This window comes from Bacteroides sp. D20 (assembly GCF_003436255.1).
In the GTDB taxonomy this organism is placed as follows: Bacteria; Bacteroidota; Bacteroidia; order Bacteroidales; family Bacteroidaceae; genus Bacteroides; species Bacteroides uniformis.
Genome location: NZ_QSOO01000010.1, coordinates 1 through 57671, shown reverse-complemented (window position 1 = coordinate 57671; position 57671 = coordinate 1). Strand labels below are relative to the sequence as shown.

Sequence of the window (57671 nt, the reverse complement as noted above, 5' to 3'; positions counted from 1 at the left end):
ACAAGCTATATAATCAGAAAAGCACCTTCACCCTCAATTTTGAAGGTACTGAACTGGATGGAGAACTGATGGGCACCACCGTCAACGGACAAGGCATCAACTCAAGCGTCAACGGCACTTGGAAAGCCGACGGAGCTTCAGGCTCGCTCAGCATCAGTGTGAAGGTTACGGGGGCTGCAGAAAGCGATGCACTGGCCAAGGCATTCATCTCCGGATTGCAAAACGTGTACAAGTATGAAGGGGATGCCAATTCACTGACCCTCTATTTTAAAGACGGACCGACAACCAGAGTCATGGGATTCACCCCGCAACGATAAAGCATAAATATGATGGACGATTCTACAAAAGACAAACAAGAAGCATTGGATAGGCGTTATATACGTATGGCAAGCATTTGGGCCGAAAATTCGTATTGCCAACGCCGCCAGGTCGGTGCACTGATTGTAAAAGACAAGATGATTATCTCTGACGGCTACAACGGTACCCCTTCCGGTTTTGAGAATGTATGCGAAGATGAGAATAACGTCACCAAACCATACGTGCTCCATGCCGAAGCAAACGCCATTACCAAAATAGCCCGTTCAAACAACAGCAGTAACGGTGCCACCATGTACGTCACTGCCTCCCCCTGCATAGAATGCTCCAAACTGATTATCCAGGCAGGCATCAAACGGGTAGTCTACTCCGAGAAATACCGCCTGGAAGATGGTATCGAACTTTTGAAACGGGCAGGCATCGAGGTAGTGTTTATTTCAATGGATAATGAAAAGTTGAAAATGGAAAGTTGAAAGTTGCATGCGCAGCCAAATAGTAAATTGTAAATAGTCTAATAGTAAATAAACATCATGAGTACAAAAAATACTTCCCGCTTTATGCCGCTCATCATCGCAATCAGCGTAGTCGCGGGAATCCTTATCGGAACGTTTTATGCCAGGCATTTTGCCGGTAATAAACTGGGAATCATCAATAGCTCGTCCAACAAGCTGAATGCCTTGCTGCGTGTTATTGATGACCAGTATGTGGATACCGTCAACATGACCGATTTGGTAGAGAAGGCCATGCCACAGATATTGGCGGAACTCGACCCCCACTCCACCTACATCCCCGCACAGAAGCTGGAAGAGGTAAACTCCGAACTTGAAGGCAGCTTCAGCGGTATAGGTATCCAGTTCACCATTCAAGAAGACACGATACACGTAAACAGCGTGATTCCCGGCGGACCGTCCGAGAAAGTGGGCCTGATGGCAGGCGACCGCATTGTAATGGTCAACGACAGTCTGTTTGCAGGCAAAGGCCTGACAAACGAAAAGGCCATGCGCAACCTGAAAGGTCCGAAAGGAAGCCAAGTGAAGTTAGGCGTCAAGCGTGCCACGGAAAAGGAGTTGCTCGACTTCACCATCACACGCGGTGACATCCCGCAAAACACCATTGACGCAGCCTATATGCTCGACGATGACTACGGATATATACAAATCAGCAAATTCGGACGTACCACACACGTGGAGCTGCTGAATGCGATTGCCCAACTGAGCCACGAGAAGTGCAAAGGCCTGATTATCGACCTGCGCGACAATACCGGAGGATACATGGAAGCCGCCACACGCATGGTGAACGAATTCCTGCCGGAAGGGAAGTTGATTGTATATACCCACGGCCGCAAATATCCCCGCATGGAGGAATATGCCAACGGTACCGGCAGTTGCCAGAAGCTGCCGCTAGTGGTATTGGTAAACGAGAGTTCCGCTTCGGCCAGCGAAATCTTTGCGGGCGCCATTCAGGACAATGACCGCGGAACCATTGTAGGACGCCGTTCCTTCGGCAAGGGACTCGTACAGCAACCCATCGACTTCAGTGACGGTTCCGCCATCCGCCTGACCATTGCCCGTTATTACACCCCATCGGGCCGTTGCATCCAGCGCCCCTACGAGAACGGCAAGGACAGCAAATACGAAATGGACTGGATTACCCGTTACGAACACGGCGAGTTCTTCTCCAAAGACAGCATCAAACTGGACGAAAACCTGCGTTACTCTACCGGTTTGGGCAGACCCGTATACGGCGGCGGTGGCATTATGCCGGACGTATTCGTTCCGCAAGACACCACCGGAGTATCTTCTTACCTGATAGAAGTAAGCAACAAGGGACTGATTCTGCAATTCAGCTTCCAGTATACCGACCGCAACCGTGCGAAATTGAGTGAATACGACAATGAAGAAGATTTGTTGAAGTACCTTCGCCACCAGAGTATTGTGGAGCAGTTTGTACGTTTTGCAGACTCCAAGGGAGTAAAGCGGCGCAACCTGCTTATCCACAAGTCCTACAAGCTACTGGAAAGAAGTCTTTACGGCAACATTATCTATAACATACTGGGAAGGGAGCAATACATCCGCTACATCAACCAGAGCGATGCTACCGTCAAGAAAGCATTGGATATTCTGGAACGTGGCGAGGCATTCCCCAAAGCTCCGGAAGCAACACCAATCATAGAGGATAAAAAAGATGATGGAAAGGAAAAAAGAACTGCGCAGGCAGGTAGCTTTGTTGAAGACCCGACACAGCTCTTCCGCTACGCGTCAGTCTGCTGAAATACTTGCCGCCCTCGAGGCACACCCCGCTTTCAGGGCGGCAACAACCGTACTGCTCTACCACTCTCTCAAAGACGAAGTGGACACACACGAATTTATCCGGAAGTGGAGCCGCGAAAAGCGGATACTGCTTCCGGTAGTTGTAGGTGACGACCTGGAACTGCGGCTGTACACCGGACCCGAAGACTTGAAACCTGGCGCATACGGCATCGAAGAACCAACCGGCGAGCTATTTACCGACTATGCAGACATAGACTTCATAGTGGTTCCCGGCGTGGCATTCGACCGTAACGGCAACCGCCTGGGGCGCGGTAAAGGTTACTATGACCGGCTTCTGCCCCGCATCCCATCAGCCTACAAAGCCGGCATCTGCTTCCCGTTTCAACTCGTAGAAGAAGTTCCTGCAGAACCGTTTGATATACGCATGGATGAAATCATAACGCAATGAAAACTAATTATCATACACACACCACACGCTGCATGCATGCCACCGGAGATGATGAAGACTATGTGCTCAGTGCCATCAAAGGCGGTTACCGGATACTCGGGTTTTCGGACCACACTCCCTGGAAATACCGTACCGACTACGTAGCCGACATGCGGATGCTCCCCGAAGAGCTTCCCGGCTACGTGGAGAGTCTCAAGACGCTCCGTAAGAAATACCACGACCGGATAGACATCAGAATAGGACTTGAATGTGAATACTTCCCCCAATATATCCATTGGCTGAAAGAACAAATCAAGAAGTACCAACTGGACTATATCATCTTCGGAAACCATCATTACCACACCGATGAAAAGTTTCCCTACTTCGGCCATCATACGAACAGCCGCGACATGCTCGACCTTTACGAAGAGAGCGCCATCGAAGGTATGGAAAGCGGATTATTCTCTTGCCTTGCCCATCCGGACTTGTTCATGCGCTCCTATCCGAAGTTCGACCACCATTGCACTACCATCAGCCGGCACATCTGCCGTACTGCTGCACGCCTGAATGTCCCGTTGGAATACAATATAGGCTATGTAGCCTACAATGAAGCGCACGGTTTATCCACCTACCCATGCCCGGAGTTCTGGCGAATCGCTGCCAATGAAGGCTGTACAGCTATCATCGGACTGGATGCGCATGACAACAAGGATTTGGAAACTCCGATGTATTATGACCGGGCAGTCCGGGAATTGAAGGAACTGAAGATTGAAAGAATAGATGAGCTGAGGATGCTCATCTGAATATGATATTCGTTATGACCTGGGCCCCCACATGACGGTTCAAGTTGCGCACCAGCAACTCGCGCCCCATCATCAGTTCCTGGCGCAAAGCAGCAGAAGTGAGGTGCACATAAAGCACCTGGTTCTTTATATAAAGTTCACGGGTGTAGGAGGCAATGGTAGGCCCCAGCACTTCGGGCCACGCACTGATAAGCCGCCGTTCATTCAGCGGAGACTCCAGACTTTCCTGCCTGAGGTAATGACGGATAAGTTCACCTATCTGTTCGGCATTATTGCGCTTCATGCCTCTTCCTCCTTCATTTCGGCAACCGTTCCCTGCTCCACACGGAACATCTTATAATCACTGCCCACTTTATGCAGAATACGGTCCAGGTGTTCGCGGTTGGTATCGGTTATAAAAATCTGCCCAAAACTGTCGCCTGCCACCAACTTGATGATTTGCTCCACACGCGAGGCATCCAGCTTGTCAAAGATATCGTCCAACAACAACAAGGGAACAGTGGTCCCGGTACGTTTCAGGAAATCAAACTGTGCCAGCTTCAACGCTACCAGATAAGTCTTGTTCTGCCCCTGCGACCCTTCACGCTTGATGGGGAAATCTCCCAAAAGCATATTCAGCTCGTCCTTGTGCACACCGCGCAACGAATAGCCCATAATCTGGTCGCGAGCACGGCTTTCCTTCAGTACTTCCAGCAAAGAGGCATCGCGGGCATGGGAGTCATAGCTTAATCCCACCTTCTCCCTATCTTGCGAAATGAATGAATAGAAAGACTGGAAAATAGGAATAAACTCACGGATAAAGGCCTCACGTTTACGGAACACCACTTCACCGGCTTGTGCCATCATCTCCTCCCAAACCAGAAAGAGCTCTTCCTCCACCGGCTGTTCACTCTTCAGTAAGGTATTCCGCTGCACCAAAGCTTTATTGTATCGTATCAAAGCATCCAGATACTCTTTGTCGTACTGCGAGATAACCACATCCATAAAACGTCGGCGTTCATCACTGCCTCCTGCTATCAACTCCGAATCGGCAGGCGAGACCATGACCAAAGGCAGGAAGCCGATATGGTCCGACAAACGCGTATACTCCTTCTTGTTTCGCTTGAACTGTTTCTTCTGGCGCCTCTTCATACCACAGTAGATTTCCTCAGGAGTCCCATCGGCAGCCTCATAAAACCCTTGAATAACAAAGAAGTCGGCATCATGGCAGATATTCTGGGAATCAATGGGATTACCGGCACTTTTACAGAAAGACAAAAAATACACCGCATCCAGCAGGTTCGTTTTCCCCATGCCGTTCTGTCCGAAAAAGCAGTTTAACTTGGGCGAGAATGAAAGCTCCACCTGCTCCAAGTTCTTATAATTGAGTATAGATATACGTTTCAGTATCATTATAGTAACGATGAGTTCGGTTACAAAGATAATGCAAAACCGAAAGCAGTACAAAATAAGCCTGCTTATTTTTAATACAGAGGTGAAGCCCGGCTTATTGAAAAGTAGAAATAATTTCGGTGTTTTCTGATACAAAACAAAAAAAGATGCCGCTAAATTTCGTTGATAGCTATAAAAAACTTACTTTTGCGGGTCGAAATAGATAAATAAGAATAATAACAAAAAGATTATATAAAAATGGCAGAACAAAAAAAGACGAATGAAGCCTTAAACGTGGAGGATGCACTGACACAATCGGAGGCCTTTTTCATTAAGAACAAAAAAGCAATCATCGGCACTGTAGTAGCAGTAATCATCATCATTGCCGGTGTAGTGATGTACAAGAACCTTTATGCAGACCCCCGTGAAGAAAAAGCACAAGCTGCCTTATTCAAAGGGCAAGAATACTTCGAAGCAGACGCTTATGCACAAGCACTGAACGGTGATAGTATCGGTTTTGCCGGATTTGTAAAAGTGGCAGACGAATACAGCGGCACAAAAGCAGCCAATCTTGCAAAAGCCTATATGGGTCTCTGCTATGCACACCTCGGTAAATATGACGAAGCAGTGAAAGCATTGGACAGCTTTGACGGAGACGACCAAATGGTAGCTCCTGCCATGAAAGGTGCTATGGGTAACTGCTATGCGCAGCTCGGCCAACTGGACAAAGCCGCTTCCATGCTGCTGAAAGCCGCCAACGAAGCCGACAACAACTCCCTCAGCCCCATCTACCTGCTGCAAGCTGGAGAAATCCTGGTAAAGCAAGGTAAGTATGACGATGCAATCCAGGCGTATACCACTATCAAGGATAAATACTTCCGTTCATACCAGGCAATGGATATCGATAAGTATATCGAACAAGCCAAACTATTGAAGAAGTAATATACCTTATTATAAAAATATCTCAGGCACGGATTACACGGAAAACACGGAAAGACACAATAGCCGTGAATCCGTGTAGTCCGTGCCTCTTTTATCTCTCCTCTCCCTTTAATTTTCAATTATTAATTCTTAATTCCTTATTTATGGCAACAGCTTATCACAATCTTTCAGACTACGATTTCAGTTCTGTACCCAGCGCGGAAAAAATGAAATTCGGCATCGTTGTATCTGAGTGGAATTATAATATTACCGGCGCTCTCCTAAAAGGTGCCATAGACACCTTAAAAAAACATGGAGCCAAAGATGAAAATATTCTGGTAAAAACAGTACCCGGCAGTTTTGAACTGACTTTCGGCGCCAACCAACTTATCGAATACAGCGAAGTCGATGCAGTTATTGCAATTGGTTGTGTAGTCAGAGGAGATACTCCACATTTTGACTATGTTTGCATGGGTGCTACCCAAGGAATTACCCAATTAAACGCAAGTGGCGATGTACCAGTAATTTACGGATTAATTACTACCAATACTATGGAGCAAGCAGAAGACCGCGCCGGTGGCAAGCTGGGTAATAAAGGAGACGAATGTGCAATTACTGCAATAAAAATGATAGATTTTGCTTGGAGTTTACAAAAATAGTCGTATCTTTGCACCGCAATTGAGAAACAAACCTACTCAATGAGAGAATTGAGATAGAATCTTAAGTGCAAAAGGGCAAATACCAGAGTGGCCAAATGGGGCAGACTGTAAATCTGCTGGCTTACGCCTTCGGTGGTTCGAATCCATCTTTGCCCACAAAAAATTGCGGAAGTAGCTCAGTTGATAGAGCATTAGCCTTCCAAGCTGAGGGTCGCGGGTTTGAGCCCCGTCTTCCGCTCTTAGAGAGGATTGATAATCAAAAGGTTATCAATCCTTTTCTTTTATATGAATTCTTTGGAACCCCCTTTCATTATACTATAAATTATGTAATTGTTGGTCTATTGTTGTTCCCCCAAAAACAATAGATATGATAACAATCAAAGCCGAAGTATTAAAAGGCAAACAAAAGAGTGATGGTACGTATAATGTCAAAATCAGAATGACTTATAAGAGAGAAGTCAAAAGACTGCCTACTTCTATCTATGTAAGGAAGGAAGACCTCACCAAGGCATTCAAAATAAAGAATCCCAAGTTTATTAAGGAAGCAAATAATATTGTTAGGCAATATCAAGAATTATGTGCTTCCCTCCCATTGGAAACAGCTAATTACAGCTTAAATGATATAATAGAGTGCATCAAGGTTAAAAATGAAAGAAAGACTACCATAGATTTCATTCAGTTCTCAAAAGAGTGGTTGAAGACTACTCAATTAAAAGGAAAAGCCAACTACCAGACATCTATTAATGCTTTCATAACTTATCTTGGAAAAGAACACTTGAATACAGACCAAATAACTAAAAAGCTATTAAAAGATTTCATGAACTACCTACAATTAAAAAGAGCCCAAAGAATTGAGGAATTAAAGAAACATGGAAAACGAATACCTTCCAACAGAATGCTCTCTTTATATATTGGATGCCTCAGACATCTATACAATGAAGTCAAAAAAAGATATAATGACTATGATAGAAATATCATCTTAGTGCCCAATTCACCTTTTGATAACTTAGAAATACCTAAGCAAGAGGCTACAAGAAAGAGAGCCATACCAGCAGAAGCCATCAAAAAGATATGGGAATTACCTTATCAATACAACAACACAGGAAAAGAGAAGAAATGCCCATATAATTTAGCCAAAGATTGCTTCATTATATCTTTCTGCCTGATGGGAATGAACTCAATAGACTTATACAGTTGCTCTACACTGGAAGGAAAAGCAATCACCTACTACAGAAGTAAAACCAAAGACAGAAGGTTAGATAAAGCCAAAATGAAAGTTATAGTCTCCCCTATTCTTCAACCACTAATGGAAAAATACCAAGACCAAACAAAAAATAGAATATTTAATTTCTATCATACTTATTCAACTGCTGGCAACTTCAATAAGGCTATAAATATAGGACTCAAAGAGATTGGAAAACTTTTGAAAATAGATGATTTGGAGTACTATGCAGCAAGACACTCATGGGCTACTTTAGCAGTCAACAAGGTAGGTATTGATAAATATGCTGTTCATGCAGCACTTAATCACATTGATGAAGCCATGAAAGTCACAGATATATACATTGAAAGAGACTTCAAGATTGAGAATGAAGCAAACTTGAAGGTTCTTCAATATGTATTTGGAAGTGAAGGTTTGAAATAGGCTTAAAAGAATCTCTGTAGTTTATTGGACTATGGAGATTCTTTTGTATTTTTGACTTCTCATAAATATTGAAATGGAGCATAACAAACTAATTGATTGGATGAATGAGAGTGAAAAGAAACTTTTTGCTATCATAGGGAAATACCTTGATGAAGTTAAAGGAAATAATAAAAAGACCACTGAAATATGTCATATTGGTAAGTTTATAATGTTACTTAATGAATCTGTGTCCATATTTAGACTTTCAGAATCACCAGACTGTTTATTAAATACTAATCAAGGAATTATTGGATTAGAACATCAGATAATAGTAAATAAATCTTTAAGAGAACAAGAAGGCTGTTTTGAAACAATCATTAGAAGTGTAGAACAGAATTTATTAGCAGATTCCAGCATACCTAATTTCTTTGCAAATTGTGATATTCTCCCTACAGCAAATTATTCATTATCAGAAAAAAGTGAAGTAATAAAAACAGTAACAAATGTATTTAAAGAATATATAATATATGATAGAAATATCCCTAATCCTTATGTGGAAAATATAAGACTACAGAAATATAGTTCAAAAGGAATAAGTATTCGTTCTAATAGTTTTGGCCCTCCCCTTTCTCCTTCTATTATTAAACAAGCAATTCTAAAAAAAGAAGAGAAACTCGAACAATATATAAGGAACTGTAATAGCCCAATCTGGTTACTATTAGTAACGGGAAACCTTAAAAACAGCTCCTACTATATTGAAGATACTCAGCTGCTCAGTTTTTTTATTCATAGCAAATTTGATAAGATTTATTTATTGGAAGACTTTAAAGGGAAACTATATAGGCTTAAATGAGTAATTTGTATATTTGCTCACTTTGTTATTATATTATAAACTTAAACTAAGTGAGATATGGCAGATACTACCAAATTATATAATACTTATGGTGACTTATATGACACTCCTCAGATTATATATTCAGATTATGGACAACCAGAAGAAATATCACCAGATACAAGAATTGATAGTCTTGAAGGATTATTATATGGGAATTTCTCAAGGTGTAAAGAGGTTCAATGTAACTTTAATCTATCTTTTTACATTGATAAGATGCCACATGGCATAGTAAACAAACAGATTCCGGGAGTAGGTGCTACTACCCTTGAAATAAATGCAAATAGAAATTCAATTATAGTCCTTCCTACAAAAGCACTGGCTTTCTCCAAATGTAAAAAGCACCCCAATACTTTATATATAGGAAGTGAAATAAAGGATGAAAAGGAAAGGACAACAGACCAAGAGATAATAGAGTATCTCCAGAAGGAAGGATATAAGAAGCTGTTGGTAGTAGCAGATAGTTTAGGTAGGTTACTGAAATTAATAAAAGAGGAGAATTATAAAGACTACTTTCTAATGATTGATGAAATAGATGTCCTTCAATCTGATAGTAACTACAGACCTCAACTGGAAGATGTGATTGATTATTATCTATTGTTCCCTCCCAAGAATAGGTGCATGGTTACAGCTACTATGAAAGAGTTTACCAATCCCCTTTTAAAGAAGGAATGTCTATTTCCTATTTCATGGCAATGGGAAAAGAAAAGAAACATTAAACTACTTCATACCAATAACATTATCCAAGTAGTGATAAATGAGATTAAATCTCACCCAAATGAGAAAATATTCATTGCATATAACTCCATCCTACAGATTCAAAATATCATATCTTCTCTTGAAGAAGAAGTGAAAAAGGAATGTGCAATACTATGCAGTGAGGCATCTATTAAAGAAGCTGGAGAATATTATGCAGCCAAACTAGATAGTAATGATGTATTGCCAAATAGAATTAATTTTGCCACTTGTTGCTACTTTACTGGAATAGACATATCAGACAATTATCATCTAATAACAGTATCAGACTCCAGAAGAGACTATTCTATGTTGACCTTAGATAGAATGACACAAATATATGGAAGATGTAGAGGTGAGTATAAGATACTAAGTGACACTATTGTTTATAATACTAAAGATTATGCATTGGTAGAAGATATGAGAACTTATCCAGATTCTCTTGTAAGAAAAGCTAATAAAGTTTTAAGGCTTATTACTGCTGCTGATGACATTAGCCAAGGAGACTATACACTTGCAAACCTATTCTCTATTGTAAAAGAGGCTATAAAGGATAAAGCTCAAGAGAGGATAAGCAATGATGAACCTATAAATTTAATTAGGAGAAACATATATGGTGAGTATGTGCCTGCCTATCTGAATATAGATTATTTAGTTGAGAGAATGGAGTTATATAGAGGGCTATATTTCCTACCTGAGAAGATGAAAGAAGCTTTAGATAAATGTGCCAACATAGCCCAATACAACTCTATAAATTATGATATAAGCCAGCAACAAATGGCTCTTGAAGATGAAAACAAAGCCATACAAGGAGAACTTGCAGATAGTTACATACAAGAGGCTATTACTGAAATTAATACATTGGATGCAATAGGTAGTTTAAATGATAATACTTTAAAGACATGTATTAGGCAGAGTAAAAGAAATAAGAGAATATTTCTTGAGAGATTTGGTAGGCTATATAAGTATGTTGATTTGGATAGCCTATTAAACCAGCTTTGGGAGATTAGAACTGACAATGATGTAGCCTTTAAAAATCTCAATAATGCTGTAATGTATTGGGCTTTAGCAGAAGAACACCCTTTCAAAAAAGCTATAAGGGAGTCTTTTTCTGTAAACCAAACATTATCTTCCCCTGAAATACAAGCTATATTAGTCCCTATAGTCAAATATCATTTGCACAAGGTACTAATGCCCAGAAAGTATATAAGCCTCTTTAAAAGCATGTATAAGACTGATAGACCAAGGAATCAATATGTTATTAAAGGGGAAAATCCTCTACAATTAAAAGAACATAAGGATAGAATTGCTCCAGAAGAGAATAATTTATTAAGATTTTTTAATTTTTAAATCCTGATTATCAATACAATAAGCTATTAAACAATTTGTATAAGTCAATATTTTTTCATATCTTTATATATTCCTTAAAGGAGAGATTGTTTTCTTCTCATATTTATCTTTAACAAAACTGGATTTACAATTGTCTATATTTTATGCGATACTATAATACAGAAGATTAAGGTAGGTATTATAGTATCGCATAAAATATGGACTCATGAAAATAAGATATGAAAAATTATACTGTAGTACCCAATAGAATTAGTAGTTTGTTTTCTCCAAATGATTTATATACTTTAATAGGCTTATACTTTACAACCAACTCAAACTATTCAACTGACTCAACCTATCTCCAAATAGCAGATATTACAAAACAATCCTTTAGTTATATAAAAGATAACTTTATGCCAAGATTAGAAAAAAGTGGTTTCTGCGATAGAATAGAGTTGTTTATTCAAGAAGGACTTAAAAGAAAAAGATATTTTCTGCCACACCCACAAACTAATTTTAGAATAATTCAGAAGGAAGTATTAGAAAATACAGATTTAACCTCAGAAGAGAAAGGATTCATCATTGCATTATATTGTAATACTGTGAATAATTCTTTCAACCTTACTATGTCATGGAAATTTTGGGAAGAAAAAATTAAAGTAAAAAAAAGCACCTTTTATAAAATAAGAAAATCACTCATAAATAAGGGCTATTTGAAAAAACTTGAAGATGTTCCTGAGAATCCAGAAAGTGAAGATTATCCTCGTGACTATATGTTATGTGTATCTTGGTTAGGACATATAAACTATGAAAATTGGTTAGAAATGGCAGCCATAAGTGAAGATGTTCCTAAAAGTATGTATGTTTACAAAGATAAGCAACAGTATTACTACTGTTTATAAGTAGTAATGTATAACTGTTTTTACTGACTTGAAAAAACTATTCAAAATTATTTTTTTATTTTTTTTTCTTCTGGAGCCATGAGTGTTATGCACTCCAACCAATCACCTACCCCATCACTCAGGGTGGGGATAGTCCCCCCTACAACAATAATAAATTTACAATTATGGAAAGAAACTTGAAGTTCTTAAAGACAATGAGTGTGGCTGAATTTAAAGCACAACACAATGTGGAAAAGATTGAAGTGAAAAGAAATGAACACACTGGCAAGTGTTTCTTTGTTTATGGCTTTGAAACTGGAGCTTGTTCAAGGAAGGTGGAGACTGGAGAGCTGACAATACCAGTCATTTCAGAAGTATGCTCTGCTGAAACTGGAGATATATTCCTTCTGTTACATCAGAAAGGGGAAGGAGGAGCTACTACATTGGCAACTCTATAGGAATTAATAAAAATGCTCCAGAAGGGCAGTTGGATTAATAGTCTGACTGCCTTTGTTATTTTTCTAAATAGTTAATCATTAATAGAATATAGTCATGTTAAAATTAAGAGTATCATCAAAGAAGCAGGCTAAAATAAAACTTGCTCTACAAGGCTGTGCAGGCTCAGGAAAGACCTATTCAGCCTTATTATTAGCCTATGGTCTGACAAATGACTGGACCAAAATTGCCATTATTGATAGTGAAAATGGGAGTGCTGATTTATATGCACACTTGGGAAATTACAATGTATTACCCCTTCAAGACAACTTCACACCTGAAACTTATATTGAAGCTGTAAAAGTGTGTGAGGATGCTAAAATGGAGGTGATAATCATTGATTCTATATCCCAATGTTGGGATAATCTTCTGGAGTATCATGCTAACTTACAAGGCAATTCATTCACTAATTGGCAGAAGATTACACCAAGAATGAATGCCTTCATGCAGAAGATTCTACAATCTCCAAGCCATGTTATTTGTACCATGAGGTGTAAGCAGGATTATGTACTCAATGAAAAGAATGGTAAGATGATTCCAGAGAAAGTGGGGTTAAAAGCAGTCATGAGAGATGGAATAGACTACGAATTTACCATAGTTCTTGATATTAACATGAAGCATCAAGCCATTGCTTCAAAGGATAGAACAAGTCTATTCATGGGTAAACCAGACTTTACTATTACACCCACTACTGGGCAAATAATACTGGATTGGTGCAATAATGGAGTAAACTTGGATATGATAAAACAGAAGATAAATCAGGCTAAAACCATTGAAGAACTTACCTCCATTTATCACCAATACCCTGAATGGTATCAGCAACTTACATCAGATTTCATGCAAAAGAAGATGCAGTTACAAGAAGAGAACAATAAACCTATTATCAACTATAATCCTAATTTTATACATTATGGAAGCAATGCAGTTAATGCCAGTACACAGAACTAATATGTTGATGCAAACATTCAATCAGCCAAAGTTTGAGATTGAAACACCAGTTGAAACTATAGAGGCTGAAATTATCAGCTCCAGAAGGGAAAACAAAAGATTATCTTTTATAGAAGCCAACACCAAAGAAGTCACTATACAGCATCTAAGGGAAGAATGTGTAGTGCCAGTATTCAGCAAGGATAATGAGATAACTATCAGTCACCCTTCATTTATTGAAATGGTTTGGGAAGCTGCCAATCAGATATTCCCCAATGAGAAGATTGAAGAACCAACTATCAGAGTAAGCCATGTCATTAAAGGCAGAACACCCGAAGCTATTCATAAACCAGTAAAGGATTTACTTGAATCAGACAAGACCATTTACTATGAAAGAATGATGTTTTGTTTTGAAATTCCTACTATCCATGAAGATATTGAAGGTAATAGGTTAAATCTTACCATTGGTGGTGTCAGGGCATATAATCATGAGAATCTATATAGCAAGAAAGGTGCAGAAAAGTTCAAGGTATTCATTGGCTTCAAGAACTTAGTCTGCTGTAATATGTGTGTCTCAACTGATGGTTACAAGTCAGAATTAAAGGTGATGAGTACTGCTGATTTATTTAATTCAGTGATGAGGCTATTTCAGGAGTACAACATATCCAAACACCTATACTACATGAGTGCATATAAAGATAGTTATATGACTGAACAGCAGTTTGCACAGTTTTTGGGTAAGAGTAGATTATATCAATATCTCCCAGTTGAACAGAAGAAAAGGCTTCCTCAAATGCTGATAACTGATACACAGATAGGGCTTATAGCCAAGGCATATTACAATGATGATAACTTTGCTCTTCCTGAGAATCAGAGTGCCATATCTATGTGGAATGTATATAATTTGCTCACTGGAGCCAATAAAAGCAGCTATATAGATAACTTCTTGGATAGGTCACTGAATGCCACACAGCTGACAGATGGACTAAATAAGGCTCTGTATGGAGAAAATGAATATTCATGGTTTATACAATAATCTTATATTTCCTATTTCCTTCTGGAGTATTTGCTCTTATTTATCCATTATGTTAGGAAATTCTGTAATGTCGAAAAAACTTGTAATGTACCTTATAGGAATAAAAATAAAAATTCGACACTTCACACTTACTTGGTTATATTTATATAGGAAGTAAGTGAGCAAGGAGTATTTTCTATGGTGGCTGAATGGAGAACTGGAAAACAAGCTCCAGAAGGTAGTTTGGAAGAAAGATTGGATATGAAATGTCTTCCATCCTTTTCTTGTTTTTCCTTCTGGAGTAGCTGGCTGTAGTTGGGTATTAAGGTATTTGAACTGATTATAACATGGAGATAATGATAAAAGGCTTTTTGAATATCACTATTGGATTGATATTCATGTGTATAATGGCTAAAGAGAGATAAAGGTGAGTAGCCTTTGTATTGTGTTTATTATTGTTGTAAGCCTCGGTTCCTGCATGGAATTGGGGCTTTTATTTTGAAAAGATATGAGAATCAGAGATATGTAATAGAATAAATGGTACATTTGCCACTGGTGGATATGAAGGTTATTATTACTTTTCCACTTCAAGAGCCTTAATGATAGATAAGAGAATAAGCTCATGCCTATGGTACTAATATGGTCTGAAAACCTATTAAAAGTAGTCTTCGGATGATTGTTTATATGTGGAAAGTCTTAACTTTGCAACAGAAACAATCAAATGATTGCTAATGAAATAGAAGTTTAACAAGACATATTAGATAAAGAAGTGTTTGCTTCTTACTTGTGAAGTCCTAAAATCACCACTTTGAAGACTAACAATCACAGCAGTAAGGGAGTGAATGCTCATACCATCAGGTGTGGGCTTTCCTTGTTTGTGATTGTAGGTGTTGTGGTGATACCTTGGACTCAGCAGGAAAGTACCACACTTTCTTTTTTGTAGTATGGCTACAAAAAGAGTAACAGATGGGTAAAAAAAATATTCTTTTCCAAGAATATGGGAATATTGAGATAAAAGAAGTGGATGAATTATTTTATTTCAGTATCTTATATCATGATAAATGGAGTTTATGTAACACTATCCAACAATCTGAATATGTTGTTGCAGCTGTATGTAGAGGGTTGTCTAAAATATGCTTGACCAATATTAATCAAAAAGATTATTTAATTATTGATGATGGTGTTAGTAATCCAAAGCAAATAAATGATTTCTTATCTATACAATGTGATAGCAACTGTATGGTTACAGCAAAAATGCTTTACCATGCAATATATGATTCTACTAACCAGCTATTTCCCAAAATGAGACTGATTGATATATACTATAATTACAAATAATCATATGGAATTTCCACTAACATTTGGTCTGCAAAAGGCAGGTTTACCACTTATCCTGATGTCAGGAAAAACAAATAACCTTTGTTTTTTGATTGATACGGGTGCTACTCATAACACCTTATTTGATTTTGTATATGAACATTTCAAGAGTGAGTTTAAACTGCTTGAAGGAGCATATAGAACAATGGGAATAGAGGGACACTACAAAGAAACTCCTATCATTGAAGCTACATTCAATTTTGAAGGGAGAGATTATACTTCCACCTTTTCTGTATTGGATGCTTCTGAGGCTATAAGGCAAGTGCAGGATGAAACTGGAATACAGATTCATGGAGTACTTGGTGTGCAATTCCTTATAGAGAATAAATGGATTATTGACTTTAATAAATATCAAATACATGATTAATAATATGTTGAAATGTAACTTACAACCATTATTGACAGTAGTCACTACTTTAATAATGCTGTTTACTACAGTTGAAATAAAATCACAAGTCACTCCTAAATTTAGAGGAATGACTTTTGATGAAATGGCTAAACCTCTTTTAATGGCAACAGAAGCATATAAAGAAGCTGAAAAAGATTTTGAAGAGTACTATGTTAAAGCTATGACAGAGTTGGAAACAAATAATCCTAATTACAAATTAGCATCTTATTATTATGATAAATGTATAGAACTAAATACTCGTTTTAAAGGAACTTTATTTAACTGGGGAGAATTATTACATCAAAAGGGAATCTGCCTTAATTATATTAAAGATATTGAAGCTAACAAGTTTTTTATTACTGCTGCTGAGTGGCATATTAAACAGAAGGAATATTCTAATGCGATTAAAAATTTAGATTTATATTTGGATAATCAATATGATGGAGTAGTCATGTTTCATAGAGCAAGATGTTGGAATATAATAGGTAATAAACAAATGTCTATGAAAGATTATGAAACTATCATAGATAAGGGATGCTCCAATAAAACCATTTTAGCCATGTCATATAATAATAGAGCTTATGAGTTTGTAAAACTACAGAAATACAGTGAGGCATTGCCACTTGTGAATAAAGCTATTGAATTGGACAATACAGTATCTTTCATTTGGGATACAAGAGGTGAACTATATTATCATTTAGGAGAATATGAAAAATGTATTCAAGATATGGATAAAGCTATTTCTATTACAGAAGGAGAAACTGCTTATAGTAATTCCTATTATTATAGAGGATTGGCAAAACTAAAGCTTCAAAAAAAATCAGAAGCAAGAAAGGACTTAAAGAAAGCTGTTAAATATGGAAATATTGACGCACAAAAATATATTGAATAATATTTGCCTTCAAAAGAAAGAACTGTATATTCATATAAAAGATATTGGCTTTGCATTCCTTCTTGACAACAAAATGAAGCATAACCTTATTAATCCTGATTTCTTGAACTTCTTTAAAGAGGAGTATCCTGCAACAGAAGAAGAATATCAAGCTAACCAAATGGCTGTTGAGAAGCTGATGAGGGAAAGTGAAGATGCTTTTCCTATTCTTCCAGAACCTTTGAAACTTTATCATTTCAAAGGTGTATATAGGGAAGTGGGTTATAAGGTGGTTAAGTGTAGTGATAATAAACTCAGAAGGTGTAAAGCTATAAAGTTCAACTTTGAGTATGAAGGACATCCTTATTCTGAACTATTCTTTGTTGATAAGAGTGTTGAAGAGAACTATGCTATTTTAGGCTCTACCTTCTGGAGCAAATGTGATATTTTAAAATAATAGAAATTGTTATGAGAAAGAAACAAGAAACTTAGCATTACTAAATGCTGCTATTGGTATTGTATAAACCTTACCAATGTTGGTCAATAGTTGTTCTATTGACTTTTATAGAAGTAATTAACAGACTAACAATCAAATAATTGAATAGTATTATCAAAGAGCCTTCCAAGCTGAGGGTCGCGGGTTTGAGCCCCGTCTTCCGCTCTTCTGAAAATCAGATAGTTATCGCAAGATTTCTATCTGATTTTTGTTTTTAGAGAATGCTGAATTTAGTGTGGTTTAACCGAGTGAGTTAAACCAGGAAGTCAACCGAATGACGCAAAGCACAAATTCATGGTTATTTAAATAAGATATTTCTGAGAATATCATCTAACCACGGCTCTTTCATCTTTTCCACAAAAACATCATTCTTTAGTTGAAAAGCCTTTTTGTAAACACTCTGCATTTTCAAATTATAGCGCACCGTATCATAGCGGACTACTGACTGGTAAAATCCGGTATCAACAGCGACAATTTCATTTTCTATTCTCAATGTATCCTCAGCTGTATCGGAAACTCTTCCAGTCTCCATCTGTGCGAATGAAATGCAGCTACCTCCGATTAGAGCCAATAATGTTACCAATATTTTATTCATACGCTACTGTTTTCTACAAAGATACAATATTCAAAGAACAAACATCTCTTTTACAAAAAAAATTCCATTATACCATAAACGCTTATAAGGCAACGCACACATTTGTATATCAAAGTTCAGTTTTAGTTAATAAAATTATGTAAGTTTGTAAACGAATAAAAAGCTCCCCTCCAATGAACAACATCATTCATAAAATCAGGCAGATTTATCCGGTTTCCGAAGAAGCTCTTCAGGCATTGCTGATGAATATGCAGGTAAGACACTACCCTAAAGGAACTTATATAGTACAAGCAGGAGTGACAGACCGTTTGGTTTATTTCATTGAGGAAGGGGTCACCCGTTCCGTATTTCATCACGACGGACAAGATACCACCACTTGGTTCAGCCAGGAAGGTGATGTAACCTTCGGAATGGATTCACTGTACTATCAGCAGCCGTCAGTAGAAAGCATTGAAACTCTTTCGGACTGCAAAATCTACGTCATCCACATAGACAAGTTAAATGCTCTCTACGAAACATATATTGATATAGCCAACTGGGGCAGAATACTGCATCAGAACGTAAACAAAGAGCTCAGTCATATGTTTGTGGAAAGGCTCCAACTGCCTCCCAAAGAGCGGTATGAACAATTTAACCGCCGTTACCCCAGACTGATAAATCGGGTGAAGCTAAAATATGTGGCAGCCTTCCTGGGTATTTCCATCTATACTCTCAGCCGGGTACGCGCAAAAAAATAGAAGATTGCCGTTCTTTTTTGCTTTTAAGCAAAAGAACTTCGCTTCGCATGGCGTATCTTTGAGATCCGAAAACATTAACCAAACAACAGAAAAAAAACAGATGTCGCACATTTCATCTTCTGCCTTTTCAGACACCAAAGCACATTATGACCTTCTCGACGGGCTCCGTGGCGTAGCAGCCTTGATGGTTATATGGTATCATATATTCGAAGGCTATGCTTTTGCCGGTGGTAGCATTATCGAAACCTTCAACCACGGCTATTTAGCTGTAGATTTCTTCTTTATACTATCGGGATTCGTTATCGGGTATGCTTATGACGACCGTTGGGGCAGGAACCTCACAATGAAAAACTTCTTTAAACGGCGCCTGATACGTCTCCATCCGATGGTCATTATGGGAGCTGTCCTGGGTGCCATTACTTTCTGTCTTCAAGGATGCGTACAATGGGACGGAACACATATTGCCCTCTCCATGATTATGCTGTCCCTTCTTTGCACTATATTTTTTATTCCCGCAATGCCAGGTGCAGGTTATGAAGTCCGTGGTAATGGCGAAATGTTTCCTTTGAATGGTCCATGCTGGTCCTTGTTTTTTGAATATTTAGGCAACATCCTTTATGCCTTGTTTATCCACCGCTTATCAAACAAAGCCCTTGCCGTACTGACAATATTGCTGGGAGTGGCATTGGCATCATTCGCCATTTTCGACATCTCCGGATACGGAAATATGGGGGTAGGCTGGACACTGGACGGAATAAACTTTGGCGGCGGATTGCTGAGGATGCTTTTTCCTTTCTCCATGGGCATGCTTTTGTCGCGCAACTTCAAGCCTATCAAGGTGAAAGGTGCTTTCTGGATATGTGCCATTGCATTGGTTGCCTTGTTTTCAGTGCCCTACTTGGAAGGTGCAACACCGGTCTGTACAAATGGCATTTATGAAGCGTTCTGTGTAATCATCGCTTTTCCGGTTCTCGTCTGGTTAGGAGCTTCCGGTACCACAACGGATAAAAAATCGACCCAGATATGCAAGTTCCTGGGAGATATATCCTATCCAGTCTATGTGATACATTATCCATTTATGTACTTGTTCTATGCATGGCTCATCAAGAACCAGCTCTTCACGTTGGAGCAGACTTGGCAGGTTGCCTTGTGTGTTTACGCATGGAACATATTATTGGCTTATCTATGCTTAAAATTCTATGATGAACCGGTACGGAAATATCTGGCCAGACGCTTCTTGAGCAAAAAACAATAAACAGTCCGTCACGGAGATTATGCTGATTCGCACAGATACAAATTCCCGATATAAATTCAATCTGCGCAAATCAGTATGATCTTTGTGGCGAACTGTTATTCCAGATAAAGCGGTTCCACTACTTCCATCACATTCTCATGGAACCACTCATCCAATTTTGCCTCTACCTTATCCTTTATCTGTGGAGTGATGTATTTCTTCATTTTCTTATAAGCATAGATTGCAGCAAATCCCTTCCCTACCATAAAGACTTGTCCCAAGAGGTCTTCTATACCGGCAGGAAACACAATGGCCACCAAAGCAATCATGATATTTGTCCTTTCACTCTCTGGAGTAGAATCAGCAGTCAGGACATAATAAGCTGTCAGTACGGGACGACCAGCTGCCCGACTACCTTTCTTTATATACTCCTCTACTTTAAGACGAATCTCGTCCATAGAAAAATTCATTTTCATATTCATAATCTCCTCTTTTTATTTATTAGACGCAGAAAGATGAAGTTTGGTTGCAAAAATCTGCAAATAACATAAAAATAGTTCTGTGGAACAATCACAGCCCCACAGAACTCTCATAAAACCATCTAATCTATACATGTAAATCTTACAATACTACAAATTTCACAATTTGTATATAATCAAGAACCTTATCCAAACTATAATTGAATTTCCTTACCGGAAACGATACATTTCTGTACATCTATTACCCCATATTTCACATCTATAAACGGCTTTCCTTCCTTAAGTCCAACATTACCAAAACCCGTTTCCGTAGACAAGAATGAAGTGAAATCATCTCCAATCCGCGAATCTATATACAAAATTTTGTCTACTGCATCATAGCGTATTCCCGTAAGGCCTTCTAGCATAGCATAACTGGCCATTGCACGAGCATACCATGCTCCACACTCATATTCATTAAACGGATTACGAACACGACCATTATAACGATCACGGCAAGTTCTCACTATTTCAAGCCCTTTTTCCACTTCTCCTTCAAACATAAGATGAGCAGCCACTTGATATTCAATTCCAGTCCACACTTCGTTACTGTATACAAAAGGCAATTTTAGCTTACCACCTTTCGGCCAGGTACAAAGTAATAATCCCCCATCCTCTCCCAATGCAAAGGTGGAACGTTGAGGGTTGACATGGTTACTTAAGCTCTTTTTAAAGTTATACTTATGGACAGAAATCAAATGACTTTTTACTTTCAGACGATCGACCACCTCCGGCATTCCACATACCAATGTCATCCAAGAGCCCAATATTCCGTCAGACAAACAACCTTTACCATACTGATATTTCGGACCTTCTTCTTGTAGGATTTTTAAAGCTTCTGGCGTATAATGGGTCACAAACGATTGGGCATCAACTGGGTCTGGAGCGTCCAATCCAGTCCATTGAATGTTCTGAATAAAATACTCTCCATCAAAAAGTTTGCTCTCCAAATATGCTTTACTTTTATTCATCAATTCTTCATAACGGGAAATATCATCGCCTACCGTTTTACCCATCAAGCAAATAGCTTGTAATGCTCCTACATAAAAACTGGTAATCATCCCATTCGCGCCCCAAAACTCTATATCATACGTATTATGGTGAGGTTCTTCAACAGCTCCAACCTCTCTCGGATCCCAAGTACGGATACAATAATCCATACTTTTCTTCACAGCTGGATACATCATCTTCAGCCAATTTATATCACCCATAATTCTCCATTCACGATATACCTTCATTATACCTCCTAATTGCCCATCTGCCGCCGAATGAAAATCATGGACAGTAGGACTGATAGGCAGATTCGTACGGAACACTTGATGTCCCCTTTTATCCTGGCTCACAAAAAATTCTGTTTCACGTAATGTACGTTCTAATTTTGGGAAAAGATGAGATACAGCTTGCGCATAATTCCAAACATGCGTGCATGAACCATGACAAGAGCCCCAATTATCATGACTTCCCTCCCAATTCCACATACGCCCATCGTATTGGCGAAGTACTGTAGTAGATTTCAATATACTCAAATTAGCAGCAACAGCCTCCTTAACTTCAGGTGGAAGAGTAGAATCATAGAAAGCATCAGTGAACAACTGAGTATTCTTTTTCAATGCATCATAATTATCCAACCAGTAGTTTGCAACATCTTGTATACTGCCAAACCTACTGCTATACCAAGGGCGGTAATTCCCTTCAAAATTATTCTCATAAGTATAACAGTTACTCAATTCATCTGGACAAACTGGTGCATCAGGGATATCAGTATCTGTACGTGGGATTCCACCTATTCGTTCTTGTGAATAAGGGACATGCCAAGCCATGTACAACCTTATATTACGAGTCTCACCAGGTGCTAAAGTAAACGGCACATATAACGAAGCTCCCACTGCTCCTTCCAAGCCTGCTGGATTCTCTTCCATTCTGCCCTCTTCCAAGTTATCCCAACAAATGCTCAATGGGTCGAACCAACCTCCACGAAACCAGTTATGATTAACTACTGTCTGGGGATTGTCAGTATAAATCATAAAATCACCTTGACAGAAAGGTTCATTCTCTGTGCCTGTCTGTCTTAGAATGAATCCATTCTTTGCTGCATCTATATACGCTTTACCTCTACCCGGAGTTTGCATAAAATTCATACTATTATATGAAAAGACGGCTTGTACTTCCTCATTACTGGTATTATGAAACTCATATTCAAACCCAGCAACCGGTAGACTTGAATTATCTTCATCCGTTGGTATAAATGGATTCCAGGCAACCAGTTTCACATCTATAGGGACATTCTGATCTGCCAACTCTACCTCCGCAAAAGGGAAACGTGACTGGAAACTATACTCCTTAAACCGGGGCATTCCCCATGAGCTGCCGTCTCCACGGCTGGAATTAGGAGCACCAAATTTTTTCCATTCTGGAACCGGCCCTTCCAGAATGCGTGTACCATACTCATAACCTTTCACATGAATTGCAGCAAACATCGTTGGTTCATTGAAAACATTCGGTCTATGACGTATAGACATATTACTCAATGCTCCTGTTCCTTCAATACAGAACATGCCCGTGCCTATACCTCCTATAGGGAAAGCTATTTTACGCGTATATTCACCTATATACTTCTCATTATAGCCACGTTCAACCGCACTCTCATGATGCCAGCACCCTTGAAAAATCAGTGCACAAACTACCAGACATATTAATAAATATTTCGTCATAAATACTGTATTTATTATCATTTTTTTATTTTGTATCAGGAGCTACAACTGTATAAACAGCACTACTTCTACCGGAAGAAAGGCGGAGATAACATTTTATATTTACTCCACTGAAAGATAAAGGTAACTGCAATGTATCCGTATAGAGTTTTCCATATAAACGAGGATCGGTACCATCTGTGGTATAATATATATCAGCACCCTCTACTGACGGCTTCAAATCCACTATCGCGTTACCGCCTCTAACAATAGCTTTATCCCAACCAATCGGTTCGGGAATACGGAAAGTAACCCCTTGTCTATCCAGTTCAGCCAAACATCCCGCTAATCTTTCACGGAAATCTGCATAATTCTTCTTTTCCGCAGGTGACCAACCTATTTCTGAAAGGGCCATAGCCCGAGGATATGCCATATAGTTCACTTTATCAGGATGATGTATAAATTCTCCCCAAACATTAGCTTGTACCCCCATTATATAACCGCATTGCTCTTTTGTAAGCTTAGGCGTATAAGGTTCATAGCTGTAGATATGTTCCAACGTAACCAGTCCTCCTATATTTAAAGGCTCATTAGTATAATCCTCACTCTGATAATAATCAATATACATATAGTTATTGGGAGCCATCACCACTTTATGCCCCATTCCCGCTGCAGCAATTCCACCGTTTTCTCCTCTCCAGCTCATTACAGCAGCATTCGGTGCCAGACCACCTTCTAAGATTTCATCCCAACCAATGATTTTTCGCCCCTTCCCCGTTACAAATTCATCCAAATGATGGATGAAGTAACTTTGTAATTCATGTTCATCTTTCAATTTATTTTCCTTAATGCGTCGTTGACACTTCGGACATTCTTTCCAACGTCTTTTAGGTGCCTCATCACCGCCTATATGAATATACTCACCGGGAAACAAATCTATCACCTCAGATAAAACATCTTCTACAAACCGATAGGTTTTATCATTACCGAGACAAAGAACTTCCTCCTTAATACCCCAAGTTTCCGGTATCCGAAATGGTCCGCCCGTGCAAGACAGCTCCGGATATGTAGCTAAAACAGACATTGTATGTCCTGGTAAATCGATCTCCGGAACAATAGTGATGTACCTATCTGCCGCATATTGGATAATCTCCTTAATCTGCTCCTGAGTATAGAATCCTCCATGTGGAATACGATCTTGTTCTGTCGGATTATGCCCCCACTGAGTACTATTACGCCATGCCCCAATTTTGGTCAATTCTGGATACTTTTTTATTTCAATACGCCACCCGGCATCTTCTGTCAAATGCCAATGGAATCTATTTATTTTATAACGAGCCATTAAATCTATATACTCTTTTACATATTCCACTGAGTAAAAATAACGTGCAACATCCAACATCAAACCACGATAACCAAAACGGGGTTCATCATTTATCATAATATACGGAAGCTGTATGCATCCATTTCCCTTATCAACAAGTAACTGCTGCAATGTCTGAATTCCATAAAATATTCCAGCTTCACTTCCCTTGATTGTTACTCCCTTATCATCCACAACTAATGAATATGCCTCTAAAGGCATTTTCTTGTCTATCTGCAAATGAATGGCATTCTTTCCTTTCGATCCTTTCTTCAAAGTCACCCCAAACCGTCCATCTAAATAATTATTAAAGAGACTGACTGTTTTGGTAAGCGCATCATTACTGTAATTTATACGTGTATCGGCAGATACATCCCAAGAACCTTCTCCCATCACCATTTCTTTTGGCATAGGAATTACTGACTGTGCATTACAAGGTAACGTACCGAGAATAATACATATTACCAATATGTATTCCCATCTGATTTCGTGTTTAATCATGACTGTAATTCAATTTTATATCTATATCCTTTTGTTTATTCACCTTGATATTTACTGTCTCGAATCCTTTGGCAGAAATCGTTAGCACATCGTTTTCTACAGTCAGAATGGAATATCTTCCGCCTTCCTTACTTATAACCGTTCTACCAGAATAATTAGATTTGATTTCAATTCCACTTATAGGGGTTGCTTGTACATCTCTGACACAACCAGCAACCTTTATCTTTCTTCCTGGATTCTTCACAATTTCATCCATGCAGAAGTCGTTATGACCAAGACTATTACTAGTCACCGGCTGTCTGCCAACAAAGATTGTCCTTCGTAATCTGATATCATCTGAGGCTGTTCCTATCTGTATTTCATACTCCCCTTCTTCTACTACTTTTTTCATGCTCAAATCATATAAGGCCAATTCTTGTATTGGTAGCTTCAAAACAACTGTCTGCATTTCGCCTGGTTGTAAGAATGGTTTTGAGAATGCCTTCAGTTGCTTGACTGGAGTCACAACCGAACTGACCACATCTCGAACATAAAGCTGTACTACCTCCTTTCCCGCTACACTACCCGTATTCTTCAAAGATACACTGACAATCAAGGTATCAGATGGATGTAATAACTCTGCAGAATAATGAGCATTCAAATACTCAAATGTAGTATAACTCAATCCATGCCCAAAAGACCATAACGGAGCTGGTGAAGAAAAAACATAATCACGTCCAGGTTCATTTGGTCTACCAGGACGACGATAGAATCCTTTGTCCGTTGGCAAATGATTATAAAAAACCGGTAAATGTCCTACGCTCTGCGGAAACGAGAATGGAAGTTTGGCTGAAGGATTAATATTTCCCAATAACATATCAGCTATTGCATCTCCAGCTTTCTCACCACCGTACCATTGTACAACTATGGCTGGAATATGTTCTTTTATCCAAGAAATAGAAAAAGGCTTACCTGTAACCAATACAACTATAACTGGTTTTCCTATTGCATAGATTTCTTCCACCAATTCTTCTTGTACACCTGTCAGATCCAGAGAAGAGAGGTCAAACCCCTCCCCACATGTAGCATCTGAATAGTCACGTGCCAGTGAAGCACTAGAAGAACCAACAAATACAACAGCCATGTCACTCGCTTTTACAGCAGCTACAGCTTCATCAAATCCGGATTTATTATCTGTAATAAGATCACATCCTGCCGCATAATTTATTTTTATCTTATTTCCAACCCGTTTCTTTAGGCCTTCAAGTGGAGTAACCCCATCTTTATTACTCCGGCTCCATGTATAATCCCCGAACTGTACTTGATTAGCATTCGGCCCAATCACTGCTAATGATTTTATTTTATTCAAATTTAAGGGTAAAAGAGTATTTTCATTCTTCAATAAAACAATCGATTCATCAGCCACTCTGCGCGATAGCTCCACCGCTTCTTTAGTACGCATGGCTACTCCCGGCATGTCAGCGCCCTGATATGGATTCTCGAACAATCCTAATTCAAATTTAACACGTAAGATACGTCCAACAGCCAAATCCACATATTTTTCATCAAACCTGCCTTGCTCTATCAATTGCTCCAAAGCCCAATAGCAATTACTGGAAGCTTCCAAGTCCACCCCCGCAGTCAAGGCTTGGATAGCCGCTTCACTATCATCCTTAGCTGTATGCTGAAAATCCTTCAACATAGCCACTGCCCCCCAATCGGAATATACATATCCTTTGAATCCCCATTCATTGCGTAAAATATTCGTCAGTAAATAAGAAGAAGCAGAATTAGGGATGCCATTCCAAGAATTATAGGAGGTCATCACCGCCTTCACTTCCGTATTCCGAACAGCCATCTCATACGGCTTGATATGGATATTACGTATATCCCGTTCTCCACTCTCAACTGAAGCCAAGTTCAGCCCTCCCAAAGGAGCTCCTCCCGGTCCAAAAGGTTTCAACATTGGAGATATTCCTCCGTCAATATAACCTTTCACTTGTGCAATCCCCATCTGTCCCACTAGCCAAGGATCTTCACCAAACGATTCCTCAACACGCCCCCATCGCAAATCCCGAACAACATCCAATCCTGGTGAAAGAGTCTGAATTACCCCTTGGGACCTTAATTCTGTAGCAATTGCTTTAGTCATCTGATAAGCCAAATCTAAATTAAAAGTACTACCAACGGCTACAGATTGAGGAAAAATGGTAGAACCATCATGTACCGAGCCATGTAAAGACTCAGTTACTGTAAAAACTGGGATTCCCAAGCGTGTCTCTTCAACCATATATTTCTGAATTGCATGAAATGCTTTCCGCACATTTTCACCAGTAAGATTGAATCCCTCAATACAGCCGTAACTAATATCACCAGCTGCATCTCTTAATTTTTGGTAATCCACCTCTTGACCATTGTATAATTGATAACCATGCAAATGACTTAATTGTGCTATTTTTTCTCGTAATGTCATTCTGCCCAATAAATCTGTAACCCGTCGTTCAACAGACATACTAGAATCCTTGTACACCGGAATGCATTGAGCCATGGAATCTACGGCAATAAGAACCGACAATATAAAAGGTAATAACCATTTTTTCAAAATCCTATCTTCAAGTAACATATTTCAGTAATTCAAAAAGTAAATATAAATATCAATCTTATGGTATAGCTTGATGGTCTGTATCACGCATTCTATACCAATCAACCAACTTTTCTTTCTCTGGTAATTTGAACGCCAGAGGTACAGCTTTGTCTTGATACCAGAAAGCCGCCGAAGAGAATTTAAAGGGCCGGGTCTGCTCCGGTTTACGGGGATTTATAAAATCAAAAATAAAACTTTCATTGAAACAGATTGCATCTTGCTCATGATAACGATACATACTCACCATCGAACGGAGCGGATCCTTTATAGGAACTCCATGCAACTCTCCACAGAATTCACCTTCCCTAAAATACCAGCCACCATTAAAATAATCTTCAAGTCCAGAACCAACTATAGTCGGTACACTTTTGTCTTCCGTATCGATATAAATAAACTCGGGTGCTTCCAAATATCCCAAGTAGTTTGGAAGCCAACTCTGCATGGACAAGGAACAGCCAATAAAATGTCCATGTCCTTTAGTCTGCAATATGGTTAATGGTTCATAACCAGGATTGGTACCAGCATTATATAAACAATGGAATCGTCCCATACCCTCAGGTAAACTCTCCAATTGATCATAATTGGCATTTAAGAAAACGCTTGTAGTCAAACGGTGATGAAGATTTTCCACTTCTATCCTTACCTTTTTAAATGGCATCGGAAAATAACAATAGAAACCTCCACTGGACATACCTATATATTTGGACATATAATGCTTATATTCACAATGCCCTATACCAAAGAAGTCACCAATCGGACATTCTACAGAAGGATAGTCCTCACCATCCCAATAAATACGCAAAATCAGCATTTTCAAAATAGTAGGATCAGGCCACCGCTCCTTACTTAAATCCCAATTTTCCCAAAACCAACCATTAATAGTAAACCACATACGGGTAATTACACCAGGAGAAGTGTGATCTACCAGTACAGATTTCTCACCCGGTCCAACCAAATGGGCTTTAATCTTAGTATTCAAGTCAAAAGTCGTAAACTGACGAGATACAGCGTTACGCATAGTATGGATAGATGTAAAAGCAGAGGTTTGAATGTCTCTCCGTTCTTTCTTGATGGGATTCAATGCATGCCCTACACCAGGTAATGCTGCCAATCCTACGGCACCTGCCATAGTAGCCAATGCTTTACGACGAGACATCTTTTGAGGGCTGGAATCCATATTGCCCGGAATTTGTTTTCTCTTCATCATATTATGTATTAACAATTATCCTTGCGGTTCAATCTCTAAAATAGAGCCTTGTATATGTCTAGTACCTTTGGCTCTGTCAAAGTTTATATAGTATACCACCAATACCCTCTTCTCATCCAGCTGTACAGCCCATGTATATCCGACATCTCCATCATCCGCATCATCTCTTATGATAATCTCAGGAGCCGTGGCAAAATCTGTACATTCTGCATTAAGAATTCTGGCTCTAACTCCACAAGGTTCATGACGATAACCATATGTCAACAAAACTCTATTGTCTGGCAGCCTCATTGCCTGGAGAGGATGTCCTTTGAACCCCATACTTTTCCATTCACCAAATGTTTTCCCACCATCTATGGACCGTGCAATACAAGCTTGGTCACCAAACGCTTCCGAACGCATAAAAGCAATCAAATCCCCATTAGGCGTTTCATACATGGAAGTCTCATTAAACGAGACCTTTTTATCTTTAGCAATTTTCGTACCGTATTCCCATGTTTTTCCTTTATCTTTGGATATAAGCAAATAGACCGACGTATTTCTTAAAGCTTCTGTATCAGAAGCTACTACTGCCCAAAAAATACGTCCATCTTTTCCTTCATACAAAGCGCCACGATTATAAGCCGGCAATTTACCTCCCAATCCACTATAATTTATTTCAGACGGAACGCTACAAGGTATAATCAAATCATTCCAAGTTCTACCATCATCATAAGAACGGAGCAAATATCCTCCTGCAAAAACAGCGTCTGTATTCTGTACGAACGGTTTCTTAAGAACAGCTAAACCATCCGGACGAATAAATGTCCACAAATAACTAGCACATAGCAGTGTTCCATCTTTCAACTTCAACAAACATGGATCTTGTGAGCCTCCAAACGGATGGGCATAAAGCAGTTCCGGTTCCTTGGTCCAATGTTCGCCATCTTTGGATCTCACTACTACCAGATAACTATTCGGGTCCAAATGATTATTCTTCTTCTCCTTAAAGACTTTACGGTCTGGAGCTCTTCTGAACGATACCAGTATCTCTCCATTCGATAATTTTACAGCTGAAGGAAAAGCGGAGTAAAACATGGTATCCTTATATATTATTACATCCTTTATTTTCTTGACACCTGGTATCAAAACGTCATTCTGTTGAGCAAATAATGTTGTCGCAGAACACAAGTGGACAAGCAGACAATAAAAGAGAAATATAGACTTTTTCATATATAATTTTATTATGTTCGTTTATCAATCTTTCCAATATGCTGTAAAGTTACAACATATTGGAAAGATTTCAATAATATACTTTATTTATCCCAACCAGGATTTTGAGTAACTTTCGGCTCCACGCTTATTGTTGACAAAGGAATGGGGAACAGCATCATATAATCTTCCCCCTTATGCTCTCTCAAAGAAGGAACCAAATCAAAGGCTTTGTCAAAACGTACCAAATCCCACCACCTTTTACCTTCAAAAGCCAATTCTAAAAGTCTTTCTTTCAAGATAGCTACATCATTCGCCTCTTTTGTGCTATTCACATAAATATGCTCTTCATACTTGTCTTTATATGCACGTTTCCTGACCTCATTAATTTCTGCAGAAGGATCTTGTCCCAAAGCATTTTTAGCCTCAGCCTTCATTAATAAAATATCAGCATAACGGTACAATATGATATCATCTGCAAAAATACGATCACCATCTCGCACCAAGCCTTTACCTTTTAATACTACACTAACATAAAATTTATTTTCTCCAGTTTCCTGATCTTTAGAATAAATCTCAAGAAAAGAAGCATTTTTTCGAGTATCATCTTCTGTATATTGCTTTCTATACTCGTCCGAAGCTACTATAATACCTTGTCCCGGCCCTATCGGATAAACTATATCCTTTACCTCTTGAGGAGCATCTCCAGGAACAGCACTCGCATGTATCCACATATATCTGAAATAGTTAATACCAGATTCCAAATCCTGAAATCTAACACTCATCAAGATTTCATCATTACCCTTATTATCATAAGCAAATACATCAGCAAAATCCGGCTGTAAACGAAGCTTATCCGTTTTAATTGAATTCAAAGCATTTAATGCAGTTTCAATATCACTGCTTCCACCATTCATTTTTTTTCCACTCCAAAGATATACTTCAGCTTTCAAAGCCAATGTTGCCGGTTTTGACCACATAGCTCTTTGATCACCGAAATTGTCATCCGGATATAAAGACAAAGCTTTCTCCAAATCATCTTTTATCAGTTGGAAAACTTCCGTTTGGGGTCTTCTTTCTTTATAAAGGACTTCTGAATTTGTGTTTTCAATAGGATCTGTATGGATTATCAAATCCCCCCATGTACGAGTCATCACAAAATACATGAAAGCCCTCATTGTATAAGCTTGAGCCAACATTTTATTGCGGGAAGTCTCGTTATTAAAAGTCACATTGGGAGCATACTTTAAAAGAAGATTGCATGAATTGACTATCTGATAATAACGTATCCAGGATATAGGCATATTAGCTTGTGTCAACGTATTATAATAATAAATATCATATCCGCCATATCCACCGATACCTACAGTCAGTATTTCGCTACGCGCTTCCCCCAATATATACAAATCATGTTCAGCAGCTCCTCGTAACTGGACATAAATACCATTTAACGCACCCTTCACGTCATCTTCTGTCTGCCAGAAAGATTCATTCGTTATAAAGCTTATTGGCTTAAGGTCTAGTGCATCACAAGAAGCAAATGTCAGGACCATAAACAAAGCTATTGTACTATTTATTATATTTCTAATTTTCATAACTTTACTTTATTAAAATGATACATTTGCACTAAAAATAATATTTCTCGGCATAGCATATCTACCATTATCCTGTCCACCTTCTTCTGGATTAAGACCAGAATATTTAGTAAAATAGTGCAGATTATTTCCCGTAACCGTAAACCGAAGTCCGCTTAAACGAATCTTTTGTATGATATTTGCAGGAACTGTATAACTTAAAGAAACTTCTCTAATGGCTAGAAAATCTCCTGATTCATGATACAAAGAGCTACCTCGGATAGCATTCTGCTGTCCACGATCACCATGCCAATAGAATCTCGGCATGTCCGCTTTGTCACCTTGTTCTTTCCAGGAGCGATTTACGACATCTTTCGTCATATTATTATCACCCTGCCAATTATAATCCAAAAAGCCTTTGGCAAAATTATATATGGTATGACCCAATGTAAAATCAAGTCTGCAATACAAATCGAACCCTTTATAAGATAGAGAAGTATTAATACCCCCAGTCCAATCCGGATAAATATTACCAACATATACACGGTCTTTACTGTCAATCACACCATTACCATCAGTATCTTGCCACTTTGCATCACCACCATATTTGGTTTTATCAGGGACTGTAATAACATTATCTATCGGCTCATTAGCATTCTGTGCTTCCTCATCAGTAGAATATACACCTATCATCTTATAGGCAAACAAATCTCCAATTCGTCCTCCTTCCTGTAAACCACCTTGCCAAGTATGTTTACCCAGTTTAGCATCCCAAATGTACTCACCACCAATCCGATTATTTTCAACCCCATTATCTGGCAGCTTCAATATTTTATTGGTCACCTTCGAGGCATTAAAACCTAATGACCATTGAATAGAACTGGATACCGGTAATATTCTTGCATTCATTTCCAACTCAATACCTCTATTTTGTAAACGCCCTAAATTAGTGAAAATAGAGCCAAAGCCTGTAGAATGAGGTAAAGTGCGATTTGTCAGCAAATTATCTGTGGTACGATTGAAATAATCAAAGATAAAGTTTAACCGATTATTAAAAAAGGAAATATCAGTACCGATATCAAATGTCTTAGACTCCTCCCAACTCAAGTCTTGATTTGCCATAGTTCCCATAGTGATACCTGCATTACCTAAATATTTAGATCCTACACTATAACTACCTTGAGCCGTATAATCCCCCAAGCCTGAAATATTACCATTTACTCCATAGCTGGCACGCAATTTCAGACGCATTAGATTCTCAGGCATAAATGACCAGAACTTTTCTTTATCCACATGCCACCCTAATGACACGCCAGGAAAAAATCCCCATTTGTTGTTCGTACCCAAATTGGAAGCACCGTCATATCTTGCAGATACAGAAATCAAATATTTATCCTTATAATCATACCCTATACGAGCAAAAATACCTTGTATAGATCGCTCTGTAATAGAACTACTCACACTTACAGGAACACTTGAGGCATTCAAAGTAGGAATCAAATCAGTAGAAGCACCTCTACCAGCAGCTGCTAAACGGGCCTCTTTCCTAAAATAATAAGCATAACCAGCTGTTACATTCAAATTGTGTTTTTCATTGAAAGATTTAACATAGTTGAATACAGCATCTGCCTGATATTGCCGCCATTTGTAAGTATCAGCATTTGCATTTCTTGTAGTTATATAATCTCTCGGTCCATTCCAAAAAGCATCCCAAAAAGTATAGTTATTACTGTTCACTTCAAATAAAGAAAGAGCTGGTTTGAAAGACAATCCTGGCAATATAGTCCAATCTGCATCTACTCCTATTGATAAATTCTGATAGTCATACTCTCTTTGTGCCTTGTTCATATGATATACAGCATTTCCCAGATACTGGGCAGCTCCTGGAGCCAGACTACCATCTTCAAATCTGAATTTAGTGGTAGGTGAGGCAGCCGGTGAACGATAGAATGTTGCATCTGCAGCTAATGGAGAACCATACGTAAACGAGTTTGAATAAGTAGTTCTAGCTGAAATTTTCAAATTATCCCGTGCTTGCAAAGAACCATTCAAACTAAAATTATACCGTTTATATGAAGTTGTAATAACAGTTCCTTCATTAGTCATATACCCTAATCCCATATTAAAGGTAGCCTTTTCCGTTCCACCTGAAACTTCAATATGGTGATTATGAGAAAAACCAGTACGATAAATTTTATCCTGAAAATCAGTATCTGAGTATAACAATGTCTTACTCGGATCTACTGGATCTGGCATTGATTTCCACCCTTGATCTAATTTATAGCGATTCTCATCAGTCAAGTATTGAGTAGAGAAGGCAGTATTATTAGTCAGATCATTTCCTGTTCCATAACCTAAATGTCCTATCAATCTTTGTTCGGTAGCTTTTCCAAATTTCGCTGGTGAAATCATACCTTTCCTCATAAGGGTCAAAAATTCTTCAGCATTGGCAAATTCATATTTTTTACCAATATCAGAAATTGTCAGATTATATCTATATTCAACTCTGGTTTTACCGGCCTTCCCCTTTTTAGTAGTAACAATTACAACACCATTTGAACCTTGGGCTCCATAAATAGAAGTAGCAGCAGCATCTTTCAGAATTTGGATGGATTCAATATCTTCCGAAGCTATATGAACCATATTCGCCCTCATAACACCATCAATAATATATAGTGGAGTAGCACCATTAGGATTATTAATGGAAGTACCACCACGGACTATAATACGAGGTTCTGCACCTGGTTGCCCTGAAATACTTTGCACACGTACACCAGACACTGTACCTTGTAAGGCTGAAGCTGCATTTGCATAGGGTACATTCTTCAAAGCCTCTTTATCAAGCTTGGTCACAGATGTCGTAATCTTCTCACGAGACTGAGAACCATACCCAATGACTACAACTTCCTCCATTTGGGTGGCATCCTCTACCATCACTATTTTATAGTTACTCTTATTGGCAGATACCTCTTGAGTTTTCATTCCCAAATAAGAAAATAACAAGGCACGACTATCAACTGGAATACTAAAACTAAAATTTCCATCCAAATCAGTAACAACACCTAATGAAGTTCCTTTAACTTGTACAGCTACCCCCACCAATGGTTGTCCATATTCATCCATCACATTTCCTTTTACTGTTTTCTTTTCTGATTGATTAGTGGATAATACAGACGGAGTATCTTCCGATGCATATACACTTCCCACACTCAAAACAGTAAAAAGGAAAATATAAAATGCCCAATGTAATATCCTGCTATTAGATTTAATGTCTATTGTTTTCATTTTTTTTGATTATTTGTGTTTCAAACTATTATTAGATTCACCACTGTATAATTACTTTCTTCTTATTTCCATTATTCCTCCTTTCTCTATCAATTAACAAAATCTGTTTCTATGTCAGAAACAAAGCACTTTTTCACATCAATCTTCCCATATTTCACCTCAATGAAAGGTTTACCATCTTTTAGACCAACATTACCAAAACCTGTTTCCGTCGACAAAAAAGACGTAAAATCATCACCTATCCTTGAATCAATATATAAAGTAGAATCCACTGCATCATACTGTATTCCAGTCAAAGCTTGGAGCATAGCATAACTAGACATTGCACGGGCATACCATGCCCCACATTCATATTCATTAAATGGGTTACGTACTCTTCCATCATACCGATCACGACAAGTACGGACAATATCAAGTCCTTTCTCAACCTCACCTTCAAACATCAAATGAGAAGCCACTTGATATTCAATACCTGTCCATACCTCATTGGAGTAAACAAAAGGAAGTTGTAACTTTCCTCCTTTGGGCCATGAACATAATAATAAGCCTCCTTCATCACCTAAAGCAAAAGTCGAGCGCTGAGGATTTACATGTTTTCTGAGATTCCTCTTTAAATTATATTTATGAACAGACAATAAATGACTTAATATTTTCTTTCTATCTATAGCCTCGTCCAGTCCACAGACCAAAGAAAGCCATGCTCCTACTACTCCATCAGATAAACAGCCTTTTCCGTATTGATATTTCGGCCCTTCCTTTTCCAATAAATCCAAACCCTCTTTCGAATAATTAGAATTGACAGACTGTACTTTCGTCGGATCAGAAGCCTGCAACTCCTTCCAACGAATATTTTGAATAAAATATTCACCGTCGTACAATTGATTTTCCATGTAGTCAATACTCTTATCTAGCAACTCTCTATATTCTGTCATATCTTTCTCCAAATGTTCACCCATAGCAACAAATGCTTGTAATGCGCCAGTATAGTAACTATTAATCATACCACTAGGCCCCCAAAATTCAATGTCATAAGTATTATGATGAGGTTCCTCTATAACACCTTTCCTTTTAGGATCCCACGTATTAATGCAATAATCAAGACTATTCTGTACGTATGAATAAATCAACTTCAACCATTCGTCATTACCATATATATGCCAATCACGGTATACTTTCATAATACCACCTAACTGCCCATCAGCTGCTGCATGAAAATTATGTCTGATGGGTCGGATAGGAAGTGCAGAGCGAAATGCTTGGTGCCCATTCTTAGCTTGACTAACAAAAAATTCCGTTTCCCTCAGTGTTCTTTCCATTTTAGGAAACAAATGAGGTATAGCTTGAGCATAATTCCAAACATGTGTACAAGAACCATAGCAAGAGCCATATTCATTACCGCAACCTTCCCAATTCCACATCCGACCATCGTATTGCCGAAAAATCGTAGGTGATTTTAATATAGTAAGATTAGCAGCAACAGCTTCAACAACTTCAGCAGGCAAAGTTGTAGCATAAAATGCATCAGTAAACAGCTCTGTTTTTTCTTTCAACGTATTATAATTTTTCATCCAATAGTCTGCGACTTCCTCTATATTTGCAAATCTACTGCTATACCAGGGACGGTATTTATCGGACAACTGAATGGAAGTATCAATATAGCCTGCGGGCTCTCCTCTTTCATTAACTACAGGTACGATAGGTACATCTACATCATCAATCGGTTCCAATCCCTCACGAACTAATGAGAAAGGAACGTACCATGCCATATATAAACGGATTGTCTTTGACTCTCCCGGTTGCAATCTAAACGGTACATACAAGGAAGCTCCGGGAGCATCCGCCATATTAGCAGGATTTTCTTTAATTACCCCACTGCTCATCTCATTCCAGCACATCGTGAATGAGTCAAAAGACCATCCTCTAAACCAACAATAATTAACCTTAGTTTCCGGTTCATCTGTAAAGATTGCAAAATCAGCCTGATGAAACGGCTGCGTTTCTGTTCCTTTCTGTGATATTATAAAACCATTTTCAATTGGCCTAATAGATGCTCCTCCATTACGAATATCTACAAAGTTCTTTGAATTATAAGAAAATATGGCTTCTACTTCTTTAGCATATTTATTTTTAAACGTATATTCAAAACCAGCAACTGGAAGCCCTGAGTTATTTTCATCTGTAGGAATAAATGGATTCCAAACCTTCATTGTCACGTCCATCTTCAGTTCATCGTCACTCATTCTCAATTTGGCAAAAGGGAATTTTACTTCAAAATCACAATCTTTAAATCGAGGTAATCCCCACGTGCCGCCGTATCCTTTTGTTGACTGTGGTTGGCCAAATTTTTTCCAATCCGGTACTTGTCCTTCCACAACAATACTACCATTATCTACCCCTTTCAAATATAATCCGGCAAACATTGTCGGTTCATTCAACATCTCAGTTTTATGCCTAATATTCATATTAGAAATTGCACCACTACCTTCTACACAAAACATTCCCGTCCCCAATCCCCCAATAGGGAAAGCAATCCTGCTCGTATACTCTCCCGTATATTTTTCATTATAATCACGTACTTCTTCCATACTGGAGCAAGAAGCCCATAAACACAAGCAGATACATAGACCTAAAAAATAAAATCCATTTTTCATATATCATTTTTTTAATGATTTATTCCTTCAACATTCTCTATTTTTTCTCCATTTCTGTTCAATCTCCTCCAATGATAACCCTTTTGTCTCCGGCAAGAATAAATACCCCCATACCAAACCCAACACGGCAATAAATCCATAAAGAAAAAATGCACCTGCCGGATTCTCAGAAGTCGTTTGTCCAACAACAATTTCGGTACCTGGTATAGAAAAAAAATCTATAATCTTAAAGAAAGTAAAGGAGACAATGCAATTAAATATCCATACAGCCAATGAACCTATCGAAGTCCCCAATCCCCGTACTTTCTGCGGAAATATCTCGGAAATGACCAACCATCCCAAAGGTCCAATACTAATTGCAAAAAATGCAACATATCCAAACATAAAAATGACCATTAACCACCTTCCGATTTCGCCCAACTGATTAGCATAAATAAAACAAGCACTAAGGCACAAAACAGAAAAGGCAATTCCTGACAGACCAATAAAATACAACTTTCGTCGTCCGATTCTATCCACTAAATAAAGAGAAATCACTGTAAATACAACATTTACAATTCCAATACCTACAGAAGCCCAAATAGCAGAGAGTGTACTTTCAAATCCTGCCATCAGGAAAATCTTCGGACTATAATAAATAACTGTGTTAATACCTACAAACTGTTGAAAAAACATAATACAAACAGCAATCATTAGAGGAGTTCTCAACCAAGGCTGCATCAAATATCGCCATCCTACCGCACTATTCCTATCTTTCTCTATTTCCACCTCCATTTGTCCAATTAAATCATTTACTGTATTTTCCGGTTCTATTTTCTGCAACACTTTCCTACATTCTTTCAACCGTCCTTTACTCAACAGCCACCGAGGTGTTTCAGGCACAAAACACATACCTACCAGTAATACCAAAGCCGGTACGACACCTGCCCAAAACATCCATCTCCAACAATCCAACTTGTTTTCATCAGCCCAAAAGGTATCTGACATGTATGAAAGTAAAATACCTATTGTAACCATTAACTGAAACATTGAAACCAGACGTCCCCTGGATTTAGCTGGAGCAATTTCTGCTATATACAATGGAACAGTAAATGATGCCACACCTATAGCTATACCAAGAAACAGACGAGAAAAAACCAAGCTCTTCAAATCCGTTGCCAGTCCTGACCATAACGCTCCCACTGCAAATATCACAGCAGAAACCAATATGATTTTTCTTCTTCCAAATATATCAGATAAACGCCCACAACATACAGCCCCCAACATAGCTCCCAACAAACCAGCTGCCGTAATCCATTCAACATCATTATTATCTATTCCCCAATCTGACTGAAGAAATGGAATCGCTCCTGAAATTACCCCAGTATCAAAGCCGAAAAGCAATCCTCCTGTTGCTACAACTGTAGCTATTAAAAATATTATATGTCTGTTTTTCATATTAAACTTATATTTTAGGGTTCAAAACTTATCCAAACTTCCTTTTTCACTGACGGATTCGGAACATATAAGAAAGTATCCGGAGCATCTTCAAAAATTTTATAAATGGATTTACCTTTCCCAATACCTAAATCATGATACTCTCTTGGAGCCTTTCTTACCAGTTCCGAAAAATGATAGTTTGTATTTCTGATCCACTTCAATCCATCACCCTCAAAAACAGGATACCATGCAATACCTTTATGACGACGAATCTCAGCATATTCAAAACCATATTCACGGTCACACCATGCACCAAACACAAGAGATTCATCTGCATTCGTACTAATGGTAGCATGTACCCAATATGGAGGGACCACCACCACATCGCCAGGCTGTGCATAAACAGCATAACACCTCCCCGGTTCATCTGTAGCCGACTCTTGCATGTAAATGACCGCCTCTCCATTCCATATCTCATAAACCTCTGGAGTGGACCATTGACTAAAAGGTGAGACCTTATGAATATGTCCCTGACTGCGAATGGGTTCCATTCCCAAACTTCCTTTGGCATAAGCCACTACTCCAAAAAGCAAATGCTGTTTTTGCAAAAGCGCTTTATGAACAGTCTTACCCACATCCATAGCTATAGAATAGACAATATCCGGTCCTTCACATTTCGGATCCAACAAACTAGACCGGATATCATCCAACCACCGGTTTTCTACTGTCGGGCCAAAAACGTCCTTACCATAAATAAAACCTAACGGATTTTCTGTTATCCCTATATCAATCCCCTTATCAAAATTATCTTTATGCATGATGTCTTACAAAAGCTTTAATTGTTCCACATTCCATTCCTTCAGACTCCCCATAAGGTTTTATTGTATATTCCTTTATGGCAGCAGGAATAATAAAAGTTTCCGCATAATGGACAACAAACGGAGAAAATTGTCCTATAGGACTTTCCACTATCACCGAACGTCCCTCAATCAGATTCAGAACATTAACACCCGACTCATTCTTATGCAAAACTTTGTCCGTGAACCAATGTCTTCTTGTTTCTATAAATTCCCATTCATGAAGTCCCGTCTTTTCTTCACGCCAAGAATCTCCTTCACCAATAACAGAGACCTTGTTTATCAGTTCTTCTTTCACCCAAGACTCCGTTCTATTCCATTGTATCACATTAGCCCCATGAGCTATATTAATCGGACGCGGTCTGCCATCCAGTCCCATCCGTCCCCAATCCCACAACTTAAATGTAAAGATGTATGGGGTTGCACTAATCTCAAGTACCATGCTATTCCTTCCCGAACAATGTACCGTACCAGCCGGAATTAAAAAATGATCATGCTTCTTTGCCGGATAAATACCTACATACTTCTCCACTTCAAATTCACCAGTCCTTTGCGATTTTTCCAATTCATCAAGCATCTCCTCCGGTTTAATATTATCCTTCAAACCCAAATATACAGTTGCCCCCTCCTTAGCATCCAAAATATAGTAGCTCTCATCCTGCGTATAATGCATCCCAAATTTCTGTTGTATATATTCAGTCAAAGGATGAACTTGTAAGCTTAGATTGCCGCCTTCTATCGTATCAAGAAAGTCAAACCGTATTGGAAACTCATCACCAAACCTGCCATACACAGCATCACCCAATAACTGTCGGGGATAAGCAAAAATCAAATCAATTGACGGTATTTCCACTTTCTCATCCCCAAAGGCCAACAACAGACTGTTTTCTTCAGGTACACAGTCAAAACACCAAGCATAATTAGGCATCGTCCGTTCTAAATCGCAAACATCTTTCATCCACTGTCCTCCCCAAGGCCCCGGATCAAAAAAGGGAACTACACGAAACGGACCATTTACCGCTTTCTCCAATCCCTCAAACATCGCTTTGCCTGTAATCATCTTAGGATGATTGCGCCGGTTCGTATCCAAAACATAATCCACCTTTGCCATCAGCATCTTTTTGTGCCTATCGCATATTCTCCAATCTACGAAAAAAGCTCTTTTATACTGCAAGGAGGTTCGTTCTTCTTTATTGTTGACACCTATATTTGATATTTCATTTTTACGGAATCTGGACTGTATCTCCCATCTTGCCATATCGGCATAAATCAACAAATCAGGATGTTCACAAAGATAGGCCGCACCAACCCCATAGACTATTACAATACCAGACTGCAAATCTTCTATCTGTTGCCGGATACCAGTAACTTTATCGAAATCAAAAAAACATTCCATTGTATACCGGGTCAGATAGCCGAATAATTCATCATCGGTAATATCAGGATAGAAAAAATCATTGATTTTCTCTTCCGGCAACATCGCACTATCCGTATGAACAAATAAAGCATTATTGAACCTACCGGCAAAAGCATTACGTATATCATTCTCAAACACTCCTTGATAGCACTCAATCGCAACCACTTTCAACGGCTTCTCCAGTACCTTCAAACGTTCACTGATACTATCGGTAATGGCAAACCAACCGGAAATACAGTCATCCGAATTATAGGACACCTGCACAAAAGGATATTTATCGTAATTAGCAGAATACTTCATCTTTTATCTTTTTTCTTAAACAATATTCCAAACCATACAAAGCTGCATAATCTCCCAAGCTAGAAACTACCACAGATACTTTTGCACTCGGAGTCCAGGCAAACTTTGACACCCGTTCCTCGATATAAGGCACTATCACTTTATGGCTATTCATGATTCCCCCTCCAAGTATCACCACTTCAGGATCATAAGCATGAATAAAATTTATAACAGCAGCTCCCCATATTTCAATGCATTCATTTCGTACCAATAACGCGTCTCTATTTCCTTGTTCCGCCAATTGGAAGATTTCTTTAAAATCATAATTCTGAGATGACATTTTAAACGAAGGAGACAGGCAAGCATGATCCTTTATAATTTTATGAAGGAAGAATGAAGAGGACAAAGCCTCCACACACCCCTTGTTTCCACAAGAGCATAACCTTCCTTTGTAATCTACTACAAAATGGCCACCCAACGAACCTGCTTGAAAGTGCTTTCCATACATTACCTCACCATTCATAATGACTCCCGATCCTATGCCCGTACCAATAGTCATCATAACAACGCTATCATATCCTCTGCCGCTCCCATATTGCCATTCTCCAATTGCTGCAAGCCGTGCGTCATTATCAATGTAAAAGGGGGCTCCCCAATGTTCATCCGCCCATCTATCCAAATCAAGCTCCACTCCATCATCATATTTTTCATTCGTAGATATAATAATGCTTTTTTTATTATTTACTAGCCCTGGAAAAGCTATACCCACTCCAAAGAGGCGCTTCACACCATTTGAATTTAGCAGGAAATCAATTGCATTTTCAATCTCCGGCAAACTTGCTGTCATATCCAAATCTTGACGAGAAGGCATTTTTACATAGTCTACCAGTTCTCCATTGCGTAAGAGACCGACTTTTGTAATGGTTCCTCCCAAATCTACAGCTATGATATACTTCATATTCATATTTCTATCAATTGGGGATTGCCATTCACACACTGTAAAGATGCAGAAAACCCGTTCTCCAAAATCACTTGATAATCATGTCCTGCGTCCGAAGGCCAACAAGCAGCGAATGACAGAACAGAATATCCTATATTTGCCACACGATGGGCCACCCCTCCAGGTATATAATGAAGACTACCCGGAAACATCCGCTCACTCCAAACCCTTCGGTTCTGATCCATCATAATCAATCTGCCTTCACCTTCCACTCCCCAATAGTACTCCCCACGATTCATATTGGCATGAAAATGTCCTTTGGTCATGAAATACTCATCACCAACCTTACCTGGATAAATTCTCGTGATTCCGAAATAGAGTCCCCCTGGCGTTCCTTCTTCAACCGGCAGATGACAAGTCACCTCATACAATAAAGTATCAGGAGACATCTGTTCATAAGCCTCACAATTATGAAAAACACCTCGTAAATCAGCCAAAGTCTTCAAACTCCTCTTCACATTTTCACCGATCAAAGAATCCTTTATAAAGAGCAAAGGCGACTCATTTGTTCTCTTATCATTCATCAGCATCATACTTTTAAAATCTTATATTGCAAAAGTACGCTGATATGGAACTCGCTCTTTCCTCTATATTTTCCGATAATTATGGTATTTTACCATTATTCGCAGCAAATGGATAAAACCTTGCAAAAAAAGTAGAAAACCAAGGCTCTAACCACCAAATATTCAATGATAAAATAGTAGAATCAAATGGCTTGTTTAGCCTTTACTCCAAACTGCTTTTGGAACTGCGACGGGGACATTCCTGTCACTTTTTTAAATTGGGATATAAAATTAGATAAGTTAGGGAATCCGACTTCCCCACTGATAGTAGAAATCTTCATTTTGTTTTCCAGTAATAGTTTTTTCGAATAACCGATACGCATTTCGTTCAGATATTCTACAAAGGTTTTCTTGGTCCTCTCCTTGAAATAACGGCAAAAAGCTGTCGGGGTCAATCCAACCAAAGTCGAAACTTCTTCCAACCTAATGGAAGTCGCAAAGTTCTTGACGAGAAACTTGTATACCTTATTAAATCTCTCAAAATCTTCTGAATTTACAGAATTCGTAAATCCCACTGAGGCCAGTAACTCATACTCAGTCGATGTGGCCATCAGCTCAAGAAGTGTTAAAAGATTCGTTACCTTCCGAACCCCTACATCATTCACCGAACTCCTTATAAACCGGGTTATCTCTAATTTCGATTTTCCGGTAAACTTCAGTCCACGCCGTGATCTCTCTATCAAATCACGAATATTATTCATTTCTGGTAATCTGATAAAATTCGGATCAAATATCTCACGTTTAAAGAACAGACAGATACACGTAGCACGCAAACCAGACTCCTTATCAAAATAAGCATCATCATTACGCCATTCATGAGGGAGATTAGGGCCAATCATACATACATCCCCCTCCTCATACTGTTCTATGCAATCCCCAACAAAACGGGTTCCTATACCTCTAGTTATATACATTATCTCTATGGCCGGATGATAATGCCAAGGTACAATGAAGTGCGGCAAGTCTTCTATATAATAATGTATATGACTGTCTATTGGGAATGGCAGATCTTGGTAAAGTGGTTTCATAGTCATCTAAGCCAATAATCACCGTTAATTATAAAAGCGAATATAGATAATTATTTTATCAAAGCAAGCTATTGTATGTTAAAACTCATAGTAACATCAAAATATAAATATCAATCTTATACTCAAACAAACAAATGATATCTTTTGTATCTTTGTCCCCGCATTTTCACAACCACATAAAATTATAATGAAAACAATAGTAAATGTTCCCTCCCGACAGAACACCATGCGCGAACTGCGGGATTATCTGATGATTGCCCTGGGTATGGTCTTATATGGTATCGGCTGGACAGTCTTCCTGCTTCCCAACGATATTACTACCGGTGGCGTACCGGGCATTGCATCCATCGTATATTTTGCCACTGGATTTCCCGTCCAATATACGTACTTCGCCATCAATTTTCTGCTTCTATTGCTTGCCCTACGTGTGTTGGGATGGAAGTTCAGCGTAAAGACAATCTTTGCCGTATTCACCCTGACCTTTTTCCTTTCCATTATCCAGAAACTGACCGAGGGTGTTGTCCTCCTGCACGACCAGCCTTTCATGGCTTGTGTCATCGGTGCCTCCTTCTGCGGTAGCGGCATCGGCATCGCCTTTTCCAACAACGGCAGTACTGGCGGCACGGACATCATTGCCGCCGTAATCAACAAGTACCGCGACATCACGCTGGGCAGAGTCATGTTGATATGTGACCTTATCATCATCTCGTCCAGTTACTTTGTTCTAAAAGATTGGGAAAAGGTGGTGTATGGCTACGTTACTCTATACATATGCAGCTTCGTGCTCGACCAAGTGGTGAACAGTGCCCGCCAGTCCGTACAATTCTTTATTATCAGCGATAAATATGAGGAGATAGCCAAGCACATCCAGGTATATCCTCACAGAGGTGCAACGGTCATCAACGCCTCGGGCTTCTATACGGGAAAAGAGATAAAAATGCTGTTCGTGCTGGCCAAGAAGCGGGAGTCCACCATCATTTTCCGGCTCATAAAAGACATAGACCCCAATGCCTTTGTATCACAAAGTGCAGTCATCGGAGTCTATGGAGAGGGATTCGACAGAATCAAAGTGAAGTAGAGGATTTCTCGAACTTCCCTTGATTCCAAGTATAAACAATAGGACGGCGGACAAACGGTTTCAGTTTCTCCGCCGCTTCTTTACCCATGTAATCGGTCGTGGTAAAAGTGAATGCCAACGTGGCATCCTTCGCAGAAAGGTCCGCTTTCATCAGCAGCATGTCGGCCTGGCGACGGGCATCCTGATACTCATAGACATCCACCGTATCCGCGGCCTCAGCGATAAAATCATCCAGAACGGGCAATGCCGGCAGGTAGGACGAAGCAACCAGCTCCTTCCAGTCTGTCGTATAGAACTTGACATGGCTGTCGCAAGCCGGAGCACAAACCGTAGCAACCACACAAATCACCTTCGTACTGTCGTTAATAGACAAGAGCTTCATCTGCCATGAACTCTGGGGCGTCATCTTCACATGTATATAGTCTGGAGAAAGTTCCGTCATTTCCGATTTACCACCAAAGCTGTTGGTCACCTCAGCTTTCATCTTACTTTCCAGAAAGTCTATAAAATCCGCACGGTTCACGGCGCTAAGCAACGGACATATAGAATCCGGCATATTCTTAAAACACGTCTTGGCTTCCTGGGCCTGCAAATACCCCCATCCGATGAAAGCCAAAATCAAAAAAGCACTCAGTTTTCTTATCATAACATTTTAATCATTTCTTCAAGGAAACGGGCATCTGTTTCATCAAAACCGCCCAAATCGTCACTGTCAATATCCAATACTCCCCACACTTCACCGTCCTCACGCTTCAGCGGAACCACGATCTCCGAACGCGACAGCGAGCTGCAGGCTATATGTCCGGGAAATGCATCCACATCGGGCACAACCAACGTCTCGGCTCTATCCCATGCCGTGCCGCAAACACCACGGCCTTTCCTGATGCGCGTACAAGCTATCGGTCCCTGGAAAGGTCCTAACACCAATTCTTCACCCTTCACCAAATAGAAGCCTACCCAAAAGAAATGGAAAGTCTCTTTCAGCGCCGCCGAAACATTCGCCAGATTGGCTATCAAGTCATCTTCACCTGCCAGCAGATTTTTCAGTTGAGGAAGCAAAGCGCGATATTTCTCTGTCTTGCTACCAGCATTTATATATAGGTCTTCTGCCATATATCTCTTGTTTATTTACTCCCCAAATATAGGAAGAACATTCCAATCAACACCAAAATGAGGTCGACAGCCTTGCTTTTTAAATTCTTTTCACGGAAGAAAAGCGCACCGAAAAGGAAGGAAACTACAACGCTGCCACGACGCACCATCGAAACGATGGAAATCATAGAGTCCTCATAGCTCAGGGCATAAAAATAGACAAAGTCTGCCGCACAAAGGAAAATGGAGATACAGATAATGGTCCAGTCCCAACGAAACGGGGTACTTTCTTTTCGCTTGGGGTACCACAACAGCAGGATGATGGGGCACATGATAAAGACTTGGTAGACATTATACCACGACTGCACCAGCATCGGATTGAGCTGCTTCATCAGATATTTGTCATACAGCCCACTGACAGCTCCAGCAACGGCAGCCAGCACGATGAAAAGAATCCATTTGTTATGCTTGAAGTCGATTCCCTCCTTCTTGCCCGAACGGCTCAGCATGAAGAAGGACACTATGGCAAGCATCACGCCAATCCATTGATAAAGGTTCAAGCGTTCGCCAAACACAAGCATGGCACCTACAAGCACCATCACGGGGCGCGTCGCATTAATCGGTCCCACGATGGTCAGCGGCAGATGCTTCATCCCGAAATAACCGAATATCCAGGAAGAGAGCACGATAAACGACTTGACAACAATAAACTTATGCACCTCCCACCCCACCACGGGAACATCAAACATCGTACCTCCCAACACCGACGGCGCAAAGGCAGATACCAGAATGAAAGGAAGAAATATCAGGCTCGAGAACAGCGTGTTCAGGAAAAGTACCGGCAGTACGGCATTGTCACGAAGCGACTTCTTCTTGAAGACATCGTAAAATCCCAATAAGGCAGCAGAGAGGAAAGCAAGCAATAACCACATAGAGTTAATTAAAAATTAAGAATTAAAAATTAAAAGGAGGGGGGTACGTTTTTGTAGTGCATCCCTCTTTTATTCTAAAAAAGTAGTTTCCGGATAGGCTACATCCACTAGAAACAATGCATTTCCGGGAACGGAGGTTCCTGCCTGACAACGGTCCTTCTGTTCGATGACGCGTCGGAAACCCTCAACAGAAAGTTTTCCGCGACCCACTTCGAGCAAAGTACCGACAATGGCGCGTACCATGTTCCGCAGGAACCGGTCGGCCTGGATGGTGAACACCCAGGTCACATCGTCTACCCGGGTCCAGGCGGCATGCATAATCTTGCAATTATTGGTTTTGACATCCGTATGAAGTTTGCTGAAGCTGGTAAAGTCCGTATAGTCAAACAAGGTTTGGGCAGCCTCATTCATCCGTTCAAAGTCCGGTGTTTGGAACAGACGGCAACGATATTGGCGGTTGAAAGGAGACTTGGCGGTAGTGACATAATACTTATACATCCGCGCCGTAGCATCAAAGCGGGCATGTGCATCGGGCTTCACGGCCCGCAAGCGGTATACGGAAATATCGGGAGGAAGCAGACGATTCAGCTTATCCGTCATAAAAACAGTGTCCAGAGGAGAATCACTGTCAAAGTGAGCTACCATCAGTGAGGCATGCACCCCGGCATCGGTACGCCCCGCTCCCACGACTTCCACCTCGCGACGCAGCAAGGTACTCAGCGCCTTCATCAAACACTCCTGCACACTCGCTCCATTCGGCTGGATTTGCCAGCCGTGATAAGCGGTGCCATCATAAGCCAGGTATATAAAATATCGTTGCACGGTCTTTTTTGTGTGCAAAGATAGTGCAAACCGAATACAGAACTTTCATGCTCGCATGAAAAAGTTATGTTGAGGTGCAGCCTATATTCGCTTTTTCAGCAAAGACAGTGCTAATTTAAGAAGGTTTGCATTATCTTTGCAAGGTTTTCACCACAGATTAACGCAGATTTTTCACAGACATAGTACATTTATAAGATGAGATATTCTTCCAGAATCCTACCTATACTGATAATTGTCGCAGCTGCCGCAACATTCACCTTTGCCGGCTGTAAGAAGAAGGACATGTCGCTCAAGTTGAACGAACCGCGCAACATTCGGGGTGTTGTCAGCTACAAGCGCTCGTTCGGAGACTTGAATGAGAAACATCTCAATGTAGCCCAAGCCATCGGCATACGTGTACTTTCATCCCGCGAGGAAGCAGAAAAGATGAGAGAGCAACTGCAACCTATCACGACAAACGAGCTCTATGCCGTGGATTCACTGACGCATTCCATCCCTTATCTCATTCCGGGCGCCGCCAGCCTGCTGGACACCATCGGACACAACTTCCTTGATTCACTGACCGCCAAGGGGCTGAATCCAAACAAGATAATTGTGACTTCCGTACTCCGCACCCAAGACGACGTAAAACGCCTGCGCCGCCGTAACGGCAATGCTTCTCCAAACTCGGCACATTTTTACGGAACGACATTCGATGTCAGTTGGAAGCGCTTTCAGAAAATAGAAGACGAGGATGGACGTCCTTTGCAGGATGTCAGCGCAGATACCTTAAAACTGGTTCTTTCGGAAGTGCTCCGTGACCTGCGGAAAGCCGATAAATGCTACATCAAGTACGAGTTGAAGCAAGGATGCTTCCACATTACGACAAGAGAGAAATAAGCGGAAAAGAATTAGCGTTAATAGTATTTTTCAATCCCGCCAAACCCTATTATTATTTTGTTCTCTTTCGTTTTACAGATAAAGTTATTTAATCGCCTTTCAAATTCTTCCGGTCGTTTCCTCGCCGCTTCAATGTATGCGATTCGGATACGTTTATAGGGGTCAGAGAAACTCTGATAATTCTTCCATATTCTTTCATCCTCTTTCAATCTGTCGATTATATCATTTGGAAAAACAAAAGGAACCGACAAGACAGTTCGTATTTTATCCTCAAATTCAAGATGTATCATTTTATGCTCCAGCAACCATTTCAACCTTTCTTTGTTGGCTTGCGAATAGGTACTTTTAGGATTCCTGGGCGTGAAACGCTGAATTTTATGTTCTTTGTCAAGTGACTTTATCGTGCTGTCAATCCACCCGAAACAAAGGGCCTCTTCAACAGCGTCATTATATACAATACTTTTCTCGCTTGAAGATTTAGTAGGAAACACAAACCAGACTCCATCGGCAGTATCAAAATTGTCAGCCAGCCACTTCCGCCAATCTTTTCTGTTTTCAAAATATCTTATTTCTGTTGACATGACAAGCCATCCAAATTACACTTCTCTCCTTATTCTTCCAGCATCTTCCACGCTAGCGGCAGGCAGGCAACTATATCCCCCACCGTCATCCCCACTGCCCCCTGCTTCTTGCAGGCAACATCTCCCGCCAGTCCGTGCACATACGTGGCCAGGCAGGCAGCCTTCTCCGGCTCATAGCCTTGGGCAAGCAAGGCAAGCACCACTCCCGTCAGCACATCACCGCTGCCTCCCGTTGCCATACCCGGATTGCCGGTAGGGTTGAAAAAACATTTCCCGGCAGGAGTGACAATGGCAGAATAAGCGCCTTTCAAGATGATATGCACTCCGGCGCTCTTCGCCAGCTCGCGAGCCTTCATCAGGCGTTCGTACGAATTCTGGCATTTGCCTACAAGACGCTCCAGTTCCTTGGGGTGCGGAGTCAGAATACTCCCTTTGGGCAGACGCCCTATATAGTTACGCTTCTCGCCCAGCAAGTTCAGGGCATCAGCATCCACCACCATCGGAGTCTGGCATATCTCTATCTGCTCCAGCAGAGCCGCCTCGGTCTCTGCCGCCTTTCCCAGTCCCGGACCTATCGCCACGGCCTGGTAATCGTCCGTATCAGTAGCGGCGGCAAAGCAGGTGTCGCTGATGTCCAGCTCCGTCATGGCTTCGGGCACGGAAGTCTGCACAATGAAGTTGTTGCAGAACGGCACATGCACCGTCAGCAGCCCCACCCCCGAACGCAGACAAGCACGCGCAGCCAGCACCGAAGCTCCCGCCATTCCCTGCGAACCGGCTATCAGCAGTGCACGGCCGAAGTTCCCCTTATGGGCAAACCGGCTGCGCGGCTTCAGCAGGGCAGACACATCTTCATGCTCCAGCAGGCAGAAGTCCGTTTCCATGTCATGGATGACATCCTCGCTGAGTCCGATGTCCAGTAACTGCCATTCGCCCACATACGGCTCGTTCTCGGCAAAGAGAAATGCCAGTTTCGGCAATTGCAGGCTCAGCGTCAGATGGGCACGGACGATATTCGTATGTACGTTGTAGGTATTGTCCTCACCCATCAGTCCCGATGGGATATCGATGGACACCACCGTGGCGGGCGAAGCGTTGATGTACTTCACTACGGCTGCAAAACCGCCGCTCAGAGCCTTGTTCAAACCGCTGCCGAAGAGACCGTCTATCACCACATGGTCTGCCGTCAGCACGGGAGGTACAAACTGGGTGGTCACTTCGTGGAAGTCCACACCCGGCACGTCGGCCAGCCGCTCCTTGTTCGTCTCGCAGTCCGGCGAAAGCGTCCCTTTCGTATTGAAGAGATACACCTCGAGCCGGTAGCCCTTCCCGGCCAGCAGTCGCGCCAGGGCAAGCGCATCGCCACCGTTGTTCCCCGGTCCGGCAAAAACGGTGAGCGGCGTGTCCGGCTCCCAACGCTCGGCAATGGCACGGGCCAATGCGCGTGAGGCACGTTCCATCAAGTCGATGGAGGCAATCGGTTCATTCTCTATGGTATCTGCATCCAGTTGCTTGATGCTTGTAGTAGGAAATATCTTCATAATAGGATTATCTTAAAATCGTAGAGCAAAGATAGGGCTTTGATTTCAACTGTACAAAGAGAAGACGTTTTTTATCAAGTTGCTTTGCCCCCCGGGAAAAAATATCTGCTCCGTAAGGAAAAGTTGTCTTCAATGCAAAGGATTCTTAGAACAAAGCCTTTATTCTTAGAAACAAAAGCTCTATTTCTATAAACAAAAGCTTTATTTACAGAAACAGAAATTCTGTTTTAAGTTTGCGTAGGCTTACGGATAAGTTTGCACAAGCTTGTCGGCAAGTTCCCGCAGGCTTGTCGGCAAGTTTCTAATTATACCCATTAACTTACGCAAAATAATGACTAATTTTGTACCCTCGACATCTAATAAAAGCCAAAACAATAAAAGCATATTCAATGAGTACATCCCGACACCCGAAAGGTCTTTACCTTATCTTCGCCACCAGCACGGCAGAGCGTTTCAGCTACTACGGCATGCGTGCCATCTTCATTCTGTTCCTCACCCAGGCACTCCTTTTCGACAAGGAGCACGCCGCCTCCATCTACGGCAGCTACACCGGACTGGTGTACCTGACACCCTTAATCGGCGGCTACATCGCCGACAAATACTGGGGCATCCGCCGTTCCGTCTTCTGGGGGGCCATGATGATGGCAGTCGGCCAGTTCCTGATGTTTGCCAGCGCCTCGATGCTGGAGGCGCGTGAGCTTTCGCATTGGCTGATGTACGGCGGACTGACTTTCCTTATATTGGGCAACGGCTGCTTCAAGCCCACCGTCTCCTCCCTGGTGGGGCAGCTCTACGAGCCGGGCGACAAACGGCTGGATTCCGCCTACACCATCTTCTATATGGGTGTCAACGTGGGTTCCTTCCTCGCCCCGCTGGTCTGCGGCTATTTTGGCGAGACGGGCAACCCTCACGACTTCCGATGGGGCTTCCTCATTGCCGCCATCGTCACCGTGCTGACGGTCGTCCTCTTCGAAACCCAGAAAAACAAGTACCTCATCGGCCCCGATGGCAAGCCCCTCGGCATTATCCCCGACGCCCGCAAGGAGCGGCCCCAGGCAGACAACACCGCCCGGAAGAGTGCCCACGCCAACGGACGGCCCATGCGCAACTACCTGCTGCTCGCCCTGCTTGCCATCGCGCTTGCCGGTTTCTTCTACTGGTGTTTCGGGAGCGATTGGATAAGCATCGGCATCTTCACCGCCTGCATCGTGTTTCCCGTCAGCATCCTGCTGGAAGGCTCACTCACCAAGACGGAGCGCGACCGCATCTTCGTCATCTACATCATCGCCTTCTTCGTCATTTTCTTCTGGGCGGCCTACGAGCAGGCAGGCGCCTCGCTCACGCTTTTCGCCTCCGAGCAGACCGACCGCGTCATCCTGGGGTGGGAAATGCCCGCCTCCTGGATTCAGTCCTTCAACCCCTTCTTTGTGGTGATACTTGCCGCCATCATGCCGGGCGTATGGGGCGCCCTGGGCAAACGGGGCATGGAGCCCGCCTCGCCCACCAAGCAAGCCATCGGCCTGCTACTGCTTTCACTGGGCTATCTCGTCATCTGCTTTGGGGTGAAAGATGTTCAGCCGGGCATCAAGGTGAGTCTCATTTGGCTGACGGGGCTCTACTTCATCCATACCATGGGCGAAATCTGCCTCTCGCCCATCGGACTCTCCATGGTGAACAAGCTCACGCCCATCCGCTTCGCCTCGCTGATGATGGGGATATGGTACCTCTCCACCGCCACTGCCAATAAGTTTGCAGGCACGCTGAGCGGGCTCTACCCCGAAGCCGGAAAGGTAAAGACGCTGCTGGGTTATCGCATCGAGACAATGTACGATTTCTTCATGGTGTTCGTCGTCATGTCTGCCACGGCATCGCTTATCCTCTTCCTGCTTTCAAAGAAATTACAGAAGATGATGCATGGAGTGGAATAAAAATCGCATGTTTAAAGTAGAACCCAACGAAGTACAACTCTTTTTTCACATTAAAAACAACATTACATGGCCACACACCGCCAATAACCCCATAAGAGGAACAACAGCAATTCCACAAAAAATTCTGTTTATATCCAGAACAGACACTGTTTTGCCACGACGCAATTCTATGAACAATGCAAAGTCCATCATAAGTGGTACCACATTGACCGGATATGAAAACATGGCGAATATCAGCCAAGCAGCCAATGCGGCTTTCAATGTCCTTTCATCAGAAAAGACAAACGGTGACACCACCAGCAGGAACAATACAAGCCCGCACATTCCGGTTTCCACTGCAATATGCAACAGTTCATTATAGGGATAAGTCACGTTGTCAGCTACATCCAGAAAAGCGAATTGAGGATGATTTCTGAAATAATCCGCCTGATAGAACATGTATTCCTTTTCAAAAGAGAAAGCATACAATAAAACAGCAACAACCAGTCCCACAACAAGATACCCGCCCAGCGGTCCCGGATTATTGAAAGTGCCCGTCACATCAAACAGAGGATGGCAACTCGACAAAAAGCGTTCCTTTATGATTCACCTTTCGCGCCAAAATAGCAAGAGGACTAACAGTATCTTCTGTTTCAGTGTTTTCAGAGGCATTCTTGTTTTAGCAATGATAAAAAATGGTATCTAACAATCAACTTATTTCCATTTCTTCACTCCTTCCATATTTTCCGGTGTAGCTTCTATCAGGCTCAAGGCAAATCCACCGCTACGTGCCAGCTTCACATTCATCTTGTTCTTGCTCGTCACGATGCCCTTCTTAATCTGATAAGCGGTAGCATTTTTTTCAAAATCAGCATCTTTGGCATCGGCATAAAGCGTGGCTATGTACTGCTTGCCCGGCTCCAGGAAGTCGAGAACAAAAGCTGAAGTGCGTGCATGCTCATCGGTGATGCCTCCCACAAACCAATTCTCCGTACCCTTGGCTTTACGGGCCACGGTAATATAGTCTCCCGGCTCCGCTTCAAGGTACTTACTGTCGTCCCAGTCTACTGCTACGTCCTTGATGAACTGGAAAGCATCCAAATGGGGTTCATAATTCTCCGGCAAATCGGCAGCCATCTGCAGTGGGCTGTAGAGGGTGACGTATAATGCCAGTTGCTTTGCCAGCGTGGAATGAATCTGCCCGTGATTGTCATGATTCATAAAATTCAGATAAATGTCAAAGATGCCCGGGGTATAATCCATCGGACCACCTATCAAGCGAGTGAAGGGGAGCACAGTAGTGTGGGAAGGCTTGTTGCCGTCATAAGGCTCGAATTCCGTGCCACGGGCTGATTCATTGCCAATCAAGTTGGGATAGGTGCGGCACAAACCTGTAGGACGTACTGCCTCGTGCGCATTCACACAAATCTTATATTCGGCAGCTTTTTGTATGGCATAGAGGTAATGATTGTTCATCCATTGTCCATAGTGATGTTCTCCGCGAGGAATTATATCGCCCACATAACCACTCTTTACAGAGTTATAGCCATTATCCGCCATAAACTGATAGGCTTTGTCCAGATGACGTTCATAATTGCGTACCGAAGCAGAAGACTCATGATGCATCATCAGCCTGACCCCTTTACTGTGTGCATAGGCATTCAGCATCTTTACGTCAAAGTCGGGATAGGCAGTCACAAAGTCGAACACAAAATCGCGCGAACTTCCACCCCAGCTTTCCCATCCTTCATTCCAGCCTTCTACCAATACTTGGTCGAAACCATGTTCGGCGGCAAAATCTATATAGCGTTTCACTCTTTCATTAGTGGCTCCATGCCGACCGTTCGGCTTGATTTTCGTATAGTCGTTTTCTCCAAAACGCATGGCAATCAGTTCATCTGTATAACTCCACGACTTCTGACCGGTAATCATCTCCCACCATACGCCTACATACTTCACCGGTTTAATCCACGAAACATCTTCATAGGCACAAGGTTCGTTCAGGTTCAAGGTAAGTTTGGAGGCAAGCATATCACGGGCGTCATCGCTCACCATGATGGTACGCCACGGAGTCTTCCCGGGAGCTTGCATATATGCCTTGTTTCCCAAAACATCCGGGGTCAACCACGATTCAAAAACCAAGTTCTTTTCATCCAGATTGAGATGCATACAAGAATAGTCCACCAAAGCCGCTTCATGCAAGTTGATGTATAGACCATCGTCCGTCCTCATCTGCAAGGAGGTTTGCACACCCGTGGGCGAGAAAACGAACTGGGAAGCATTCACCGTCACCGCCTTATCCATTAAACCGCGAATTTCGGACAAACGGGACTCTGTATAGTCATACTCCTGCGTGTCATAGTCACCGGGAATCCAGAAAGCGGTATGGTCTCCGGTCATGGCAAACTGGGTATACTCCTCTTTTACCGTAAAATAGTGCAGAGTTCTTTGTAAAGGAAACTCATAACGGAATCCCAAACCGTCATCGTAAAGACGGAAACGGATAACGATATGGCGGTTCTGCTCCTTCTGGTCCAACGTCACAGCCAGCTCATTGTAATGATTCCGTATCTGCGACACTTCTCCCCACACAGGTTTCCATGTTTCATCGAAAGTTGAAGCCCCGGCTTCCACAAGTGTAAAACCATTCATCAAGCCCGGGTCACCCACCAATTCCAAGCCCAGTTTCGATGGATTAACCACGGCTTTCTCTTTGTAAAACAACTGATAGACCGGCTCTCCCAAAGCATTTACGGTAAACTCAAGACGGAGATTTCCATCAGGCGAAGTGATACCTTCGGCCATCGCCACCTTTCCTACTACCACGAAAAGCAGAAAGCAAATCCACTTCACAGATGCATAATGCATGTTCTTCATATTTTTTTATTAATGGTTTCTAAATCTATCATTACTGTTTAGGAGTCAACTTCAGCAACACGACACCGTGTGCAGGAATATCAAACTGCATCTTATCCTTGGTACTTCCGATGTCCTTATGTTTCCATAAGTCGCGTACTTTGTATTCTTTCTCCCAGAAGCGGACATCTGCAAAAGAAAGGTTTTCTTTCTGCAAAACGGTTTCCACATTCCAGGGTTGTTCATCGCGGTTAAAGAAACATACTGCGGCTTCACCATTGGACAACTGCTTCACCCAAATTTCATGCTCACCCACTTTCATGTATCGTCCACCTTGTTTGCCAAGCTTGTCCTGATTTACTGCAATCACTTCTTTATTTGTCAAAATTCCAAGTGTCTCCTTGTCCATTTTACGAATATCATTACCCGCGAGCAAAGGGGCAGCAAGCATACACCACATCGTGAAATGAGAGCGATTCTCTTCCATCGTCAGCACACCATTACCCACCTGAAGCATGTCCGGGTCGTTCCAATGTCCCGGTCCGGCGTATTTGTGCAAGTCGGCATTCTTGTCAATGATTTCTACGACACCGCATCCTCCCCAATAATTAATACCTTTAAAAGCATTGATAATGTCACCGGTAGTCCTCCAAAGATGTCCGATGCCTTTTGCCCATGTCCAAGGCTGGCTGTTTCCCCACTCGCAAATAGAGAATACGATAGGACGCCCGGAAGCCTTCAGGGCATCACTCATTGTTTTGTAGGCAGCTTGAGGATTCTGGCCTTCATCAAAACACCAGTCATACTTCAAATAATCCACTCCCCATTCCGCATAAGTGCGTGCATCCTGAAACTGATAGCCACGGCTTCCCGGTCGTCCGGCACAAGTCAGCGTTCCCGCACATGAATAAATACCGAATTTAAGTCCTTTGGAGTGTATGTAATCTGCCAAAGCCTTGATGCCGGAAGGAAAATTCTTTTCATCAACCAGAATGTTTCCTTCATTATCCCGGCCTACCTGCCAACAATCATCTATATTGAGATACTCATATCCTGCATCCTTCATGCCGGTAGACACCATCAAGTCTGCAATCTCACGAATCTGTTTTTCATTAATGTTACAACTGAAGCAATTCCAACTATTCCACCCCATAGGAGGAGTCAAAGCCAAAGAATCGGTACTGTTTGCACGGGCAGAAATGACAGTGCAAACTACAAATAATAAACATAAAAATCTGTTTTTCATAATACAATTGTTTTTCAAGGAATAATTAAATATTTCAAGTTTCGCAAGTTACCTTTGCGCTTTCAAAACAATCTCAACGCTCTTCCTCCGAGAGAGAGCATTAAGATACAACAGTTCATCAACAATCTGAAAAATTTGAGAAACTTCAGTTATTATAAAACTTGAGTTCAACTTATAAATGCAACTTTTTGGGTGCGGATAATAAGCAA

50 protein-coding genes and 2 tRNA genes (1 of these 52 running past the window's edge) are annotated in these 57671 nt (G+C 40.9%); 25 read left to right on the top strand and 27 right to left on the bottom strand.

Annotated features, from left to right (window positions below; translation table 11 throughout):
• The 5 genes in view from DXD78_RS11835 to DXD78_RS11815 are tightly spaced (at most 57 nt apart) and all read left to right on the top strand, a layout consistent with a single transcriptional unit that may run on beyond the window.
• On the top strand, positions 1–317 hold the 3' portion of the coding sequence (locus DXD78_RS11835) for a DUF4847 family protein (protein WP_009037063.1). Its footprint begins 208 nt before the window's first position; only the last 317 of its 525 coding nucleotides appear in the window; the start codon falls outside the window, past its left edge; it ends in the stop codon at positions 315–317.
• A gap of 12 nt (positions 318–329) precedes the next feature.
• Positions 330–788, top strand: coding sequence for a dCMP deaminase family protein (locus tag DXD78_RS11830; protein WP_005835453.1), 459 nt, complete (start codon positions 330–332; stop codon positions 786–788).
• A 57-nt stretch (positions 789–845) separates the two neighbouring features.
• Complete coding sequence (locus tag DXD78_RS11825; protein WP_005835451.1) at positions 846–2585, top strand: S41 family peptidase; 1740 nt, start codon at positions 846–848, stop codon at positions 2583–2585.
• Complete coding sequence (locus DXD78_RS11820) at positions 2503–3033, top strand: 5-formyltetrahydrofolate cyclo-ligase (RefSeq protein ID WP_034528803.1); 531 nt, start codon at positions 2503–2505, stop codon at positions 3031–3033. Before DXD78_RS11825 ends, DXD78_RS11820 begins: the two co-directional genes overlap by 83 nt.
• Entirely contained in the window at positions 3030–3815 is a 786-nt protein-coding gene (locus DXD78_RS11815) for a histidinol-phosphatase (RefSeq protein ID WP_034528806.1), read from the top strand. Before DXD78_RS11820 ends, DXD78_RS11815 begins: the two co-directional genes overlap by 4 nt.
• On the opposite strand, the gene DXD78_RS11810 is transcribed toward DXD78_RS11815, so the two are convergent.
• The gene (locus DXD78_RS11810) at positions 3808–4098 is read right to left on the bottom strand and encodes a DUF721 domain-containing protein (RefSeq protein WP_005823615.1); all 291 of its coding nucleotides are present in this window, start codon (positions 4096–4098) and stop codon (positions 3808–3810) included. The genes DXD78_RS11815 and DXD78_RS11810 overlap by 8 nt on opposite strands.
• Positions 4095–5207 carry a DNA replication/repair protein RecF gene (locus DXD78_RS11805; RefSeq protein WP_005823617.1) on the bottom strand — a complete coding sequence of 371 codons (1113 nt, stop codon included), beginning with the start codon at positions 5205–5207 and terminating at the stop codon, positions 4095–4097. The genes DXD78_RS11810 and DXD78_RS11805 overlap by 4 nt, the downstream gene beginning before the upstream one ends.
• A 237-nt stretch (positions 5208–5444) precedes the next feature.
• On the opposite strand from DXD78_RS11805, the gene DXD78_RS11800 reads away from it, so the two are divergent.
• From DXD78_RS11800 to DXD78_RS11730, 15 genes are all read left to right on the top strand, one after another.
• Positions 5445–6128, top strand: coding sequence for a tetratricopeptide repeat protein (locus DXD78_RS11800; RefSeq protein WP_005823621.1), 684 nt, complete (start codon positions 5445–5447; stop codon positions 6126–6128).
• A gap of 143 nt (positions 6129–6271) precedes the next feature.
• Entirely contained in the window at positions 6272–6766 is a 495-nt protein-coding gene (gene ribH / locus DXD78_RS11795; protein WP_005823623.1) for a 6,7-dimethyl-8-ribityllumazine synthase, read from the top strand.
• A gap of 73 nt (positions 6767–6839) precedes the next feature.
• A tRNA-Tyr gene (locus DXD78_RS11790) sits at positions 6840–6922 on the top strand.
• A gap of 9 nt (positions 6923–6931) precedes the next feature.
• Positions 6932–7004: transfer RNA gene (locus DXD78_RS11785), tRNA-Gly, on the top strand.
• 129 nt (positions 7005–7133) lie between these two features.
• A complete protein-coding gene (locus DXD78_RS11780) occupies positions 7134–8411 on the top strand; it encodes a phage integrase SAM-like domain-containing protein (protein ID WP_098032564.1) in 1278 nt (425 codons plus the stop codon).
• Between the two features lie 73 nt (positions 8412–8484).
• On the top strand, positions 8485–9243 hold the full coding sequence (locus DXD78_RS11775) for a hypothetical protein (RefSeq protein WP_098032563.1): 759 nt from the start codon (positions 8485–8487) through the stop codon (positions 9241–9243).
• 57 nt (positions 9244–9300) lie between these two features.
• Positions 9301–11367 carry a hypothetical protein gene (locus DXD78_RS11770; RefSeq protein ID WP_098032562.1) on the top strand — a complete coding sequence of 689 codons (2067 nt, stop codon included), beginning with the start codon at positions 9301–9303 and terminating at the stop codon, positions 11365–11367.
• A 218-nt stretch (positions 11368–11585) separates the two neighbouring features.
• On the top strand, positions 11586–12248 hold the full coding sequence (locus DXD78_RS11765) for a hypothetical protein (RefSeq protein WP_129643414.1): 663 nt from the start codon (positions 11586–11588) through the stop codon (positions 12246–12248).
• A gap of 164 nt (positions 12249–12412) precedes the next feature.
• On the top strand, positions 12413–12685 hold the full coding sequence (locus DXD78_RS11760) for a hypothetical protein (protein WP_004289510.1): 273 nt from the start codon (positions 12413–12415) through the stop codon (positions 12683–12685).
• A gap of 94 nt (positions 12686–12779) precedes the next feature.
• Positions 12780–13670: an AAA family ATPase gene (locus DXD78_RS11755; protein ID WP_098032560.1), complete on the top strand. Its 891-nt coding sequence runs from the start codon at positions 12780–12782 to the stop codon at positions 13668–13670.
• Positions 13633–14685, top strand: a complete 1053-nt coding sequence (locus DXD78_RS11750) for a DUF3871 family protein (protein ID WP_098032559.1) — start codon at positions 13633–13635, stop codon at positions 14683–14685. The genes DXD78_RS11755 and DXD78_RS11750 overlap by 38 nt, the downstream gene beginning before the upstream one ends.
• Positions 14686–15630: 945 nt before the next feature.
• Positions 15631–16002: a hypothetical protein gene (locus DXD78_RS11745; protein WP_098032558.1), complete on the top strand. Its 372-nt coding sequence runs from the start codon at positions 15631–15633 to the stop codon at positions 16000–16002.
• Positions 16003–16006: 4 nt separating this feature from the next.
• Positions 16007–16408 carry a hypothetical protein gene (locus DXD78_RS11740; RefSeq protein WP_098032557.1) on the top strand — a complete coding sequence of 134 codons (402 nt, stop codon included), beginning with the start codon at positions 16007–16009 and terminating at the stop codon, positions 16406–16408.
• Positions 16401–17321 (top strand): tetratricopeptide repeat protein, encoded by a 921-nt coding sequence (locus DXD78_RS11735; protein WP_098032556.1) that lies wholly within the window; start codon positions 16401–16403, stop codon positions 17319–17321. The genes DXD78_RS11740 and DXD78_RS11735 overlap by 8 nt, the downstream gene beginning before the upstream one ends.
• Positions 17287–17757 carry a hypothetical protein gene (locus tag DXD78_RS11730; protein WP_098032555.1) on the top strand — a complete coding sequence of 157 codons (471 nt, stop codon included), beginning with the start codon at positions 17287–17289 and terminating at the stop codon, positions 17755–17757. The genes DXD78_RS11735 and DXD78_RS11730 overlap by 35 nt, the downstream gene beginning before the upstream one ends.
• A 337-nt stretch (positions 17758–18094) precedes the next feature.
• On the opposite strand, the gene DXD78_RS11725 is transcribed toward DXD78_RS11730, so the two are convergent.
• Positions 18095–18391, bottom strand: coding sequence for a hypothetical protein (locus DXD78_RS11725; protein WP_005823625.1), 297 nt, complete (start codon positions 18389–18391; stop codon positions 18095–18097).
• Positions 18392–18564: 173 nt separating this feature from the next.
• Here DXD78_RS11725 and DXD78_RS11720 point away from each other — a divergent pair, with 173 nt between their 5' ends.
• Both DXD78_RS11720 and DXD78_RS11715 read left to right on the top strand, forming a co-directional pair.
• Positions 18565–19128, top strand: a complete 564-nt coding sequence (locus DXD78_RS11720) for a Crp/Fnr family transcriptional regulator (RefSeq protein WP_005823628.1) — start codon at positions 18565–18567, stop codon at positions 19126–19128.
• A 100-nt stretch (positions 19129–19228) separates the two neighbouring features.
• Positions 19229–20383 carry an acyltransferase gene (locus tag DXD78_RS11715; RefSeq protein ID WP_009037076.1) on the top strand — a complete coding sequence of 385 codons (1155 nt, stop codon included), beginning with the start codon at positions 19229–19231 and terminating at the stop codon, positions 20381–20383.
• 95 nt (positions 20384–20478) lie between these two features.
• Here the strand turns inward: DXD78_RS11715 and DXD78_RS11710 are convergent, their stop codons facing one another.
• From DXD78_RS11710 to DXD78_RS11640, 15 genes are all read right to left on the bottom strand, one after another.
• Complete coding sequence (locus DXD78_RS11710; RefSeq protein WP_005823632.1) at positions 20479–20844, bottom strand: hypothetical protein; 366 nt, start codon at positions 20842–20844, stop codon at positions 20479–20481.
• Positions 20845–21035: 191 nt separating this feature from the next.
• Positions 21036–23591, bottom strand: coding sequence for a GH116 family glycosyl hydrolase (locus tag DXD78_RS11705; protein ID WP_009037077.1), 2556 nt, complete (start codon positions 23589–23591; stop codon positions 21036–21038).
• A gap of 25 nt (positions 23592–23616) precedes the next feature.
• On the bottom strand, positions 23617–25434 hold the full coding sequence (locus DXD78_RS11700; protein WP_005823636.1) for a family 20 glycosylhydrolase: 1818 nt from the start codon (positions 25432–25434) through the stop codon (positions 23617–23619).
• Complete coding sequence (locus tag DXD78_RS11695; protein ID WP_034528813.1) at positions 25427–28036, bottom strand: glycoside hydrolase family 3 N-terminal domain-containing protein; 2610 nt, start codon at positions 28034–28036, stop codon at positions 25427–25429. The genes DXD78_RS11700 and DXD78_RS11695 overlap by 8 nt, the downstream gene beginning before the upstream one ends.
• Before the next feature lie 37 nt (positions 28037–28073).
• Positions 28074–29264 carry a glycoside hydrolase family 172 protein gene (locus DXD78_RS11690; protein WP_005823641.1) on the bottom strand — a complete coding sequence of 397 codons (1191 nt, stop codon included), beginning with the start codon at positions 29262–29264 and terminating at the stop codon, positions 28074–28076.
• A 15-nt stretch (positions 29265–29279) separates the two neighbouring features.
• Positions 29280–30476, bottom strand: a complete 1197-nt coding sequence (locus DXD78_RS11685) for a sialidase family protein (protein ID WP_005823642.1) — start codon at positions 30474–30476, stop codon at positions 29280–29282.
• Positions 30477–30559: 83 nt separating this feature from the next.
• Positions 30560–32050, bottom strand: coding sequence for a RagB/SusD family nutrient uptake outer membrane protein (locus DXD78_RS11680; protein ID WP_009037080.1), 1491 nt, complete (start codon positions 32048–32050; stop codon positions 30560–30562).
• Positions 32051–32062: 12 nt separating this feature from the next.
• Positions 32063–35314 carry a TonB-dependent receptor gene (locus DXD78_RS11675; protein ID WP_009037081.1) on the bottom strand — a complete coding sequence of 1084 codons (3252 nt, stop codon included), beginning with the start codon at positions 35312–35314 and terminating at the stop codon, positions 32063–32065.
• Between the two features lie 89 nt (positions 35315–35403).
• On the bottom strand, positions 35404–37965 hold the full coding sequence (locus tag DXD78_RS11670) for a GH116 family glycosyl hydrolase (protein WP_008665498.1): 2562 nt from the start codon (positions 37963–37965) through the stop codon (positions 35404–35406).
• Between the two features lie 27 nt (positions 37966–37992).
• Positions 37993–39402, bottom strand: a complete 1410-nt coding sequence (locus DXD78_RS11665) for a sugar porter family MFS transporter (RefSeq protein WP_008665500.1) — start codon at positions 39400–39402, stop codon at positions 37993–37995.
• Between the two features lie 14 nt (positions 39403–39416).
• On the bottom strand, positions 39417–40202 hold the full coding sequence (locus tag DXD78_RS11660; protein WP_005823648.1) for a glucose-6-phosphate isomerase family protein: 786 nt from the start codon (positions 40200–40202) through the stop codon (positions 39417–39419).
• Positions 40195–41958, bottom strand: coding sequence for a class I mannose-6-phosphate isomerase (locus tag DXD78_RS11655; RefSeq protein ID WP_016272607.1), 1764 nt, complete (start codon positions 41956–41958; stop codon positions 40195–40197). The genes DXD78_RS11660 and DXD78_RS11655 overlap by 8 nt, the downstream gene beginning before the upstream one ends.
• Complete coding sequence (locus tag DXD78_RS11650) at positions 41942–42901, bottom strand: ROK family protein (RefSeq protein WP_005823650.1); 960 nt, start codon at positions 42899–42901, stop codon at positions 41942–41944. Before DXD78_RS11650 ends, DXD78_RS11655 begins: the two co-directional genes overlap by 17 nt.
• Positions 42898–43461 carry a glucose-6-phosphate isomerase family protein gene (locus tag DXD78_RS11645; RefSeq protein ID WP_009037083.1) on the bottom strand — a complete coding sequence of 188 codons (564 nt, stop codon included), beginning with the start codon at positions 43459–43461 and terminating at the stop codon, positions 42898–42900. The genes DXD78_RS11650 and DXD78_RS11645 overlap by 4 nt, the downstream gene beginning before the upstream one ends.
• Positions 43462–43643: 182 nt before the next feature.
• The gene (locus DXD78_RS11640; protein ID WP_009037084.1) at positions 43644–44528 is read right to left on the bottom strand and encodes an AraC family transcriptional regulator; all 885 of its coding nucleotides are present in this window, start codon (positions 44526–44528) and stop codon (positions 43644–43646) included.
• A 187-nt stretch (positions 44529–44715) separates the two neighbouring features.
• Here DXD78_RS11640 and DXD78_RS11635 point away from each other — a divergent pair, with 187 nt between their 5' ends.
• Positions 44716–45606: a YitT family protein gene (locus tag DXD78_RS11635; protein ID WP_005823655.1), complete on the top strand. Its 891-nt coding sequence runs from the start codon at positions 44716–44718 to the stop codon at positions 45604–45606.
• Here DXD78_RS11635 and DXD78_RS11630 read toward each other — a convergent pair.
• The 4 genes from DXD78_RS11630 to truA form a co-directional block, all read right to left on the bottom strand.
• The gene (locus tag DXD78_RS11630; protein WP_005823657.1) at positions 45593–46252 is read right to left on the bottom strand and encodes a DUF3256 family protein; all 660 of its coding nucleotides are present in this window, start codon (positions 46250–46252) and stop codon (positions 45593–45595) included. The genes DXD78_RS11635 and DXD78_RS11630 overlap by 14 nt on opposite strands.
• Positions 46249–46719 carry a GAF domain-containing protein gene (locus DXD78_RS11625; protein WP_005823659.1) on the bottom strand — a complete coding sequence of 157 codons (471 nt, stop codon included), beginning with the start codon at positions 46717–46719 and terminating at the stop codon, positions 46249–46251. The genes DXD78_RS11630 and DXD78_RS11625 overlap by 4 nt, the downstream gene beginning before the upstream one ends.
• An 11-nt stretch (positions 46720–46730) precedes the next feature.
• Positions 46731–47630 (bottom strand): DMT family transporter, encoded by a 900-nt coding sequence (locus DXD78_RS11620; RefSeq protein WP_005823661.1) that lies wholly within the window; start codon positions 47628–47630, stop codon positions 46731–46733.
• Between the two features lie 69 nt (positions 47631–47699).
• A complete protein-coding gene (truA, locus tag DXD78_RS11615; RefSeq protein ID WP_009037085.1) occupies positions 47700–48452 on the bottom strand; it encodes a tRNA pseudouridine(38-40) synthase TruA in 753 nt (250 codons plus the stop codon).
• 195 nt (positions 48453–48647) lie between these two features.
• Between truA and DXD78_RS11610 the strand changes: the two genes are divergently transcribed.
• The gene (locus tag DXD78_RS11610) at positions 48648–49331 is read left to right on the top strand and encodes a DUF5715 family protein (protein WP_005823664.1); all 684 of its coding nucleotides are present in this window, start codon (positions 48648–48650) and stop codon (positions 49329–49331) included.
• A 17-nt stretch (positions 49332–49348) separates the two neighbouring features.
• On the opposite strand, the gene DXD78_RS11605 is transcribed toward DXD78_RS11610, so the two are convergent.
• Both DXD78_RS11605 and DXD78_RS11600 read right to left on the bottom strand, forming a co-directional pair.
• A complete protein-coding gene (locus tag DXD78_RS11605) occupies positions 49349–49912 on the bottom strand; it encodes a YdeI family protein (RefSeq protein WP_005823665.1) in 564 nt (187 codons plus the stop codon).
• Between the two features lie 29 nt (positions 49913–49941).
• Positions 49942–51453: an NAD(P)H-hydrate dehydratase gene (locus DXD78_RS11600; protein ID WP_005823666.1), complete on the bottom strand. Its 1512-nt coding sequence runs from the start codon at positions 51451–51453 to the stop codon at positions 49942–49944.
• 389 nt (positions 51454–51842) lie between these two features.
• Between DXD78_RS11600 and DXD78_RS11595 the strand changes: the two genes are divergently transcribed.
• Positions 51843–53381, top strand: coding sequence for a peptide MFS transporter (locus DXD78_RS11595; protein WP_005835421.1), 1539 nt, complete (start codon positions 51843–51845; stop codon positions 53379–53381).
• A gap of 45 nt (positions 53382–53426) precedes the next feature.
• On the opposite strand, the gene DXD78_RS11590 is transcribed toward DXD78_RS11595, so the two are convergent.
• The 3 genes from DXD78_RS11590 to DXD78_RS11580 form a co-directional block, all read right to left on the bottom strand.
• Positions 53427–53948 carry a hypothetical protein gene (locus DXD78_RS11590; protein ID WP_009037086.1) on the bottom strand — a complete coding sequence of 174 codons (522 nt, stop codon included), beginning with the start codon at positions 53946–53948 and terminating at the stop codon, positions 53427–53429.
• 126 nt (positions 53949–54074) lie between these two features.
• Complete coding sequence (locus tag DXD78_RS11585) at positions 54075–56237, bottom strand: glycoside hydrolase family 97 protein (RefSeq protein WP_009037087.1); 2163 nt, start codon at positions 56235–56237, stop codon at positions 54075–54077.
• Positions 56238–56268: 31 nt separating this feature from the next.
• Entirely contained in the window at positions 56269–57462 is a 1194-nt protein-coding gene (locus tag DXD78_RS11580) for a glycoside hydrolase family 27 protein (RefSeq protein WP_005835417.1), read from the bottom strand.
• Between the last annotated feature and the right edge of the window lie 209 nt (positions 57463–57671).

What these genes read in the sequence shown, in the direction of transcription:
- DXD78_RS11640 (WP_009037084.1), bottom strand. Translation starts at nt 44,528, where the DNA reads ATGAAACCACTTTACCAAGATCTGCCATTCCCAATAGACAGTCATATA.
- DXD78_RS11740 (WP_098032557.1), top strand. Translation starts at nt 16,007, where the DNA reads ATGGAATTTCCACTAACATTTGGTCTGCAAAAGGCAGGTTTACCACTT.
- DXD78_RS11725 (WP_005823625.1), bottom strand. Translation starts at nt 18,391, where the DNA reads ATGAATAAAATATTGGTAACATTATTGGCTCTAATCGGAGGTAGCTGC.
- DXD78_RS11820 (WP_034528803.1), top strand. Translation starts at nt 2,503, where the DNA reads ATGGAAAGGAAAAAAGAACTGCGCAGGCAGGTAGCTTTGTTGAAGACC.
- DXD78_RS11825 (WP_005835451.1), top strand. Translation starts at nt 846, where the DNA reads ATGAGTACAAAAAATACTTCCCGCTTTATGCCGCTCATCATCGCAATC.
- DXD78_RS11660 (WP_005823648.1), bottom strand. Translation starts at nt 40,202, where the DNA reads ATGCATAAAGATAATTTTGATAAGGGGATTGATATAGGGATAACAGAA.
- DXD78_RS11775 (WP_098032563.1), top strand. Translation starts at nt 8,485, where the DNA reads ATGGAGCATAACAAACTAATTGATTGGATGAATGAGAGTGAAAAGAAA.
- DXD78_RS11800 (WP_005823621.1), top strand. Translation starts at nt 5,445, where the DNA reads ATGGCAGAACAAAAAAAGACGAATGAAGCCTTAAACGTGGAGGATGCA.
- DXD78_RS11600 (WP_005823666.1), bottom strand. Translation starts at nt 51,453, where the DNA reads ATGAAGATATTTCCTACTACAAGCATCAAGCAACTGGATGCAGATACC.
- DXD78_RS11680 (WP_009037080.1), bottom strand. Translation starts at nt 32,050, where the DNA reads ATGAAAATTAGAAATATAATAAATAGTACAATAGCTTTGTTTATGGTC.
- DXD78_RS11705 (WP_009037077.1), bottom strand. Translation starts at nt 23,591, where the DNA reads ATGACGAAATATTTATTAATATGTCTGGTAGTTTGTGCACTGATTTTT.
- DXD78_RS11765 (WP_129643414.1), top strand. Translation starts at nt 11,586, where the DNA reads ATGAAAAATTATACTGTAGTACCCAATAGAATTAGTAGTTTGTTTTCT.
- DXD78_RS11695 (WP_034528813.1), bottom strand. Translation starts at nt 28,036, where the DNA reads ATGTTACTTGAAGATAGGATTTTGAAAAAATGGTTATTACCTTTTATA.
- DXD78_RS11650 (WP_005823650.1), bottom strand. Translation starts at nt 42,901, where the DNA reads ATGAATATGAAGTATATCATAGCTGTAGATTTGGGAGGAACCATTACA.
- DXD78_RS11690 (WP_005823641.1), bottom strand. Translation starts at nt 29,264, where the DNA reads ATGATGAAGAGAAAACAAATTCCGGGCAATATGGATTCCAGCCCTCAA.
- DXD78_RS11750 (WP_098032559.1), top strand. Translation starts at nt 13,633, where the DNA reads ATGGAAGCAATGCAGTTAATGCCAGTACACAGAACTAATATGTTGATG.
- DXD78_RS11770 (WP_098032562.1), top strand. Translation starts at nt 9,301, where the DNA reads ATGGCAGATACTACCAAATTATATAATACTTATGGTGACTTATATGAC.
- DXD78_RS11815 (WP_034528806.1), top strand. Translation starts at nt 3,030, where the DNA reads ATGAAAACTAATTATCATACACACACCACACGCTGCATGCATGCCACC.
- DXD78_RS11810 (WP_005823615.1), bottom strand. Translation starts at nt 4,098, where the DNA reads ATGAAGCGCAATAATGCCGAACAGATAGGTGAACTTATCCGTCATTAC.
- DXD78_RS11675 (WP_009037081.1), bottom strand. Translation starts at nt 35,314, where the DNA reads ATGAAAACAATAGACATTAAATCTAATAGCAGGATATTACATTGGGCA.
- DXD78_RS11830 (WP_005835453.1), top strand. Translation starts at nt 330, where the DNA reads ATGGACGATTCTACAAAAGACAAACAAGAAGCATTGGATAGGCGTTAT.
- DXD78_RS11720 (WP_005823628.1), top strand. Translation starts at nt 18,565, where the DNA reads ATGAACAACATCATTCATAAAATCAGGCAGATTTATCCGGTTTCCGAA.
- DXD78_RS11685 (WP_005823642.1), bottom strand. Translation starts at nt 30,476, where the DNA reads ATGAAAAAGTCTATATTTCTCTTTTATTGTCTGCTTGTCCACTTGTGT.
- DXD78_RS11595 (WP_005835421.1), top strand. Translation starts at nt 51,843, where the DNA reads ATGAGTACATCCCGACACCCGAAAGGTCTTTACCTTATCTTCGCCACC.
- DXD78_RS11755 (WP_098032560.1), top strand. Translation starts at nt 12,780, where the DNA reads ATGTTAAAATTAAGAGTATCATCAAAGAAGCAGGCTAAAATAAAACTT.
- DXD78_RS11735 (WP_098032556.1), top strand. Translation starts at nt 16,401, where the DNA reads ATGATTAATAATATGTTGAAATGTAACTTACAACCATTATTGACAGTA.
- DXD78_RS11610 (WP_005823664.1), top strand. Translation starts at nt 48,648, where the DNA reads ATGAGATATTCTTCCAGAATCCTACCTATACTGATAATTGTCGCAGCT.
- DXD78_RS11760 (WP_004289510.1), top strand. Translation starts at nt 12,413, where the DNA reads ATGGAAAGAAACTTGAAGTTCTTAAAGACAATGAGTGTGGCTGAATTT.
- DXD78_RS11670 (WP_008665498.1), bottom strand. Translation starts at nt 37,965, where the DNA reads ATGAAAAATGGATTTTATTTTTTAGGTCTATGTATCTGCTTGTGTTTA.
- ribH (WP_005823623.1), top strand. Translation starts at nt 6,272, where the DNA reads ATGGCAACAGCTTATCACAATCTTTCAGACTACGATTTCAGTTCTGTA.
- DXD78_RS11655 (WP_016272607.1), bottom strand. Translation starts at nt 41,958, where the DNA reads ATGAAGTATTCTGCTAATTACGATAAATATCCTTTTGTGCAGGTGTCC.
- DXD78_RS11625 (WP_005823659.1), bottom strand. Translation starts at nt 46,719, where the DNA reads ATGGCAGAAGACCTATATATAAATGCTGGTAGCAAGACAGAGAAATAT.
- DXD78_RS11620 (WP_005823661.1), bottom strand. Translation starts at nt 47,630, where the DNA reads ATGTGGTTATTGCTTGCTTTCCTCTCTGCTGCCTTATTGGGATTTTAC.
- DXD78_RS11635 (WP_005823655.1), top strand. Translation starts at nt 44,716, where the DNA reads ATGAAAACAATAGTAAATGTTCCCTCCCGACAGAACACCATGCGCGAA.
- DXD78_RS11580 (WP_005835417.1), bottom strand. Translation starts at nt 57,462, where the DNA reads ATGAAAAACAGATTTTTATGTTTATTATTTGTAGTTTGCACTGTCATT.
- DXD78_RS11630 (WP_005823657.1), bottom strand. Translation starts at nt 46,252, where the DNA reads ATGATAAGAAAACTGAGTGCTTTTTTGATTTTGGCTTTCATCGGATGG.
- DXD78_RS11780 (WP_098032564.1), top strand. Translation starts at nt 7,134, where the DNA reads ATGATAACAATCAAAGCCGAAGTATTAAAAGGCAAACAAAAGAGTGAT.
- DXD78_RS11665 (WP_008665500.1), bottom strand. Translation starts at nt 39,402, where the DNA reads ATGAAAAACAGACATATAATATTTTTAATAGCTACAGTTGTAGCAACA.
- DXD78_RS11585 (WP_009037087.1), bottom strand. Translation starts at nt 56,237, where the DNA reads ATGAAGAACATGCATTATGCATCTGTGAAGTGGATTTGCTTTCTGCTT.
- DXD78_RS11715 (WP_009037076.1), top strand. Translation starts at nt 19,229, where the DNA reads ATGTCGCACATTTCATCTTCTGCCTTTTCAGACACCAAAGCACATTAT.
- DXD78_RS11605 (WP_005823665.1), bottom strand. Translation starts at nt 49,912, where the DNA reads ATGTCAACAGAAATAAGATATTTTGAAAACAGAAAAGATTGGCGGAAG.
- DXD78_RS11700 (WP_005823636.1), bottom strand. Translation starts at nt 25,434, where the DNA reads ATGATTAAACACGAAATCAGATGGGAATACATATTGGTAATATGTATT.
- DXD78_RS11710 (WP_005823632.1), bottom strand. Translation starts at nt 20,844, where the DNA reads ATGAATATGAAAATGAATTTTTCTATGGACGAGATTCGTCTTAAAGTA.
- DXD78_RS11645 (WP_009037083.1), bottom strand. Translation starts at nt 43,461, where the DNA reads ATGAATGATAAGAGAACAAATGAGTCGCCTTTGCTCTTTATAAAGGAT.
- DXD78_RS11745 (WP_098032558.1), top strand. Translation starts at nt 15,631, where the DNA reads ATGGGTAAAAAAAATATTCTTTTCCAAGAATATGGGAATATTGAGATA.
- DXD78_RS11730 (WP_098032555.1), top strand. Translation starts at nt 17,287, where the DNA reads ATGGAAATATTGACGCACAAAAATATATTGAATAATATTTGCCTTCAA.
- DXD78_RS11805 (WP_005823617.1), bottom strand. Translation starts at nt 5,207, where the DNA reads ATGATACTGAAACGTATATCTATACTCAATTATAAGAACTTGGAGCAG.